Source organism: Brevundimonas sp. UBA7664, assembly GCF_002483305.1.
GTDB lineage: Bacteria > Pseudomonadota > Alphaproteobacteria > Caulobacterales > Caulobacteraceae > Brevundimonas.
On sequence record NZ_DLHQ01000014.1, the window covers coordinates 9,084 to 62,768 of the forward strand.

Annotated in this window: 57 protein-coding genes, 1 tRNA gene, 1 other RNA gene and 2 riboswitches; of the genes, 22 read left to right on the forward strand and 37 right to left on the reverse strand. The window is 69.0% G+C overall.

Features of this window, described 5'->3' with window-relative positions:
* Nucleotides 1-32: 32 nt before the first annotated feature.
* From B2742_RS02210 to B2742_RS02230, 5 genes are all read right to left on the reverse strand, one after another.
* Nucleotides 33-1,496, reverse strand: coding sequence for a UDP-N-acetylmuramoyl-L-alanyl-D-glutamate--2,6-diaminopimelate ligase (locus B2742_RS02210; protein ID WP_292062430.1), 1,464 nt, complete (start codon nucleotides 1,494-1,496; stop codon nucleotides 33-35).
* The gene (locus tag B2742_RS02215) at nucleotides 1,493-3,136 is read right to left on the reverse strand and encodes a peptidoglycan D,D-transpeptidase FtsI family protein (RefSeq protein WP_292062581.1); all 1,644 of its coding nucleotides are present in this window, start codon (nucleotides 3,134-3,136) and stop codon (nucleotides 1,493-1,495) included. Before B2742_RS02215 ends, B2742_RS02210 begins: the two co-directional genes overlap by 4 nt.
* Before the next feature lie 89 nt (nucleotides 3,137-3,225).
* Nucleotides 3,226-3,645 (reverse strand): cell division protein FtsL, encoded by a 420-nt coding sequence (gene ftsL / locus B2742_RS02220; protein WP_292062432.1) that lies wholly within the window; start codon nucleotides 3,643-3,645, stop codon nucleotides 3,226-3,228.
* On the reverse strand, nucleotides 3,642-4,595 hold the full coding sequence (rsmH, locus tag B2742_RS02225; RefSeq protein ID WP_292062434.1) for a 16S rRNA (cytosine(1402)-N(4))-methyltransferase RsmH: 954 nt from the start codon (nucleotides 4,593-4,595) through the stop codon (nucleotides 3,642-3,644). The genes ftsL and rsmH overlap by 4 nt, the downstream gene beginning before the upstream one ends.
* Nucleotides 4,592-5,026, reverse strand: a complete 435-nt coding sequence (locus tag B2742_RS02230) for a division/cell wall cluster transcriptional repressor MraZ (RefSeq protein ID WP_292062436.1) — start codon at nucleotides 5,024-5,026, stop codon at nucleotides 4,592-4,594. The genes rsmH and B2742_RS02230 overlap by 4 nt, the downstream gene beginning before the upstream one ends.
* A 696-nt stretch (nucleotides 5,027-5,722) precedes the next feature.
* On the opposite strand from B2742_RS02230, the gene B2742_RS02235 reads away from it, so the two are divergent.
* Entirely contained in the window at nucleotides 5,723-5,896 is a 174-nt protein-coding gene (locus B2742_RS02235) for a hypothetical protein (RefSeq protein ID WP_292062438.1), read from the forward strand.
* Nucleotides 5,897-6,004: 108 nt separating this feature from the next.
* Here the strand turns inward: B2742_RS02235 and rnpB are convergent.
* From rnpB to sppA, 5 genes are all read right to left on the reverse strand, one after another.
* Nucleotides 6,005-6,379: RNase P RNA component class A (rnpB, locus tag B2742_RS02240), an RNA gene on the reverse strand.
* A gap of 52 nt (nucleotides 6,380-6,431) precedes the next feature.
* Nucleotides 6,432-6,812: an endonuclease domain-containing protein gene (locus B2742_RS02245; protein ID WP_292062440.1), complete on the reverse strand. Its 381-nt coding sequence runs from the start codon at nucleotides 6,810-6,812 to the stop codon at nucleotides 6,432-6,434.
* A gap of 131 nt (nucleotides 6,813-6,943) precedes the next feature.
* Nucleotides 6,944-7,645: a peptidoglycan recognition protein family protein gene (locus B2742_RS02250; RefSeq protein WP_414633035.1), complete on the reverse strand. Its 702-nt coding sequence runs from the start codon at nucleotides 7,643-7,645 to the stop codon at nucleotides 6,944-6,946.
* Between the two features lie 63 nt (nucleotides 7,646-7,708).
* Complete coding sequence (locus B2742_RS02255; protein ID WP_292062445.1) at nucleotides 7,709-8,026, reverse strand: hypothetical protein; 318 nt, start codon at nucleotides 8,024-8,026, stop codon at nucleotides 7,709-7,711.
* 115 nt (nucleotides 8,027-8,141) lie between these two features.
* Nucleotides 8,142-9,923: a signal peptide peptidase SppA gene (gene sppA / locus B2742_RS02260; protein ID WP_292062447.1), complete on the reverse strand. Its 1,782-nt coding sequence runs from the start codon at nucleotides 9,921-9,923 to the stop codon at nucleotides 8,142-8,144.
* 223 nt (nucleotides 9,924-10,146) lie between these two features.
* Here sppA and panD point away from each other — a divergent pair, with 223 nt between their 5' ends.
* The 3 genes from panD (at nucleotide 10,147) to B2742_RS02275 (ending at nucleotide 11,637) form a co-directional block, all read left to right on the forward strand.
* Nucleotides 10,147-10,503 carry an aspartate 1-decarboxylase gene (panD, locus tag B2742_RS02265; protein WP_292062449.1) on the forward strand — a complete coding sequence of 119 codons (357 nt, stop codon included), beginning with the start codon at nucleotides 10,147-10,149 and terminating at the stop codon, nucleotides 10,501-10,503.
* A gap of 49 nt (nucleotides 10,504-10,552) precedes the next feature.
* The gene (locus B2742_RS02270) at nucleotides 10,553-11,293 is read left to right on the forward strand and encodes an SIMPL domain-containing protein (protein WP_292062451.1); all 741 of its coding nucleotides are present in this window, start codon (nucleotides 10,553-10,555) and stop codon (nucleotides 11,291-11,293) included.
* 65 nt (nucleotides 11,294-11,358) lie between these two features.
* Nucleotides 11,359-11,637, forward strand: a complete 279-nt coding sequence (locus tag B2742_RS02275) for a hypothetical protein (RefSeq protein WP_292062453.1) — start codon at nucleotides 11,359-11,361, stop codon at nucleotides 11,635-11,637.
* Nucleotides 11,638-11,779: 142 nt separating this feature from the next.
* On the opposite strand, the gene B2742_RS02280 is transcribed toward B2742_RS02275, so the two are convergent.
* Nucleotides 11,780-12,574 (reverse strand): SIMPL domain-containing protein, encoded by a 795-nt coding sequence (locus B2742_RS02280; RefSeq protein WP_292062456.1) that lies wholly within the window; start codon nucleotides 12,572-12,574, stop codon nucleotides 11,780-11,782.
* A gap of 209 nt (nucleotides 12,575-12,783) precedes the next feature.
* Here B2742_RS02280 and B2742_RS02285 point away from each other — a divergent pair.
* Nucleotides 12,784-12,856 (forward strand) — tRNA-Ile (locus B2742_RS02285).
* Here the strand turns inward: B2742_RS02285 and B2742_RS02290 are convergent.
* Nucleotides 12,854-14,341, reverse strand: a complete 1,488-nt coding sequence (locus B2742_RS02290) for a hypothetical protein (protein ID WP_292062459.1) — start codon at nucleotides 14,339-14,341, stop codon at nucleotides 12,854-12,856. The genes B2742_RS02285 and B2742_RS02290 overlap by 3 nt on opposite strands.
* Nucleotides 14,342-14,353: 12 nt before the next feature.
* Nucleotides 14,354-15,832 (reverse strand): tetratricopeptide repeat protein, encoded by a 1,479-nt coding sequence (locus B2742_RS02295; protein ID WP_292062462.1) that lies wholly within the window; start codon nucleotides 15,830-15,832, stop codon nucleotides 14,354-14,356.
* Between the two features lie 266 nt (nucleotides 15,833-16,098).
* Between B2742_RS02295 and B2742_RS02300 the strand changes: the two genes are divergently transcribed.
* The 4 genes from B2742_RS02300 to B2742_RS02315 all read left to right on the forward strand — a co-directional run bounded on the left by B2742_RS02300 (nucleotide 16,099) and on the right by B2742_RS02315 (nucleotide 19,436).
* On the forward strand, nucleotides 16,099-16,590 hold the full coding sequence (locus tag B2742_RS02300; protein ID WP_292062464.1) for a GAF domain-containing protein: 492 nt from the start codon (nucleotides 16,099-16,101) through the stop codon (nucleotides 16,588-16,590).
* 96 nt (nucleotides 16,591-16,686) lie between these two features.
* Entirely contained in the window at nucleotides 16,687-17,364 is a 678-nt protein-coding gene (locus B2742_RS02305) for an SDR family NAD(P)-dependent oxidoreductase (RefSeq protein WP_292062467.1), read from the forward strand.
* On the forward strand, nucleotides 17,364-18,221 hold the full coding sequence (locus B2742_RS02310) for an HpcH/HpaI aldolase/citrate lyase family protein (protein ID WP_292062470.1): 858 nt from the start codon (nucleotides 17,364-17,366) through the stop codon (nucleotides 18,219-18,221). The genes B2742_RS02305 and B2742_RS02310 overlap by 1 nt, the downstream gene beginning before the upstream one ends.
* A gap of 90 nt (nucleotides 18,222-18,311) precedes the next feature.
* A complete protein-coding gene (locus B2742_RS02315; protein WP_292062472.1) occupies nucleotides 18,312-19,436 on the forward strand; it encodes a beta-ketoacyl-ACP synthase III in 1,125 nt (374 codons plus the stop codon).
* On the opposite strand, the gene B2742_RS02320 is transcribed toward B2742_RS02315, so the two are convergent.
* The 9 genes from B2742_RS02320 to petA all read right to left on the reverse strand — a co-directional run bounded on the left by B2742_RS02320 (nucleotide 19,417) and on the right by petA (nucleotide 28,834).
* Entirely contained in the window at nucleotides 19,417-21,066 is a 1,650-nt protein-coding gene (locus B2742_RS02320) for an SDR family oxidoreductase (protein ID WP_292062474.1), read from the reverse strand. The genes B2742_RS02315 and B2742_RS02320 overlap by 20 nt on opposite strands.
* The gene (locus B2742_RS02325) at nucleotides 21,063-21,491 is read right to left on the reverse strand and encodes a thiol-disulfide oxidoreductase DCC family protein (RefSeq protein WP_292062476.1); all 429 of its coding nucleotides are present in this window, start codon (nucleotides 21,489-21,491) and stop codon (nucleotides 21,063-21,065) included. Before B2742_RS02325 ends, B2742_RS02320 begins: the two co-directional genes overlap by 4 nt.
* Nucleotides 21,492-21,568: 77 nt before the next feature.
* Nucleotides 21,569-21,958, reverse strand: a complete 390-nt coding sequence (locus B2742_RS02330; protein WP_292062479.1) for a RidA family protein — start codon at nucleotides 21,956-21,958, stop codon at nucleotides 21,569-21,571.
* Nucleotides 21,955-23,574: a M28 family peptidase gene (locus tag B2742_RS02335; RefSeq protein WP_292062481.1), complete on the reverse strand. Its 1,620-nt coding sequence runs from the start codon at nucleotides 23,572-23,574 to the stop codon at nucleotides 21,955-21,957. The genes B2742_RS02330 and B2742_RS02335 overlap by 4 nt, the downstream gene beginning before the upstream one ends.
* Before the next feature lie 84 nt (nucleotides 23,575-23,658).
* Nucleotides 23,659-25,326 (reverse strand): M28 family metallopeptidase, encoded by a 1,668-nt coding sequence (locus B2742_RS02340; RefSeq protein WP_292062488.1) that lies wholly within the window; start codon nucleotides 25,324-25,326, stop codon nucleotides 23,659-23,661.
* A 76-nt stretch (nucleotides 25,327-25,402) separates the two neighbouring features.
* Complete coding sequence (locus B2742_RS02345) at nucleotides 25,403-25,978, reverse strand: DUF1579 domain-containing protein (RefSeq protein ID WP_292062489.1); 576 nt, start codon at nucleotides 25,976-25,978, stop codon at nucleotides 25,403-25,405.
* 122 nt (nucleotides 25,979-26,100) lie between these two features.
* A complete protein-coding gene (locus B2742_RS02350; RefSeq protein WP_414633034.1) occupies nucleotides 26,101-26,973 on the reverse strand; it encodes a cytochrome c1 in 873 nt (290 codons plus the stop codon).
* Nucleotides 26,974-26,981: 8 nt separating this feature from the next.
* Nucleotides 26,982-28,283, reverse strand: coding sequence for a cytochrome b (locus tag B2742_RS02355; protein ID WP_292062491.1), 1,302 nt, complete (start codon nucleotides 28,281-28,283; stop codon nucleotides 26,982-26,984).
* Between the two features lie 11 nt (nucleotides 28,284-28,294).
* On the reverse strand, nucleotides 28,295-28,834 hold the full coding sequence (gene petA / locus B2742_RS02360; RefSeq protein ID WP_292062494.1) for a ubiquinol-cytochrome c reductase iron-sulfur subunit: 540 nt from the start codon (nucleotides 28,832-28,834) through the stop codon (nucleotides 28,295-28,297).
* A gap of 196 nt (nucleotides 28,835-29,030) precedes the next feature.
* On the opposite strand from petA, the gene B2742_RS02365 reads away from it, so the two are divergent.
* The gene (locus B2742_RS02365) at nucleotides 29,031-29,468 is read left to right on the forward strand and encodes a tRNA (cytidine(34)-2'-O)-methyltransferase (protein WP_292062496.1); all 438 of its coding nucleotides are present in this window, start codon (nucleotides 29,031-29,033) and stop codon (nucleotides 29,466-29,468) included.
* A 182-nt stretch (nucleotides 29,469-29,650) separates the two neighbouring features.
* On the opposite strand, the gene B2742_RS02370 is transcribed toward B2742_RS02365, so the two are convergent.
* Entirely contained in the window at nucleotides 29,651-30,916 is a 1,266-nt protein-coding gene (locus B2742_RS02370) for a dipeptidase (protein WP_292062499.1), read from the reverse strand.
* Between the two features lie 151 nt (nucleotides 30,917-31,067).
* Between B2742_RS02370 and hemF the strand changes: the two genes are divergently transcribed.
* On the forward strand, nucleotides 31,068-31,946 hold the full coding sequence (gene hemF / locus B2742_RS02375) for an oxygen-dependent coproporphyrinogen oxidase (protein ID WP_292062502.1): 879 nt from the start codon (nucleotides 31,068-31,070) through the stop codon (nucleotides 31,944-31,946).
* Here the strand turns inward: hemF and B2742_RS02380 are convergent.
* Together B2742_RS02380 and B2742_RS02385 are read right to left on the reverse strand one after the other, a co-directional pair.
* Entirely contained in the window at nucleotides 31,943-32,275 is a 333-nt protein-coding gene (locus B2742_RS02380) for a hypothetical protein (RefSeq protein WP_292062504.1), read from the reverse strand. The genes hemF and B2742_RS02380 overlap by 4 nt on opposite strands.
* 27 nt (nucleotides 32,276-32,302) lie before the next feature.
* The gene (locus B2742_RS02385; protein WP_292062506.1) at nucleotides 32,303-32,992 is read right to left on the reverse strand and encodes a glutamine amidotransferase-related protein; all 690 of its coding nucleotides are present in this window, start codon (nucleotides 32,990-32,992) and stop codon (nucleotides 32,303-32,305) included.
* A gap of 73 nt (nucleotides 32,993-33,065) precedes the next feature.
* On the opposite strand from B2742_RS02385, the gene B2742_RS02390 reads away from it, so the two are divergent.
* Entirely contained in the window at nucleotides 33,066-33,374 is a 309-nt protein-coding gene (locus B2742_RS02390) for an antibiotic biosynthesis monooxygenase family protein (protein WP_292062511.1), read from the forward strand.
* Between the two features lie 4 nt (nucleotides 33,375-33,378).
* On the opposite strand, the gene rlmJ is transcribed toward B2742_RS02390, so the two are convergent.
* Nucleotides 33,379-34,200: a 23S rRNA (adenine(2030)-N(6))-methyltransferase RlmJ gene (gene rlmJ, locus B2742_RS02395; protein ID WP_292062513.1), complete on the reverse strand. Its 822-nt coding sequence runs from the start codon at nucleotides 34,198-34,200 to the stop codon at nucleotides 33,379-33,381.
* A 124-nt stretch (nucleotides 34,201-34,324) separates the two neighbouring features.
* Here rlmJ and B2742_RS02400 point away from each other — a divergent pair, with 124 nt between their 5' ends.
* A complete protein-coding gene (locus B2742_RS02400) occupies nucleotides 34,325-35,344 on the forward strand; it encodes a DNA topoisomerase IB (protein ID WP_292062515.1) in 1,020 nt (339 codons plus the stop codon).
* Nucleotides 35,345-35,462: 118 nt separating this feature from the next.
* Nucleotides 35,463-35,849: a hypothetical protein gene (locus B2742_RS02405; protein ID WP_292062518.1), complete on the forward strand. Its 387-nt coding sequence runs from the start codon at nucleotides 35,463-35,465 to the stop codon at nucleotides 35,847-35,849.
* A 4-nt stretch (nucleotides 35,850-35,853) separates the two neighbouring features.
* Here B2742_RS02405 and B2742_RS02410 read toward each other — a convergent pair whose 3' ends face one another.
* The 5 genes from B2742_RS02410 to ispH form a co-directional block, all read right to left on the reverse strand.
* Complete coding sequence (locus B2742_RS02410; RefSeq protein ID WP_292062522.1) at nucleotides 35,854-36,306, reverse strand: opioid growth factor receptor-related protein; 453 nt, start codon at nucleotides 36,304-36,306, stop codon at nucleotides 35,854-35,856.
* An 11-nt stretch (nucleotides 36,307-36,317) separates the two neighbouring features.
* Nucleotides 36,318-37,358, reverse strand: coding sequence for an L-threonine 3-dehydrogenase (gene tdh / locus B2742_RS02415; RefSeq protein ID WP_349681110.1), 1,041 nt, complete (start codon nucleotides 37,356-37,358; stop codon nucleotides 36,318-36,320).
* 11 nt (nucleotides 37,359-37,369) lie between these two features.
* Nucleotides 37,370-38,560: a glycine C-acetyltransferase gene (locus tag B2742_RS02420; protein WP_292062530.1), complete on the reverse strand. Its 1,191-nt coding sequence runs from the start codon at nucleotides 38,558-38,560 to the stop codon at nucleotides 37,370-37,372.
* Between the two features lie 46 nt (nucleotides 38,561-38,606).
* The gene (locus B2742_RS02425; protein WP_292062533.1) at nucleotides 38,607-39,530 is read right to left on the reverse strand and encodes a DUF4232 domain-containing protein; all 924 of its coding nucleotides are present in this window, start codon (nucleotides 39,528-39,530) and stop codon (nucleotides 38,607-38,609) included.
* Between the two features lie 72 nt (nucleotides 39,531-39,602).
* Nucleotides 39,603-40,574, reverse strand: a complete 972-nt coding sequence (ispH, locus tag B2742_RS02430; RefSeq protein WP_292062536.1) for a 4-hydroxy-3-methylbut-2-enyl diphosphate reductase — start codon at nucleotides 40,572-40,574, stop codon at nucleotides 39,603-39,605.
* A gap of 158 nt (nucleotides 40,575-40,732) precedes the next feature.
* Between ispH and B2742_RS02435 the strand changes: the two genes are divergently transcribed.
* The 7 genes from B2742_RS02435 (at nucleotide 40,733) to gcvPB (ending at nucleotide 48,981) form a co-directional block, all read left to right on the forward strand.
* Nucleotides 40,733-41,413, forward strand: coding sequence for a Tat pathway signal sequence domain protein (locus B2742_RS02435; RefSeq protein WP_292062539.1), 681 nt, complete (start codon nucleotides 40,733-40,735; stop codon nucleotides 41,411-41,413).
* Entirely contained in the window at nucleotides 41,413-43,215 is a 1,803-nt protein-coding gene (gene argS, locus B2742_RS02440; RefSeq protein ID WP_292062540.1) for an arginine--tRNA ligase, read from the forward strand. Before B2742_RS02435 ends, argS begins: the two co-directional genes overlap by 1 nt.
* Nucleotides 43,216-43,247: 32 nt before the next feature.
* Nucleotides 43,248-44,261 carry an adenosine deaminase gene (locus B2742_RS02445; protein WP_292062543.1) on the forward strand — a complete coding sequence of 338 codons (1,014 nt, stop codon included), beginning with the start codon at nucleotides 43,248-43,250 and terminating at the stop codon, nucleotides 44,259-44,261.
* A 29-nt stretch (nucleotides 44,262-44,290) separates the two neighbouring features.
* A riboswitch (glycine riboswitch) is annotated at nucleotides 44,291-44,388 on the forward strand.
* A gap of 4 nt (nucleotides 44,389-44,392) precedes the next feature.
* A riboswitch (glycine riboswitch) is annotated at nucleotides 44,393-44,479 on the forward strand.
* 54 nt (nucleotides 44,480-44,533) lie between these two features.
* Nucleotides 44,534-45,649 (forward strand): glycine cleavage system aminomethyltransferase GcvT, encoded by a 1,116-nt coding sequence (gene gcvT, locus B2742_RS02450; RefSeq protein WP_292062546.1) that lies wholly within the window; start codon nucleotides 44,534-44,536, stop codon nucleotides 45,647-45,649.
* 11 nt (nucleotides 45,650-45,660) lie between these two features.
* Entirely contained in the window at nucleotides 45,661-46,023 is a 363-nt protein-coding gene (gene gcvH, locus B2742_RS02455; RefSeq protein WP_292062548.1) for a glycine cleavage system protein GcvH, read from the forward strand.
* A 30-nt stretch (nucleotides 46,024-46,053) separates the two neighbouring features.
* The gene (gene gcvPA / locus B2742_RS02460; RefSeq protein WP_292062551.1) at nucleotides 46,054-47,397 is read left to right on the forward strand and encodes an aminomethyl-transferring glycine dehydrogenase subunit GcvPA; all 1,344 of its coding nucleotides are present in this window, start codon (nucleotides 46,054-46,056) and stop codon (nucleotides 47,395-47,397) included.
* A 12-nt stretch (nucleotides 47,398-47,409) separates the two neighbouring features.
* Nucleotides 47,410-48,981 (forward strand): aminomethyl-transferring glycine dehydrogenase subunit GcvPB, encoded by a 1,572-nt coding sequence (gene gcvPB, locus B2742_RS02465; protein ID WP_292062555.1) that lies wholly within the window; start codon nucleotides 47,410-47,412, stop codon nucleotides 48,979-48,981.
* Between the two features lie 8 nt (nucleotides 48,982-48,989).
* Here gcvPB and B2742_RS02470 read toward each other — a convergent pair whose 3' ends face one another.
* Nucleotides 48,990-49,691 carry an FkbM family methyltransferase gene (locus B2742_RS02470; protein ID WP_292062557.1) on the reverse strand — a complete coding sequence of 234 codons (702 nt, stop codon included), beginning with the start codon at nucleotides 49,689-49,691 and terminating at the stop codon, nucleotides 48,990-48,992.
* 159 nt (nucleotides 49,692-49,850) lie between these two features.
* Here B2742_RS02470 and B2742_RS02475 point away from each other — a divergent pair, with 159 nt between their 5' ends.
* Nucleotides 49,851-50,333, forward strand: coding sequence for a DUF6789 family protein (locus tag B2742_RS02475; protein WP_349681111.1), 483 nt, complete (start codon nucleotides 49,851-49,853; stop codon nucleotides 50,331-50,333).
* Between the two features lie 54 nt (nucleotides 50,334-50,387).
* On the opposite strand, the gene B2742_RS02480 is transcribed toward B2742_RS02475, so the two are convergent.
* The 5 genes from B2742_RS02480 to B2742_RS02500 form a co-directional block, all read right to left on the reverse strand.
* Entirely contained in the window at nucleotides 50,388-50,900 is a 513-nt protein-coding gene (locus tag B2742_RS02480) for a F0F1 ATP synthase subunit B (RefSeq protein ID WP_292062563.1), read from the reverse strand.
* The gene (locus tag B2742_RS02485) at nucleotides 50,900-51,487 is read right to left on the reverse strand and encodes a hypothetical protein (protein ID WP_292062564.1); all 588 of its coding nucleotides are present in this window, start codon (nucleotides 51,485-51,487) and stop codon (nucleotides 50,900-50,902) included. The genes B2742_RS02480 and B2742_RS02485 overlap by 1 nt, the downstream gene beginning before the upstream one ends.
* 94 nt (nucleotides 51,488-51,581) lie before the next feature.
* Entirely contained in the window at nucleotides 51,582-51,848 is a 267-nt protein-coding gene (locus tag B2742_RS02490) for a F0F1 ATP synthase subunit C (RefSeq protein WP_055829911.1), read from the reverse strand.
* Between the two features lie 48 nt (nucleotides 51,849-51,896).
* Nucleotides 51,897-52,688: a F0F1 ATP synthase subunit A gene (locus B2742_RS02495; RefSeq protein WP_292062578.1), complete on the reverse strand. Its 792-nt coding sequence runs from the start codon at nucleotides 52,686-52,688 to the stop codon at nucleotides 51,897-51,899.
* A gap of 7 nt (nucleotides 52,689-52,695) precedes the next feature.
* Nucleotides 52,696-53,058 (reverse strand): AtpZ/AtpI family protein, encoded by a 363-nt coding sequence (locus B2742_RS02500; protein WP_292062580.1) that lies wholly within the window; start codon nucleotides 53,056-53,058, stop codon nucleotides 52,696-52,698.
* Nucleotides 53,059-53,685 lie beyond the last annotated feature (627 nt).

Genomic DNA, 53,685 nt, shown 5'->3' on the forward strand with positions numbered 1-53,685 from the left:
TTCCCCCGCAAGGGGGGAAGGAAAGCGGGGGCTTATCCATGCTGCGTCTCAAGTCTCAAGGCTTCAGCGGCTTCGGTGGCGTCGTCGAACGGGTGGGTGACGCCGCCGACGATCTGACCCTGCTCATGCCCTTTTCCGGCGATGATCACCACATCTCCGTCGCCCATCATGTCGATGGCCTCGCGGATGGCGGCGCGGCGGTCGCCGATCTCGCGGGCGGCGGGACAGGCGGCGCGCACGGCCGTGCGGATGGCGGCGGGGTCCTCGGAGCGGGGATTGTCGTCGGTGACGATGGCGACATCGGCCAGCCGCCCGGCGATCTCGCCCATCAGGGGACGCTTGCCCTTGTCGCGGTCGCCGCCGGCCCCGAACACCACGATCAGCCGGCCCGTCGCATGCGGCCGCAGCGCCTTCAGCACCGTCTCCAGCCCGTCGGGCGTATGGGCGTAGTCGACATAGACCTCGCCGCGGCCGCTTCCGGGGATGCGTTGCAGCCGACCCTGCGCGCCGGTGATCTTCTCCAGCCCGGCCAGCACCCGCTCGGGCGTCTCGCCGGCGGCGATGCACAGGCCGGCGGCGACCAGGGCGTTCGAGGCCTGGAAGGCGCCGGCCAGCGGCAGCAGCACCTCATGCAGGGTCCCGCGCACATCGATGGTCAGCCGCTGCCCCTCGGGCGTGGCCTGGCGGGCGATCAGCGACAGGTCCCTCCCCCGCTCGCCGACGCACATGATCCCCAGCCCCGACATGATCGAGGCGGCGGCGAAGTGGGAATAGGCTTCGCTGTCCGCGTTCAGCACGGCGGTGCGACCGCGCGGAAGCAGGGTCTCGAACAGCCGCAGCTTGGCGTCGCGATAGGCGGCCATGTCGCCGTGATAGTCGAGGTGGTCCTGGCTCAGATTGGTGAAGGCGGCGGCCTGAAGCGTCACCCCGTCCAGCCGGCGCTGGTCGATGCCGTGCGACGAGGCCTCGAGCGCCAGATGGGTGACGCCGCTGCCGGCCAGGTCGGCCAGCATCCGCGCCGCGTCGGCGGCGTCCGGGCTGGTCAGGCCGGGCCCCGTCAACTCCCGGTTAACGTTACCGTTTTGCGCCAAAACCCCGAGGGTGCCCATGCTCGCGGCATGCAGGCCCAGGGCGGCCCAGATCTGGCGGCAGAAGGCGGCCACCGAGGTCTTTCCGTTGGTCCCCGTCACCGCGACGCAGGTCGCGGGCTGGGATCCATAGAAGCTGCGGGCGGCGATGGCGTAGGCCCGGCGCACATCGCCCGAGGTGACCAGCACCGGGGCCATGGCCGCGTCGGTGTCGGACGGCGCCAGCACGGCGGCGGCCCCCTGCGACAGGGCCTGCGGAATGAAGGCCCGGCCGTCGGCGGCGCTGCCCGGCAGGGCCACGAACAGCGACCCCGGCGCGACCTTGCGGCTGTCCGCCGTGACCCCGGTGATCATCGGATCGGCCGCCACATCGCGGCGCAGCAGTTCGGAGAGGCGGATCGCGCTCATCGCCCGTCCCCTTCCAGGTCCTCGAAGGCGGGGATGCGGTCGCCGATGGCGGTGCGATACGGGTCGGCGCGGCGCTCCACGCCGAGGAAGGGGGCGATGCGGTCGGCGATCCGGCCCACCGCCGGGGCGGCGACGAAGCCGCCGGTGCGCGGATAGGTCTGGGGCTCGTCGATCAGCACCAGGATCTGGTAGCGCCGCGCATTGACCGGGCCGTCGGCGGGGAAGACAGCGGCGAAGGTGCCGACCGCGTGGGCCGTGCTGTAACGACCGTTGACCGACTTGTTGGCCGAGCCGGTCTTGCCGCCGACGCGCAGGCCCGGCGCCTCGGCCCGACCGCCCGAGCCGCGCACGACGTTGCGGCGCATCAGGTCCAGCATGGTCAGCGAGGTCTCGGGCGAGATGATCTGGCGACCCCGGACATCGGGCCGACCGCCCTTGCGCAGCGTCAGAGGAATATAGCGCCCGCCATTGGTCAGCGCCCCCATGGCCGCCGCCATCTGCATCGGGGTGATGGAGATGCCGTAGCCGAAGGACAGCGAAGCCAAGGTCGAATCCGACCAGTCGCGCGGCGTGATCGGCGCTTCCGACGGGATCTCGAACGGGGCCCGCGACATCAGGCCGAACCGGTCGAAATAGTCGCGCATCACCCGCGGCCCCATCTGGGTCGACAGCAGGGAGGTGCCGATGTTGGACGAGTGCAGATACACCTCCTCCAGCGTCATCACCTTGTTCTGGGCGTGGAAATCGGTGATCCGCCGGCTGCCGATCTGCAGCGCCTCGGAGGCGTCCAGCAGGGTGTTCATGTCGGCCCGGCCGGTATCGATCGCGGCGGCGACGGTGAAGGTCTTGAACACCGACCCCATCTCGTAGGTTGCGGCGGTGGCGAGGTTGCGCGAGTTGGAGGCCGGCCAGCTGGCCATGCCCAGAACCTCGCCGGTCTGCACATCGGTGATGACCCCGACCGCGCCCTTGGCCTGGGTCGCCTCGGCGGCCGCGGCCAGTTCATTCTCCAGAACGCCCTGGACGCGCAGGTCGATCGAGATCTGGAAGCTCTCGCCCCGCGCGCCGGCGGCGCGGATCTCGTCGTTGAAGGCGCGTTCGGCGGCGGACAGGCCCACCCCGCCGGTGTCGACGCTGCCGACCACATGGCGCGCCGACTGGCCCAGCGGATGGACCCGCACGTCCTCGGGCTCGAAGCTGATGCCGCCGAGCGCCAGATTGTGCACCGCCACCTTCTCGGACGGGGTCAGGCGGTTGACGACCAGCAGGCGGCGGTCGCCGTACAGGGCCGCGTTGAGCCGGGTCTTCGACACGCGCGGCAGGGCGCGCCGGATCTGGGCCGCCGCCGCCCGCCGGTCCCAGACCTGGGCGGGGTCGATATAGAGGCCGTAGTGGACGATGTTGGTCGCCAGCAGGGCGCCGTTGCGGTCGACCATGTCGGCCCGGACCACGGCATTGGGATAGGTCGGGCCGCCCCCGCCGCTGCCCGCCGTCAGCAGGGCCGCATGCACCGCGCCGAGCGTCAGACAGACGAACGCCGCCGAAAAAACCGACAGGATGACGAAGATGCGGACCCGGGTGTCTTCCTCGGGCCGGGCGTCGGCATGGGCCCGGCCGAAGGCGTGCTCGACCCACCACATGGCCTCGGACAGCCAGCGCCACGACGGCGTGAACCGGCGCACGCCCCACGACGGGACATGCCGCGGCCCGAGGTGCGGATCATGCACGCTCATTGCACGACCTCCGCGACAGGATCGGCGGCGGGGGCGACGTCAGTGGCGGGCGGCGTCGGCGCGACGATGACCGGACGCGGCTCGGGGATCGGGGCCAGGTTCGGCAGATTCTCGGCGGTCGCCTGCCGGTGCACATCGACCGGACCCAGGCCCGCGTCGCGCGACAGGGCCTCGAGCCGGTTGGGCTGTTCCAGCCGCGCGACCTCGGCGCGCAGCAGACGCACCCGCTGGCCGTTGTCGCTGATCTGCCGCTCGAGGTCCGAGATGCGGGCGCTCTCGCGCGCCGCGGCGGCCTTGGCCACATAGACCGAGAAGACCATGGCCGCGACCAGCAGCACGCCGATGATCTCGACCCAGCGCACGCCGCGGATCTTCCAGGCATAAAGCCGGTTCAGGGTGGCGACGGCCGAGCTCATGCGGCGATCCTCCCCCAGGCCGGAGCGTCGGTGCGGACGGCGGCGCGCAGCTTGGCCGACCGGGCGCGGGGATTGTCGGCGCGCTCGGCGTCGCCGGCCTCGCGCGCGCCCTTGAACGACAGGGTGAAGCTGGGCTTGCGGGTCTCGATCGCGACCGGGGCGTGCCGCGAGCCGCCGGGGGCGTTGCCGGTGCGCTCGGTCAGGAAGGCCTTGACGATCCGGTCCTCCAGCGAATGGAAGGTCACCACCGCCAACCGACCGCCGGGCGACAGGGCGGCCTCGGCGGCCTCCAGCCCGGCGCGCAGTTCGCCCAACTCGTCGTTCACGGCGATGCGCAGGGCCTGGAACACGCGCGTGGCCGGGTGAATTGGCGCGCCGCGCCGGCCGCCCAGCGCCTTTTCGACCACCGCAGCCAGATCCAGCGTGCGCTCGAACGGCTGCTCGACGCGGCGGCGCAGGATGGCGGTGGCGACGCGGCCCGACTGACGCTCGTCGCCGTACAGTTTGAAGATGTGGGCCATCGGCCCGTGATCCCAGCCGTTGACGATGTCGGCGGCAGTCTCCCCCTCGTCGGACATGCGCATGTCCAGCGGCCCGTCGCGCATGAAGGAAAAGCCGCGCTCGGCCTGGTCCAGCTGCATCGACGAGACGCCGATGTCGAACACCACCCCGTCCAGCCGCGCCTCGCCGCTGTCGGCGAAGGCCTCGGCCAGAGCCGAGAAGGGCGTCCGCACCAGCCGGAATTTGCCGGGATAGTCATTGGCCACGGCGTCGGCGTGCGGCTGAACCGTCGGATCGCGGTCCAGCGCGATCACGGTCGCCCCGGTCGCCAGAATGGCGCGGGTATAGCCGCCGGCGCCGAAGGTCGCGTCGATGATCACGTCGCCGGCCTGCGGGGCCAGGGCCTCGATCACTTCGGCCAGCAGGACGGGGGCGTGGGGCGACGTCATACGGCCTCCCCGTTCATGACCTGCCGGGCCAGGGCGCGGCGGGCGTTCTTGCGGGCGTTCCAGCGGGCGCGGTCCCAGATCTGGAAGCGCGGCCCCAGGCCGACGATGACCACGTCCTCGCCCAGTCCGGCGTCCTGGCACAGACTCTCGGGGAGGGTGATGCGGCCGCCGCCGTCGTACGCCAGCGGGCGCTGGCCGGCGTAGAAGGTCTCTTCCAGGGCGGTCCGCTTGTCGCTGCCGAACGGCAGGGCCTCGATCCGGGCGACATATTCGGCCATCAGCCGGTCGCCGCCGGCCTCCAGGCAATCATCGGCGAGGGCGAAAAAGCAGAAGACGCCGTGCTCGGCGCCATTGTCGGCGGTGCGGAACTCCTGCGGGATCAGCAGGCGTCGCTTCCCGTCCAACTGTTTCTCGTAGGTCGAGAGAAACACGCCCTGCCCCAAACTCGGATCCTTGGATCCGCCCCTCTGATCCCCGTGAACACCCACGCGGCGCAAACCAACCCCGCGCCAAGCGTCTGGGATAGCATGGGATGAACTGGGTCTCAATGGGATTAGTTGACGCCGGTTAACCTCGAATGTGGCCGAAACGTCTGTATCGACGTGAACATACACAGAACATCGACAGTATAAACAGGCTGTGGACCAATCCTGCGCCGCATTGCGGGCCAAAGGGTTAACGGTGCGCGCGAGGAATCGGGGGGGCCTGAACGGCGCCTCTTCGGCCGCCTCACGCCAGGGAATTGCGCGCCTAGACCTTGAAGGTCGCCATCACGACGGCGTGGCGATCGGCCATGTTCGCCAAGGCTTCCCAACTGGCGGCGTCGGCGTGGTGATGGGCCTTTACGACGGCGTCCGTCTCGAGATCAGCCCTCGCTGTAGCAGCGACCGATCTCGATCTGTATTCCTGCGCATTCATCATGGTGTTGATGGCTGTACACAAATATTGCTCACTCTATCGTACATAACTGCGGCTACGCTTGATTTATATGACTTTCGCAACAACCACAAAACTGACCTCGTCCCGCGCCCGATTGGCTTTCGACAGTTATTTCCGCTGATGTTTACTTAGGGCCGGCCTCAGCCGTTCGGGCCGGAACCGCTGCCCGGCGCGCGGGTTTTACCGCCATGCCGAACAAATCCGCCCCCGACCCGAGCAAGCCCATGTCGCCCAAGGCGGTCGACGGCGCCGTGGTGGTCAAGGATCCCCCTGAAGCCGCCATGGACCTCACGGCGGACGCGGCGGAAATCTCGGGCCTCCGCCTGATCGACGCCGCCGACAAGGCCCGCAAGCGCTACTAGCGCTCAAGCAGCGAGCGACCGCGTCGCGACCCGCCGGTCAAGTCGAAGGGTGCCGATCCGCGCTCAAGCAGCAAGCCGCCGCGCGGCGAGCGTTAGCGCCCCAAAAATTATGTCAGACGGCCTGTAAGCCGGGTTCTGTACCGCCCGAAAGCGGTGACGATCATTCCTCTGGACCACCCGTCGCCGGATGGTTCTCGCGACCTACCCGGACGCCTCGGGCGGTGAACCCTGCGGCCGAAACCGCGCGACATCCCTATTCGGTCTTGCTCCAGGCGGGGCTTGCCATGCCGTCCCTGTTGCCAGGCACGCGGTGGGCTCTTACCCCACCCTTTCACCCTTCCCTGCCCCGAAGGGCAGGCGGTTTGCTTTCTGTGGCGCTATCCCTCGGGTCGCCCCGGGCGGGAGTTACCCGCCGCCTCTTCACCGTGGAGCCCGGACTTTCCTCGACAGGGCAAGCCCCGCCGCGACCGCCCGGCCGTCTGACGGGGGGACAGATGGGCCGGATGATGGTCGGCGTCAACGTTCTCCCTCCCCTTCATGGGGAGGGACGGCGAGGCGAAGCCGAGCCCGGGTGGGGTACGCCAGTCCCAAGCTCCGTTCTGATCCGCTCCATCACCCAGTCGATGTGATCGCGCACCGCCGCGTTGGTGAACCGCAGCGTCCGATAGCCTTCCCGAAGCAGCACCGCGTCGCGCGTCCGATCATGCTCTCCGCGGTGCTCATGCATCTGCCCGTCGACCTCGATGACCAACCGGCTTCGGTGGCAGACAAAGTCGAGGAAATAGCCGCGGAAGGGGGTCTGTCGCCGAAAGTGCCGGCCTTCGACGCGCAGCCGCCGCAGGCAATTCCAGAGCCTTAGCTCGGGCGGCGTCATCGCCTTTCGCATGGCGCGCGCTTTTTCGATCGCAGGATCCATGACTGCCTCCGATTGCAAGATTTATGCAATCTTTGGCTGCATTCGTCAAGCAGCGCGGCGGCTGGAAACTTCCCCACCCGGGCTCGCCTGAAGGCTCGCCGTCCCTCCCCACTTCGGGGGAGGGAGAACCCCTAGTTCAGCACCCCGGTCACGCTCTCCGCCGTCGCCAGCTGCAGCACCCCCATCAGGGTCGCTCGCGTCTCCCCGTCGGCCACGCCGTCCACCCGCCCCGGCCGCCAGTGGCGCTGGAACGCCTCGACGGTCAGCTTCGTCGCCGCGTCATAGTCCCCGCCCGGCGTCAGCGCATACCCCAGCCGGTGCAGCCCCGCGCGCAGCACCAAGACCCCCAGCCCTTCGTCGCCGACCGCAAGGGGCACGCCCAGCGCCGCGATCCGCTCCGGCGCCGGCTCGAACCACAGGCCGTGCCCGACCGCGGCCAGCCGCTTCCACGGAAACCGCTCGCCGGGATCCTGCTTCCGGTCCGGCGCGAGGTCGGAGTGACCGATGATGCGGGCGTCGGGAATGGTCCAGCGGGTGCGGATGTCGTTGACCAGGCTGATCACCGCGTCGATCTGCGCCTCGGGAAAGTCACGATAGCCGAACTCATGGCCCGGATTGACGATCTCGATGCCGAGGGAGGCGGCGTTGCAGTCGGTCTCGCCCTGCCAGGCCCCCTTGCCGGCGTGCCAGGCCCGGCGCTCCTCGGCCACCAGCCGCAGGATCGAACCGTCCTCGTCGACGACATAGTGGGCGGAAACCTTCGCGGCCGGATCAACCAGACGCGCGACAGCCTCATCGGCGGTGCGCATGCCCGTGTAGTGCAGCACCAGCATGTCCGGCGGGCCGCGGCGGGCGTCGAAATTGGGAGAAGGAGCGTCCTTGACGACCAGCACAGCCTATCGGCCCGGCCGCTCCCAGCCGTAGGCGACCCAGGCGCCGTCGACCTTGTGGGCTTCGATCACATCATCGGCGCGGCGGGTGCGGACCACGGCCTTGCGGCGCGCGCCCAGGGCCAGGCCGGCGAAGAAGACCAGCACGGCGGCGAACAGGGCGATGACCGCCACGGCGACCGCCGTGAACACCGCCAGGACCGCACCCACTGCCATGGCCGCGACCGTCGCGATCGCGCCGCCCAGCCACATGACGGACGCCAGCAGTCCGTTCGACGGACGGCGGGCGGACGGACCAAAGATCAGGCGGTCGGACTGGGTCATCTGTTCACCTTGCGGACGCTGAAGAACAACGTCGAAACTCCAATGTCGGACCACTCGGCTGAACGGTCAATGACCGGCCCCTTCACAGGCGAGTGTTTCGGCCCGGAATCCCGCTTCAATACGGCTGGTCCGCCAGCACCGAAGCGCCCGAGGACCGGGCCCGCTCGGTCTGGATGCGACGAACCGTCGCCTCGGCCGCCGGGTCGTTCATGACGCCGCCGATTCCGACCAGCACCCGCGCCGCCTCGCCCGAGACGCCGAAGGCCTGCGACAGGGCCTCGAACGGCGAGCTGGCTTCCGGATAGCGTTTGAACCGCACCGACTCGTCCGCCGGGATGCTGGCCAGTTCGCGCGCCTTGGCGATGGCCTCCTCCAGCCCGCCCAGCTGGTCGACCAGGCCGATCTGGCGCGCCTGGGCGCCGGTCCAGACCCGGCCGCGGGCGAGCTCGCGCACCCGGGCGGGCGGCAGGCGACGACCCGTGGCGACGCGGGCGATGAACTCCTCATAGGTCCGGTCGATCTGGGCCGCGAAGGCGGCGCGCTGGGCGGCGGTGAAGTCCTGCGACGGCGAGAAGGCGTCGGCATAGTCGCCGCCCACCGTCAGATTGCGCATGTCGACCCCGAACCGGCCCAGGGCGTCGGCCAGCACGAATTTGCCGCCATAGACGCCGATCGAGCCGGTCAGGGTCGAGGGCTGGGCCACGATCCAGTCAGCTTCCGAACTGATCCAGTAGCCGCCCGAGGCCGCATAGTCGCCCATCGACACCACCACCGGCTTGCCCGCCGCCCTCGCCGCCCGCACCGCCGCCAGGATCTGTTCCGAGGCTTCCGGCGAACCGCCGGGCGAGGAGACGCGGAAGACGATGGCCTTGACCGCCTTGTCCTCGATGGCGTCGTAAAGGGCCTCGGCCAGATCGTCCGACATGATCGACGAGCCGCCGCCGAACGGATCGGCGCCGCCGCCGGTGCCGGTCATGATGGCGCCCTCGCCGCCGACGATGGCGATGGCGTTGCGGCCCGATCCGGCGCGCTCGCCCTTCGACGAGGCGTAGTCGGAGAACTCCACGATCTCGGCGTTGCGGCCGGCCCGGCGCTTCGCCTCGGCCTCGGCCTCCTCGACCTGGCCGATCTTGTCGATCAGCTTGCGTTGCAGGGCCTGGGCCGAGGAATACGGCCCGGCCTCGAGGGTCGCCCGCAGCGCCGCCGGCGTCACCTTCCGGTCCTGGGCCGCATTGGCGATTGCAGACGTGTAGATCGAGGTCATCCACGCCGTCATCGCCTCGCGGTGGGCCGGGGTGTAGTCGCTCTCGGTGTATTCGTTGACGGCGTTCTTGTACTCGTAACGCTGCTCGAACTCGGCGTTGACGCCGTATTTGTCGAAGGCCCGGCCGAGGAAGACGCTGTCGGCCGAGAAACCCGCCAGCTGGAAGTTCGCCGTGTTCTGCATCCACAGCTCGGAGGCCGAGGCTCCGATCATATAGCTGGAGACCGTGGCGCCGAAAGGCTGGAAGCCCTGGCTGTGGGCGATCACCACCTTGCCCGCGGCCCGGAAGCGGCGCACGGCCTGGCGGATTTCATCGGCCGCGGCGGGCGTGATCCCGCCTTCCGGCAAGCGGATCAGCAGCACCTTGACCCGGTTGTCGTCCTCGGCCTCGGCCAGGGTGTCGACGATCTGCAGCGTCGACAGGCCCGACCCGCTGAACATGGCGAACGGGTTGGTCGGCGTCTGGTCGGTCAGCCCCTCGCGCAGGTCCAGCTCCAGCACCGTATGGGCCGGCGTCGGCTCCTTCGACGAGGCCGAGCTGATGGCGATGGTGATGAAGACGAACGGCACCACCACCAGAAACAGGAACATCCCGGCGAAGACGCCCAGCACGGTCAGGAAAAACTGCTTCATGGGAAGGGGCACGGTCCGGAACGCGGGCCGGGTCATGGCCACGGCCCGACCATAGGGCGGCGAGGCGTCCCGTCAAATGAACTGCCCGCAATGCGCGAGCCGCGCCGCACCATCCGATGCTGCATTGCAATGACGACGATTGATGGCGGGATGCCGAACCCCTATATGAGCGGTCTGCGAGCGGGGGCTTATCGCCCCGCGTCACATCCGGACCGCACTCCCCATGCTGGTCACCCTGATGAAGGCCAAGCTGCACCGCGCGACGGTGACCCAGGCCGATCTCGACTATGAAGGCTCGATCGCCATCGACGCCGACCTGCTCGACGCCGCGGGCATCTTTCCGCACGAGCAGGTCGATGTGCTGAACATCACCAACGGCGCCCGCTTCACCACCTACGCCATCGAGGCGCCGCGCGGCTCGAAGGTGATCGGCGTCAACGGCGCCGCCGCCCGTCTGGTGCAGAAGAACGACAAGGTCATCGTCGTGACCTACGGCCAGCTGCCGCAGGAAGAGGCCCGTCAGTGGTCGCCGACCGTGGTGCTGCTGGACGACGGCAACGCGATCAAGAAGGCGGCTTGACGGTCGCCTACGGGCGCCTTCCCCTAGTTGCATTCTTGGGGAGATGGTCATGAAATCGCTGACTCTGGTCGCCGGTTGGGCGTGTCTGCTGTTCGCGCCTGCGGTGTCCGCACAAGAAGTTTCGCCTGAGCGCGCGTCGATTGTCGTGACTGGAACCGGGCGGGCCGAAGCGCCTCCCGATCTGTTCACGGTGACGGCTGGCATCGAGGGGCGTGGCGTTGATCAGGTTGCCGCCTTGCAAGCGCTCGCCTCCAGACAGCGCGTCGTGATGGAGGGTTTGGGCCGACTCGAAGGCCTGACCAGCACCGAAGTCACGACGGACGGAGCCGGTATTGAAAGCATCTCCGACCCTGAGTGCGGCAACTCCGACTACAGTCCTGAAACCTGTCCGATTGTCGGATATTCGGCCTCAATGACAGTCAGACTGGTGGGGTCCCCCGTTCAACGCGCCGGCGATGCCCTGTCCTTGGCAGGGGAATTGGGCGCGCGCGACGCGAGGGTCGTGAGGATTCACCTGAGCGACAACAGCGATCTTCGGGAAGCGGCCAATCGCGCCGCCTTCGCTGACGCACGGCGGCAGGCTGATCTGTTGGCATCGGCCGCCGGGCAAAGGGTCGTTCGAACGGTCCGTATCGCTACGCCGGATGCTCGATCTATGGCCTCCAGCTCCGACGCGCTCGCCGACATCGTCGATTTCGAACCAAGGGTTCGTCCGGTGGCGCCTCTGGTCTTTGCGCCCCCGCCAACCGAGTTCGTCACGCATCTGACCGTGACCTTCGAGATCGAGTGACCGCCTCACTCACCGCTTGACGCCGCCGCCGTTCGGGAATCCCCTCCCCTGCAGGAGGACCACCGATGGCGCGTACGCTTCAGGGACTGCAGTGGCTGTTCTACGCCCTCTATGCCGTGGCGGGCGCGGTCGCCCTGCTGATCGCCACACCCGCCGGGCTGAGGCTGCTGGGCCAGCCGGACAGTCTGCTGACATTCCTGCCGGCCAAGATCCTCGGCCTGCCGTGGAGCCTGCCGATGTGGTTCATGGACGACGGCCCGATCACGGCCCTGGCCGTGCTGGGCATCTGCTACGGCATGAACCTCGGCGTCGGGATGATGCTGGCGCGAAGCCGGAACGGCTAGTGGCTAGTGGCTAGTGGCTAGTGGCTAGTGGCTAGTGTGAAGCAGTAGACGTCCCGCGCAATTGATCAGGGCTGGTGAGCACGCGCCCACCAGCCCCAATCACTGGCCACTAGTCACTAGTCACCAGCCACTCAAAACCGCATCAGCGGTTCAGATCATACACGCCGGTGATGTCGATCCGCACCGTCAGCTGACCGGCCGCGACCGGGGTCGAGCCGCCCGAGTCCATGGCCATTTCGGCGCGGGCGAACATCGGCTGCGGCTGGGGCGAATAGCCGCCGCCTTCCGACAGCGAGCGGATCCCGCCCAGCTGCACGCCCAGCGCCTGGGCGTAGAGCGAGGCCTTGGCCTGCAGGTTGCGCACGGCGATCTGGCGCGCCTGGTTCTCGGCCGAGGTCGGGTCCTTCAGGCCGAAGCTGATGCCGTCGATCTGGTTGACGCCCGCGGCGACCACCGCATCGGCGGTCGTGCCCACGGCGTTGAGATCGTGGATGATCACCGTCACCCGGTTGTTGGCCTGGTAGCCGCGCAGCCGGGGCGGTTCGTTCTGGACGTAGTCATACTGCGCCGAGAGGTTCAGGCCCGAGGTCTGGACGTCGCGCGCCTCGATCCCGGCGCGGCGCAGGGCGGCCATCACCTCGTTCATCCGCGACGCGTTCAGCCGCATCGCCTCGGCGGCCGTGGTCGCCTCGGTGACGACGCCGAAGCTGATGGTGGCCATGTCCGGCGCGGTCTTGACCTCGCCATAGGCGGACAGGTTCAGGGCCGGCTGACTGGCCATGGCGTGGACCATCATCGGCGCGCCGCCCTCGGGCTGCGACTGGGCCCGGGCGGCCGGAGCGACCAGCAGGGCGGCGGCGGCCATGGCCGCGCCGGTCATGACCAGCATGCGGTTGGACAGGGCCGGAAGGGCGGCGGCGACGGCGGGACGGTTCATGGCGGAAATTCTCCTGAAAGCGAAAGGGCCGGCCGCCCGAGAGTGGGCGGAGACCATGGCGGCACCTTGGCCGTTCCCGCCTGAATGAACGCGCGGGCGCCCCTGGCAGGTTCCATTCATCGGCGTGAAATCGGCGACAGGTCAACGGCGGCGCGATGACGCTTGGCAAGCCGCCGGGCCGCCTGCTAGGCCGGTGGCCCGTCCCGGAAGGGCGCGTAGCTCAATGGTTAGAGCCGACCGCTCATAACGGTCTGGTTGGGGGTTCGAGTCCCTCCGCGCCTACCGCCGCCAGAACCCGCCGCCGCCGCCGCCGCGGCTCCAGCGGTCCTCGCCCTGGTAGCGGTTGTCCTGGATGTATCGGCCGTCGCGGTCGTACCAGCCGCGCCCGCTCTGATAGTCGCGGTAGCCATCCAGCTGATAGCCGTCGTCCTGGTACGGCAGGCCCAGCAGGCCGTCCTCAGCCTGCCACCAGTTCTGGGGATAGGAGCCGTACATACACTCCCAGCCCTGGCCGGGGCGCCAGTAGGGCTCATAGCGGCCGGCGTAGCGGTCGCGGAACTGCGGCCGGCAGATGTACTGCGACCACACGCGGTTGCCGCTGGCCTCCACCGTGGCGCGGTTCTCGGCGTAGATCACCTCGCGCACGCCCGCGAAGACGTTGTTGACCACCACCGCATGGCCCGAGGCGGCGGCGACGCCGACGGTCGAGGCGCGGATGCGGCTGTCGGTCAGGCTCAGCTCGCCGTTATAGAGCACCACCCCCTTGTCGGAGCGGCCCACGCGGCTGTTCTTGATCTCGACCGAGGCGCCCTCGATCGCCACGCCCTCGACATAGCCGACGATGGCGGTGTTCTCGATCTCGACCCGCCCGTATTCGCGGCCCGAGCGGATCACGATGCCGATCGAGCGCGGCCCGAAGGCGTTGGGCGCGCCGGTGCCCTTCAGGGTGACGGCGTTCAGGCGCGAGGTCTGGCCCGCGCCGGGGATCAGCTCCAGCCCCGACTGGGCGCCGGTGACGACCATTTCCCAGGCCGTCAGCACCGCGCCGTCGGCGACGATGGCCGGGGCGATGGTCTCGGCCTCGATGATGACGTCGCGCATGTCCAGCAGGCCGCCGTCGGCGTAGATGACGGCCTCGTCGCCCGCGTGGCGGAAGCCGACGCGGCTCATGACGATCTCGGCGCCGTAGCCGACGATGCAGGCGGCGTCGCCGGCGCGCGGCGAGCCGAACACCATGTCGCGGATCTCGACCCGCACGCCCTGGGCCACCGTCATGCACGGCAGGCCGTCGGGCGCCATCAGGGTCGGCTCGGGATGGCTGTCCCAGCGACGGGGATCAAAGCCGCCCTCGCCGATGATGGTCAGCGGCTTGTCGATGTTGAGCCAGCCGACGCAGGCGCCGCCGCGGGCGCGAATCACCAGCGTCCCGCCCGGCCGCACACGACGCACGGCGTCCTCGACCGCCCCGGTCCCGGGATTGCCGCCGCAGTCGATCAGCACGATCTCCTCGCCGCCGGGCCGGTAGGGACCGGGCCGCCAATCGGGCCGGTGACGGCCATAGTCATAGCGCCGGTGGCTGGAGCCGCGGTTGCGATAGCTGCGCGTCGGCGGGTCCAGAAGGACGCCGAAATTCGGCCGCGTCTGGCTTTCGACCCTGGCCGCGACCTGGGCGTGGGCGGGCCCCTCGCCGAGGGCGAAGACGGTGACGGCCGCGGCGAGGGCGGCGACGCCGCCGATGACGCTGAGAGCGGTGCGGTGGGTGATCATGCTTCCGCCCTCCTAGCGGCGCTGCTGCGAACGGGAGACCTGGGCCAGCACCGCCTGCAGGCGGCCGGCCGAGGGGCCGAAGCCGGACAGGGCCGAGTCGATGCGGAAGGCCACGGCCTGGGCCTTGTCCTGGTCGGCCACCCCCGCGACGCCGAGCGCGAAATAGCTCGACATGGCGAATTTGGCCTCGGGGCTGCCCTGGCGCGCCGCCTCCTCGAACCATTTGAAGGCGCGGGCGTAGTCGGCCGGCAGGCCGACGCCCTCGGCGTACATCACCGCCAGCACCAGCTGGGCTTCCGACGAGCCGTTGATGGCGGCCATCTGGATGGCGCGAACGCGCTCCAGATAGGACAGCCGGCCCTCCATCGGATGGCCCAGCATGGCCTCCAGCGTCTCGACCTGGCGTTTGGACAGGTCCTCGGGCCGCTGGGCGACGGTGTCGCTCACTCCGAGGTAACGCAGCGCCCGGCCGACATGCAGGAACGGCAGTTCGGTCCCCATCCGGCCCAGCGCATATTCATAGGCGTCCCCGCGCGGACGGCTTTCGTCCGAGAAGGGCACGCCCGACTGCGGCGCGGTGTTGGGATAGAATTCGAACGGCGGCGTCCATTGCCGCGCCTTGGTCTCGACGAACCGCTGATAGGTGTCGCGGCTCGGCGCCGAGCGCTCGAAATCCTTCAGCAGCACATAGGCGCCGACGTCGCCGGTCTGCACCGCGAGGTAGTTGTACAGATAGGCGTCGACGTCGTTGCGCTGGAACAGGTTGGTGGCGGCGTAATAGCCGCGGCGATTGCGATCGCGGCTGTTGCCGCCGGCGTTGCGGCCCCAGGCCTCGCGGGCCTCGCGGTTGTCCTCGGGCTCGCCGAACGGGCCGTACAGGCCGTCATGCAGCCGCGCCAGGGTGCGGTAGCCATAGGCGTCCTGGGTCGACAGCACATAGATGACGCGGTCGCGCACCGCCTCCTGCTCTTCCCGGGTCATCTGGCCCAGCTGGCGATCCAGCCGCTGATAGGCCGTGTGCCGCTCCCAGGCGCGGCAGTCGTCGTATTTCGACAGCGGCCGCCAGCCGCCGAACCCGCCGCGGTCGACGCGGTTGATCGGGGCGTAGCCCTCGTCATTGGCCAGCGCCATGGCGTACCAGGTGGCGCTTTCGATCGGGTCCTCGATGTTCTTGTCGGTGGCCCGGATCGCCGCATAGCGGCCGCCCAGCTCCAGCTGGGCGAAGAAGTCGCCGCGGAAGGCCGCGCGGCGCAGCGCCCGCAGGCCGGTTTCCTGGGCGTTAAACTCGGACCCCGTCAGGGACGCGGGACGCGGGCACGCGTTGGATGTCGCGGCATCGCGTTGCCAGAACTGCACGCCCCCCCGATCGCCGCACGACACCATGCCGAGAGCGGCGAGCGCCAGCACGCCGGCGACCGCCGCAATGGCCACGGGTCCGCGGCCGCGACCGAAACGGGAGCCGTCTTCCTGGTTGGATCGACCCTCGCTCATACTCCCCCTCGCACGTCAACGCGGGCGACTGAGCCCCTTTCGCACAAGCTTTGCGCGACGGAGACAGTCCGGTCCAGTTAACCATCTGTCAAGGTAAACGCTGGTTTCCGACAAAGCGTTGCCGGACCGCGGCCTTTTTATGACGGGGGATTAGTTGTCCACGGGAATCAGAGGCTTGCCTACTCGCCTGTGAGGCGAAATCGCCCCCTCGCCAGCCGACCAAAGGCCTCCTATATGCGTCCGGCCGACCCTTCCGGAGCCCCCGCATGTCCTACGTCGCCCGCGACGACCGCCCCGCCGACAAGGCTGCCCGCTATGCCGAGGTCGAGGCCGAAATCCTGGCCGTGCTGGAGGGCGAGCCCAATCGCACGGCCCGCATGGCCACCGTCGCCTCCATGCTGGCCGACGCCTTTCCGGTCTTCTTCTGGACCGGCTTCTACGTCGTCGACCCGGACAAGGCCGACGAACTGGTGGTCGGCCCCTATCAGGGCACCCTTGGCTGTCTGAGAATCGCCTTCGGCCGCGGCGTCTGCGGCGCGGCGGCGCGGGATCGGGCGACGCAGATCGTCGACGACGTCCACGCCTTCCCCGGCCACATCGCCTGCGACAGCCGTTCGGCCAGCGAGATCGTCGTGCCGGTGTTGGACGCCTCGGGCGCCCTGATCGCCGTCTTCGACGTCGACGCGACCGAGACGTCCGCTTTTGACGCAGTGGACGCCCATGCTCTCGAAGGGCTGATGGCCAGGGTCTTCGGCTGAGCGGAGCGGACGGAGTGGACGCTTCGGACGGTGTTTTTCCTTCGGCGCGGTCCGTGGCATTGGACGCTTCGGACTGTGATTTCTTGGAGCTGCGAAATGTCTGATCGGGTGATCGCCGTCACCGGGGGCCACGGCGCCCTCGGCCGCGCCGTGGTCGAGGCGGCCCTCGCCGACGGGCTCCGGGTCGCGGTGATCGACCACGCCGCCGGCCAGTCCGTCCCCGACGGCGTACTGGAGCTCGGCGGCGTCGACCTGACCGACCCCGCCTCGGCGGCCAGGGCCATCGACGCCGTCGCCGCGCATTTCGGCCGCCTCGACGCCCTGCTCAACATCGCCGGCGGCTTCGTCTGGCAGACCGTCGACGACGCCGAACCCGCCTGGGCGAAGATGTTCGCCCTCAATGTCACCACCGCCCTCAACGCCAGCCGCGCCGCCCTGCCCCATCTGAAGCGCTCCGACGAGGGCCGGATCGTCAATGTCGGGGCCAATGGCGCGCTCAAGGCCGCCGCCGGCATGGGCGCCTACGCCGCCTCCAAGGCCGGGGTCCACCGCCTCACCGAAAGCCTGGCCGAAGAGCTCAAGGACACGTCGGTGACCGTCAACGCCGTCCTGCCCTCGATCCTCGACACCGCCCAGAACCGCAAGGACATGCCCGACGCCGACCCAGCCAAATGGGTCGCCCCCGCCGATCTCGCCCGCGTCATGCTGTTCCTCGCCTCGCCGGACAGCCGGGCCGTCACCGGCGCCCTGATCCCGGTCACCGGCCGCGTCTGATGCAGCTCACCCGCTCGGTCCTCTATCTGCCCGCCAGCAATCCGCGCGCGATCGAGAAGGCGCGCGGCCTGAGCGCCGACGCCGTGATCCTCGACCTCGAGGACGCCGTCGCCCCGGACGCCAAGGCCGGGGCGCGACGGGCCGCTGTCGACGCCCTTTCGGCGGGCGGATTCGGCGGCCGGGTCGGGGTCCGGATCAACGGCCTCGACACGCCGTGGGGCGCGGATGACCTGACCGCCCTCTGCGTCCACAAACCCGACTTCGTGGTCGCCCCCAAGATCGAAAGCCCCGAGGCCGTGCGCGCGGTCGCCGCCCGTCTCCCGGCCGGCGCGGATCTCTGGATCATGATCGAGACCCCGCTGTCGGTGCTGCGGCTGGACGCCATCGCCGGGGCCGGCGCCCCGCTCGCCGCCCTGATGCTGGGGATCAACGACTTCGGCGAGCGGATGAACCTCGTCCTCGGCCCCGACCGCGACCCGCTGAAGCCCTGGCTGGCCGCCGTCGTCGCGGCCGCCCGCGGCCACGGCCTGCTGGCCATCGACGGCGTGGTCAATGCGGTCGACGACGCCGACCGGCTCCAGGCCGAATGCCGGCAGGGCCGCGCCTTCGGCTTCGACGGCAAGAGCCTGATCCACCCGGCCCAGATCGACGCCGCCAACGCCGCCTTCAGCCCCTCGCCCGAAGAGGTGGCGAAAGCCCGCGAAGTCGTCGCCGCCTTCGCCTCCGCCGACGCCGAGGGCAAGGGCGCGATCCGCGTCGGCTACCGCATGGTCGAACGCCTCCACCTCGACGCCGCCCACCGCCTGCTGGCACGGCATGAGGCGGCCTCGACGCGGCCCCCGGTCCCGCCTATCTAGTCCGTCCAGAAACACAACCCGGCCCTCAAGCAGCGAGGCGCCGGCCGTCATCCCGGCGAAGGCCGGGAGCCGAGCGTTAGGGCCTCCCTTATGACCAATGCCGTTATCGCCGCCACCGGCCTGTTCACCCCCGAACAGTCGATCTCCAACGCCGAGCTGGTCGCCGCCTACAATGCCTATGCCGAGCAGTTCAACGCCGACCACGCCGCGGAAATCCTCGAGGGCGACGTCGCCGAACTGACCCCCTCCTCGGTCGAGTTCATCGAGAAGGCCTCGGGCATCAAGAGCCGCTTCGTGCTCGACAAGGCCGGGGTTCTCGACCCCGCCCGCATGGCGCCGAACATCCCCGAGCGCGCCGACGACGAGCTGTCGATCATGGCCGAGATGGCCGTCGCCGCCGCGCGCGAGGCCATCGCCGCCTGGGGCAAGCCGGTCAGCGAGATCGGCGCCGTCCTGTGCGCCGCGTCCAACATGCCCCGCCCCTATCCGGCCCTGTCGATCGAGGTGCAGCAGGCCCTGGGCATCGACGGCTTCGCCTTCGACATGAATGTGGCCTGCAGCTCCGCCACCTTCGGCATCAAGACCGCCGCCGACTTCATCGCCTCGGGTTCGGTCAAGGCTGTGCTGATGGTCAATCCCGAGGTCTGCTCGGCCCATCTGAACTTCAAGGACCGCGACAGCCATTTCATCTTCGGCGACGTCGCCACCGCCGTCATCGTCGAGGCCTCGGACCAGGCCGGACCCGGCGGCTGGGACATCCTCGGCACGCGGCTGAAGACGGTCTTCTCCAACAACATCCGCAACAATTTCGGCTTCCTCAACAACGCCGCGCCGGAAGGCATCGGCGCGGCCGACAAGCTGTTCGTCCAGCAGGGTCGCAAGGTGTTCAAGGACGTGGTGCCGATGGTCTCCGAGATGATCGTCGCCCACGCCGCCGACCTCGGCGTCGATCCCACGACCCTGAAGCGGATGTGGCTGCACCAGGCCAACATCAACATGAACCAGTTCATCGGCCGCAAGGTGCTGGGCCGTGAGCCGACGCCCGAGGAGAACGTCATCATCCTCGACGAATACGCCAACACCTCCTCGGCCGGGTCGATCATCGCCTTCCACCTGCGCCAGCAGGACATGGCGGCGGGTGATGTCGGCCTGATCTGCAGCTTCGGCGCCGGCTATTCGGCCGGGACGGTCTTCGTCAGGAAGCGGGCCGGCTGACCCGCGCCAGCCAGCCGCGATAGCGCACCAGCCGCCCGATCAGCGGCAGGGAAATCTCGACGTCGAAGACGAACCGGCCTTCGGCGTCGACCTCTTCATGCGCCCGCGTCGACGGCCCGAGCGCGCGCGGCAGGGGGACCGGCCCCAGCCGCCAGCCCTCGACGCGATAGACCAGCCGCCCGCCCTCCGGGGTCAGCGACAGGTCCATGCTGACCGGCCCGAACCGCTCCCGCACCCGCCCGCCGCCCGGGTGGGACAGGACGCTGGCGAAGCGATGGCCGCCGATCCGCCGCCGCCACACCGACCGCTCGCCGTCGGCCTCGATCGCCACCTCGGCCGCGCAGGCCGCCTGCGCCTTGGGAAAGCCCACGATCCCGGCGACCAGCGCCGCCAGCGGCCCTGACGCGCCCTCGGTCATCGCCTCGCCCCGCCACAGCGACCGGCCCGGCGTCTCATGCAGTTCGCGGATCGCCGCCGGCAGGGCGTCGAACGCCGGTCCGATGGCCCGCGCATGGATCGCGCCGCGCTCCACCGCCGTCTCCGTGGCCAGCCCGTGCGGCGCCATCTCGGCGACGATGTCCTCCAGCGTCAGCACCCCGACACACGGCCCCGCCCCCGGCGCGACCCGCCCCGCCGCGATCACCCGGATCGCCGACAGCGCCGGCAGGCTCGGCGTCACCGGCCCCTCGCCCGGCTCGGCGACCAGCCGCCAGACCGCCCGCGTCGCCCGGCCCTCGCCGTCCACGCCCCAGGCCTCGACCCGCATCGCGCCCCGGTCCGAGCCGACCACCGACGCCCAGCCGGACACCCGGATCAGCCATCCCGCCAGAGGCACCGGATCGAACCGGAACCGCCGCACCGCCAGCCCCAGACCCCAGGCCCCGACATGCGCCGGCCACGGCTCCAGCCCGGCCAGGAACAGGGCCCGCCCGCGCGGCGCGAAGCGGGCCGGAAACAGGTCGAGGTCCGGCGTCTCGCACAGCGACACCCGGCGTCGCCCCGCCGCCCCGAAGTCGCGGCGATACAGCCCGCTCCAGCCCGGCCGCACGGTCCACGCCTCGCCCTCGAACACCCGCACCGGCCGCCCCAGCCACGACAGGATGGCCCGCATCACCGACAGCCCGCGCGGCGCCCGCGCCCCCGGCGAGATCGCCGCCTCGACCGAAACCACCTCGCGCCACCCCTCCGTCAGCCGGTCCAGCACGGCGTTCGACAGGGCCGGCGTCGAGCTGCACCCGGTGAGCGCCACGACGCCCGCCGCCCGCGCCGCCGCGTCCAGCGCCGGAAAGGCCGCCACGAAATCGCGCCCGTCGGCCAGGTCGACATAGGACAGTCCCGCCGCGATCGCCGCCCGCGCCGTCGTCGGCTCGGCCCCCTGGAACGGCCCGGCGGCGTCGGCCACGATCGTCGCGCCCGTCGCCTTCAGATCGCCGGGCGTCAGGGTCGCGGTGTCCAGCGTGGCGATCTCAATCCGGCGGTCAGGAAACGCCGCCCGCAGCCGTGCGGCCACGCGCTCCGCCCGCGCCCGGTCCCGCCCCGCCACGACCACCTCGAAACCGTGGCGCAACAGGCCCTCGCACAGCCGCGACCCGAACACCCCGCCCGCGCCGATGACCAGCACCCGCCTCATGGGATGAAGCGCGCCCGGTCTTCCGCCGAGGGGACCATGCAGGCCTCCGTCCGCCCGAAGATGGCGTACCGGTTCCGGGCGATCAGGTCATAGACCGGGTCCCGCAAGACGCGCGGCACAGCCTTCAGCCACCCCAGCGGCCGCGTCGCCGCCAACTGGCCCAGCACGGTCAACGCCGCGTCCGACTTGAAGAAGATGCGTCCGCCCCTCACCACCGCATTGGTCTGCGGCGCCTCGGGATCGATGCCGTACCGCGCCGCCAACGTCCGGCCCGTGTCCGACTGGATGGCCACGAAGCGGAACCGCCGCGCCGGATCGCGGTCGATCACGAACCGCACCCAGCGCGAGCAGAACACGCACACCCCGTCGAACAGGATCAGACCGTCGGGCTCATCAGGGGCGGGCTGTGGCGACCAGCGGCTCATGGCCGGACAGTGGGATGGTTGGCGCGCAGGAGCAACGCGGCAATCCGACATTCCTCCCCTTCAGGGGAGGACTGGGCCTACCCCGCCGCCACCGCCTCGATCTCGACCAGCCAGGCCTCGTCGAAAATCCCCGTCACGATCACCGTCAGCGCCGGCTGCCGCCCCGCCAGCCGGCGCAGCCGCACCGCGCGGTTCTCCAGCGCATACGACCGGTCCGACAGGAAGGTCGTGACCTTGACGAGGTTGTCGAGCGTCATCCCGGCGGCGGCCAGCTGGGTCTCGATATTCGACCACACCTGTTCGCACTGACCGGTGAAATCGGCCGCCAGCGAGCCGTCCGGCGCCACCGGGATCTGGCCCGACAGATAGAGCCAGCGGGTCGGCGAGACGACCTCGACGGCCTGCGGATACGACCCCTCGACCGGCGGCGAGCCGTCGCCGGTCAGGGGCCGTATCGTCGCGGTCAATGGCGGGCGGCGTCCGAGCGGGCGCGGACCACGGCGAACTCCGAGCTCGGCTTCCACGTCGGCCACTCCTCGCCATTGGCCAGCTGGCTGCCCAGCTGGACCAGCAGGTTCAGGTTCTCGACCGCCGAGCGGAAGTCCAGTTCAGGCGACCATTCGTCCGACGCCTTGTGATAGTCGGCGGTGAATTTGGCCGTGTACTCCGGCTGGCCGACGGCGACCCCGCCCTCGACCAGATCGACGCCGTGCCACGGCATCAGGGCCGGCACGCCGGCACGGGCGAAGGGAAAGTGGTCCGAGCGGTAGTAATAGCCCTGCTCCGGCTCACGATCGTCGGTGACATAGCGCCCTTCGGCCTGGGCCAGGACCTCGAGCCGGTCCTCGAGGTCGTTCTGGCCCTTGCCGAAGATGGCCAGGTCCCGGGTCGGGGCCGACAGCGGCAGCATGTCGATGTTGATATCCGCGACCGTGGTCTCCAGCGGATAGACCGGGTCGGCGGCGTAGGCATAGGAGCCGAGCAGGCCCATTTCCTCGGCCGCCATGTGGGCGAAGACCACCGTGCGCTCGGGCCGCGGCGCGGCGGCGAACTGGCGGGCCACCTCGACGACGCCAACCGTGCCCGAGGCGTTGTCCCAGGCGCCGTTCCAGATCTTGTCGTCGCCGGGGGCGGTCGGATGCTGGGCCTCGCCGCCGACGTGATCCCAGTGGGCCGAATAGATGATCGTCTCGTTGGGCCGTTCCGTGCCGGTGATCTTGGCCAGGAGATTGTGGGTGGTGAAGGAGTCGATCGTCTCCTCGGCGGCGACCGACATCGTCACCCCGGTCAGCTCGCGGGCCTTGAACTGGCCCGAGGCGATGTCGCCGAACGACTCCATGCCCAGGCCGGCCGCGGCCGCCATCGCCATGGCGGCCTCGTGGTTCATTACGGCGCCGAATTCCAGGTCCGCGGCGCCCGGCGTCAGGGTGCGCTGGCGGTTTCCGCCCGCGGCGGCCCGCTGCCAGGTGTTGGCGTCGGCCCACAGGGTGATCACCCCCGCGGCCCCGCGGCGGAAGGCCTCGTCCGCCTTGTAGGCGCTTGATTGGTAGGTGGTGGCGTATTCGCCGTTGAACAGGTCGCCGTCGGGCTCGCCCGGCACGACGACCACGACCTTGCCGCGCACGTCGAGGTCGCCGTAGTCGTCCCAGTTCCGCTCGGGGGCGTAGATGCCGTGGCCGGCGAAGACGACCGGGGCGCCGGCGATGGAGGCCCGGCCGTCATTGGCGACGGCGCGGATGACGATGTCGGTCCCGGCGACCAGCGGATGCTCAACGCCGTCGGGGCCGGTCCAGCTGGCGCTGGCGGCGCCGGCGACCGGCGTATAGCGCTTCAGCTCGACGGCCTGGGTCCACTGGCCGTTCGGGCCGCCCGGCTCGATGCCCATTTCCTCGTACTGGGCCTGCAGCCAGGCCAGGGTCATGCGCTCGCCCTCGGTGCCGGGATAGCGACCCTGGTAGGCGTCGGCGCTGATTTCGCGGATGCCGTCGCTGAGGCGCTGGCCCGACACGTCCTGGGCCGAAGCCATGCCGGCGGCCAGCAGCACGGCGGCGACGGCGACGCCGCCCATCATTTTGCGAAACATAGGTGAGGCTCCATCCCCGGATTGATGGCGCGCACTGTAGGGCGGTCCCGCCGGACCGCGTGTTAAGTTTTGGTCATGTGGAGACTAGCGGCGCTGGCTCGCACTGCTCGCCCGCGCCGGACCGAACTCCGAGCCCGGCATCCATTCCGGCCAGTCGCGGCTGTTCGCCAGATCACGGCCGATCGCATAGATCATCTCCAGATCCTCGACCTGACCGCGCAGGTCCCAGTCGGGCGACCATTCGTCATCGGCCTGGTGATAGCGACGCGCGCCGTATTCGGAACGGGCCGCGTTCCGCTCGGCGACCGGTTCGTCGCGGAAGGCCCCGCCGCCGTCGGCATAGGCCATCGGCACGCCGCGCTTGGCGAGCGGGAAATGGTCCGAGCGGAAATAGCTGCCCGAGGCGGGATTGGCGTCGGGCCTGGCCATCCGGCCCTGACGGGCGGCCTCCGCCGTGATCCGCGCGTCGAGGTTCGACTGTCCCGAGCCGATGATGTCGACGTCGGTCACGCGGCCGTAGACGTTCATGGCGTCGATGTTGAAACCGGCGACGGTGGTGGCCAGCGGATAGATCGGGTTGGCGGCGTAGAATTCCGACCCCAGCAGGCCGCTCTCCTCCGCCGTGAAGCTGATCATCACCACCGACCGCCCGGGCCGCGGTCCCGCGCCCCAGACGCGGGCCATCTCCAGCAGGCCGGCGGTGCCGGTGGCGTTGTCGACGGCGCCGTTGAAGATGGTGTCGCCGTTGGCGTCAGGCTCGCCGACCCCGATGTGATCCCAGTGGCCGGTATAGAGGATGGTTTCGTCCGGGTGGGTCGCGCCCGGCAGACGGGCGATGACATTGTGCGTGGTGACCCGGCTCGTCGAGACGTCGAAGGCGCCGCTGAAGCTGGCGCCGGGCAGCGGCACGGGCCGGAAGTCGCGGCTCCGCGCGCTGACCTTCAGCGCCTCGAAGTCGAGACCGGCGCGGCGGAACAGGTCCACCGCCACGTCGCGCTGCATCCACGCCTCAACCGGAATACGTTCGGCCGCGGCGTTCTCGCGGACGATGTCGAACTGCGGCGTCGACCAGCTGTTCTGCACCGTCGCCCAGCCATAGGAGGCCGGTGCGGTCTCGTGCACGACGATGACCCCGGCGGCGCCCTGTCGGGCCGCCTCCTCATACTTGTAGGTCCAGCGCCCGTAATAGGTCATCGCCCGGCCGTTGAAGGTGTCCAGCGACGGATCCTCGAAGTCGGCGTCATTGACCAGCACGACCAGGATCTTGCCGCGCATGTCGACGCCCTTGAAGTCGTCCCAGTTCCGTTCGGGCGCCGTGATACCGTAGCCGACGAAGACCAGCGGCGCGTTGGTCAGGTCGACGCGCGTCCCGGGCAGGCGGGTCGAGATGACCACCTCCTGGCCCTGGGTCAGGGGGATGGTCTCGCCGCCGACCTTGAAGCTCGCGCGGATGTTCGAGGCCGTGAACCGGCTCAGCTCGACCGCCTGGGTCCAGCCGCCGTTCGTCCCGCCGGGCTCGAAGCCCGCCGCGGCGTACTGCTCGCTCAGATAGCGGATGGTCATCTCCTCGGCCGGCGTGGCGATGCCGCGGCCCTGGAAACTGTCGTCGGACAGGATGCGGGCGTGTTCCGACAGGCGCGCGGCGTCGAACGCGGCGGCGGCCGGCGGCGCGACGGCGCCGCCTTCCATGGTGGCGCAGGCGGAGATCAGGGCGCCGGCGGCGAGCACGGCGGCGGTCGAAAACAGACGCATGGACGGAAACACCCTCAGCCGGAAACAGGGCCCGGACGTTAGGGCGCCGCCTTGCGCCTGTCGATGCGACCCCGGGTCAGGGCAGGACGGGATCGGCCGCCAGCCAGTCGCTGTCGCCGCGACGGCGCAGGCGCAGTTCGATCACCCTCATCGGGTCCCGGCCCGGCATGACGAAGTCGCCGGTCTCGACCCATTCGCCGTCCCTGAAGGTGGTGACATAGCGCACCTCGCCGCCCCGGGCGGGCGTCGACCAGCGAAAGCCGTCGTCCGTGGCCTCCAGCGGAAAATCCCCTGCCTGACCGTTGGCGTAGGACCGCATCATGTAACGGTCGGTCTCTTCGTCCCACGAGACCACGGCGAAGGCGTTGAATCCCGCCGAGCCGTCCGCATTGGCGCTACGTCCCTCGATCACCTTGATCGAGCCGCCCAGCATCGGGCCGATGCGTTCGGTGTGGGGATGGGTCATCCCCTGACCCGGGCCCATCGACACGGTGGCCTCGCCGACCCACTCGCCGTCCATCCATGACAGACGCTCCATGGCGGCCCGCTGCTCGGCGGTGCCGACCGGATACACGGCCTGGGACGACGCCGTCGTCGCGACGACGAAACTGGCGGCGAGCGCCATCAGGGAAACGCGAAAACCGGACTGCATGACCATCCTCCACCTCTTCACTTTGTTTCATAAAGCACTTTTTGCATGGCGGCAAGCGGGCATGAAAAACCCGCCGGCGCTGCGGCGCCGGCGGGTCTGACTTTCGGGTATTGCCGGCAGGCCTAGTGGGCCACGCCGTTCCAGATCCGGCGGTAGCTGACATAGGTCACCCCCGCGAAGATGAAGAGGAAGATCAGCACGCCCAGACCGGTCTGTTTGCGCTGGATCTGCTTCGGATCCGAGGCCCAGGCGATATAGGCGGCCACGTCCTTGGCCATCTGGTCGACCGAGGCGACGGTGTCGTCGTCATAGGTCACCTGACCGTCGGCCAGCGGGTTCGGCATGGCGATGAAGCCGCCCGGCGGCACATGGGCGCCCTCGGGCATGAAGGGCGTCAGGTCACCCGCCATATATTCGTTGTAGTACTGGCCGGGACGGATCTGCAGGCCCTGCGGCACAGCCGCATAGCCGGTGAGCAGCGAATAGATGTAGTTGGCGCCGTCGTGGCGCGCCTTGGCCATGACCGACAGGTCGGGCGGGGCCGCCCCGCCGTTGGCAGCGGCCGCGGCCGTGGCGTTCGGATAGGGACTGGGGAAGCGGTCGGCGGCAGTGCCGTCGCGCATCACCGGCTCGCCGGTCTCGGTGTCGATGTCCGCGATCTGCGTTTCCTTGGCCAGGGCCTTGACGAAGCGGTTCTCGGCCGGATTGGCCTGGTGCGGGTCATAGAAGGGCCCGCCCGGCTCGGCCAGGGTGCGGAAATGCATCAGCTCCATGCCGTGGCACGAGGCGCAGACCTCGCGGTACACCTTGTAGCCGCGCTGCAGCTGGGCCTGGTCGAAGCTGCCGAACGGCCCCTCGAAGCTGAAGCCGCCGCTGCGCAGCGCATGCGCCCCGCCCTCGGCCAGCGCCGGCTGGGCCGCGAAGGTCAGGCCGGCGGCGGCGGCGATCAGGACCAGGGTCTTCTTCATGGCGCGGATATTCATCTGGAGGGTCATGGTCGCGCTCAGCCCTTCATCTCGGCGTCGCCACCGGACAGGACCGGCTCGGAGATCGTCGCCGGGATCGGCAGCGGCGTCTCGCGCAGGCCCACCAGGGGCATGATGATGAGGAAGAAGGCGAAATAGTAGGCCGTGGCGAACCGGGTCAGCCAGAGATAGCTGTTCAGATCCCCGTCGATCAGGATGAAGGTCTTGAAGTCCCCGATCACCGGCGCGTCCGGCAGCTGCGCCCCGCACCAGCCCAGGATCAGGCCGACGAGCACGAAGATGATGAAGAAGGCGCGCATGGTCGGCCGGTAGCGCATCGAGCGCACCTTGGACGTATCCAGCCACGGCAGGACGAACAGCACGCCGATGGCGCCGAACATCGCCACCACGCCGCCGAACTTGTCCGGGATGGCGCGCAGGATGGCGTAGAACGGCAGCATGTACCACTCGGGCACGATGTGCGCCGGCGTCACCAGCGGATTGGCCGGAATGTAGTTGTCGGCGTGGCCCAGGGCGTTCGGCATGAAGAAGACGAACAGGGCGAACAGCATCAGGAACAGGATGATGGCGAAGCCGTCCTTGACCGTGAAATACGGGTGGAACGGCAGGGTGTCCTTCTTCTCCCGGTCCTTCGGGATCAGGATGCCGACCGGATTGTTCTGACCGGCGGCGTGCAGCGCCCAGAGGTGCAGCACCACGCAGCCGGCGATGACGAACGGCAGCAGATAGTGCAGCGAGAAGAAGCGGTTCAGCGTGGCGTTGTCGATCGCCGGGCCGCCGCGCAGCCAGATCAGGACCGGCTCGCCGATGACCGGGATGGCCCCGATCAGATTGGTGATCACCTCGGCGCCCCAGTAGGACATCTGGCCCCACGGCAGGACGTAGCCCAGGAAGGCGGTGGCGATCATCAGGAAGAAGATCAGGCAGCCGATGATCCAGATCATCTCGCGCGGCGCCTTGTACGAGCCGTAGTACAGCCCGCGCAGCATGTGCAGATAGACCGCGATGAAGAACATCGAGGCCCCGTTGGCGTGGGTGTAGCGGATGATGTCGCCGCCGTTGACGTCGCGCATGATCCGCTCGACCGAGGCGAAGGCCATCTCGGTGTTGGGCACATAGTGCATGGCCAGGATCACGCCGGTGGCGATCTGGATGACCAGGCAGAGAGCCAGGATGCCGCCGAAGGTCCACCAGTAGTTGAGGTTCCTGGGGGTCGGCAGGGCCATATAGTCAGCGCCGAAGCGGACGATCGGCAGACGGGTGTCGAGCCATTTCTCGATGCCGGTCTTGGGGACGTAGGTGGATTCGTGATCGCTCATCGGTCTCGCCCTCAGCCGATCTTGATGCGGGTGTCGGAGAGGAACTCATACTCCGGCACGACGAGGTTCAGGGGCGCGGGGCCCTTACGGATGCGGCCCGAGGCGTCGTAGTGCGACCCGTGGCAGGGGCAGAACCAGCCGCCGAAATCGCCCGTGCCGAAGGTCGGGATACAGCCCAGGTGGGTGCAGTTGCCCAGCACGACCAGATACGGCTCGTGACCGGCCTTGGTCCGCTCGGCGTCCGTCTGCGGCTCCTTCAGGTCGCGCGCATTGTTGTCGGCGATGACCCGCTGCAGCTCGGCCGGGGTGCGATAGCGCACGAACACCGGCTTGCCCTGCCATTTGATCACGACCTGCTGGCCCTCCTGGACCTTGGTCATGTCGAATTCGATCGACGCCAGCGCCAGTGTGTCGGCGGCCGGGTTCATCGAATTGATCAACGGCCAGGCCATCATGGCTCCGGCCCCCACAGCGGCCGCGCCGGCCGCGATATGGATAAAATCTCTGCGGTTGGGATCCGGGTTGTGCGGATCGCCCTGGTCTTCAGCCACCGATTCGTTCTCCTGAGACGCTGACGACACGGCCCTTGGCCCCGCCGCTGCAACGCTGCCGTTCTTTAGCGGCTTCCCGCGAAACTCGCCCGGCCCGGCTTTGCGGCCCATCGCCGCAAGTCGCGCTGTCCACTTGAGAAACAGTCGCAATTCGAACCGCGACAAGCCTCCGGGCCGCGCGTATGAGGGCCTTAGAATGCGTCTCGCCCTTTTTCAACCGGCCATTCCCCAGAACGTCGGCGCCTGCATCAGATTGAGCGCCTGTTTCGGGGTGGAATTGCACATTATCGAGCCCGCCGGCTTCCGTTTCGACGACCGGGCGATGAAGCGCGCCGCACTGGATTACGGCCCGCTGGGCCATATGACGCGGCACGCCGACTGGTCCGCCTTCCAGCGCGATCGCGGCCCCGGCCGGCTGATCCTGTTCACGACGAAGGGCGCGACGCCTTTGAACGAATTCGTCTTCGCGCCGGATGATGTCCTGCTGTTCGGCAGCGAACCGTCGGGCGCGCCGGACTTCGTGCACGACGCCGCCGACGCCCGCGTGGTGATTCCCATCCAGCCCGGAGCGCGTTCGCTGAACCTGTCGGTCAGCGCCGGGATCGCCTTGTGGGAGGGGTTGCGGCAATCCTGATCCTTCTCCCGTTGGGAGAAGGTGGCCCGCAGGGCCGGATGAGGGTCGGCGGGTTCAGTCGGCGTAAGCCGCCGCTCCGGTCGTGTCACGGCTTCGCCGACGGCCGCTGATCGACCCTCACCCTTTCGCCTTGCCGATCGCTACGCTCCCGGAGGCTCAAGCCCTCTCCCAAGGGGAGAGGGTTACTCCGGCGCCCCCGCCGCCGGCAGTTGCGCCAGGCCCGGCCGCGCCCCGCGCTTGCTCGCCGCCACCGCCTCCACCGCGCGCATCACCCGCAGCGCATTCTCGCCCGCCAGCTTGCGGATATCCGCCTCGCTCCAGCCGTTCGCCATCAGGGCCGCCAGCAGCCGGGGATAGGCGTCCACCCCTTCCAGCCCGACCGGCAGGGCGTCGACCCCGTCGAAATCGCCGCCGAGGCCGACGTGATCGATCCCCGCCACGTCGCGCACATGCTGGATGTGGGCGACCACATCGGCGATCGTCGCCGTCGGGATCGGGTGCGCCGCCATCCACGCCGTCATGCCGGCCGTCACCGCGCCCGGATCGCCGGGGTTCAGCGACGCCAGTCGCGCGGCCTCGGCCGATCGGTCGGCGCTCCACGCCCGCACCGTCTCGGAGACAAAGCCTGGCACGAAGGTGACCATCACCACCCCGCCGTCCTCGGCCATCAGCCGCAGCACGCTGTCGGGCACATTACGCGGATGGTCGGTCACGCCCCGGGCCGAGGAATGGGAGAAGATCACCGGCGCGTCCGACACCCGCATGGCGTCCAGCATGGTCTCTTCCGAGACATGGCTCAGGTCGACCATCATCCCCAGCCGGTTCATCTCGCGCACCACATCCTCGCCGAACGGCGACAGTCCGCCCCATTTCGGCGCGTCGGTGGCGCTGTCGGCCCAGGTGGTGGTGCGGGAGTGGGTCAGGGTGATGTAGCGGGCCCCGGAGTCGTAGAACTCGCGCAGCAGGCCCAGCGAATCATCGATCGAATAGCCGCCCTCCATCCCGATCAGGCTGGCGATCTTTCCCCGCCGGTGGATGCGCTCGATGTCGGCGGCGGTGGTCGCGATCTCGAAGACCCCGGGATGGGCGGCGACGATCCGCTTGACCGTGTCGATCTGCTCGAAGGTCGCCACCGCCGCATCGGGCGGGCTCATCGAGGCGGGCACATAGACCGACCAGAACTGCGCGCCCACGCCGCCAGCGCGCAGCCGCGGGATGTCGGTGTGCAACCGGGTCGAGTCGTCCAGATTGGCCGTCAGGTCGACGGCATGGGGATCGTTGCCGTGGTTCTGGCGCAGAGCCCAGGGCAGGTCGTTGTGACCGTCGATCAGCGGCGTCCGCTCCAGGATCCGCCGCGCCCGCGCCTCGCCGGGATCCGCCGCCTGCGCCAGCACGGGCCCCGCCATCAATACGGCGGCGACGGAGGACAGAAGGACGGTGCGGATCATGGCGGGCTCCCGGATGGCGATGGCGGACAGTGCCAGAGGAGGCGGCGAAGGCAAGCGGCGGCTGACGACCAAGCCTTCTCCCTCCCCTGCCCCTGGGGAGGGAGACCGCGCCACTCTTCTCCCGTCCGGCCAGACCACTTACAGGAGGCCCATGATCACCGCCAACGACCTGTCCCTCGATCAACAGAAGACCGAAGCTCGCGCCTGGTTCGAGACCCTGCGCGACCGCATCCATGCCGCCTTCGAGGCCCTCGAGGACGAAGCCGCCGCCGACCTCTTCCCCGGCGAACCGGGCCGCTTCGTGCGGACGCCCTGGGAGCGGCCGGAGGGCGGCGGCGGCGTCATGGGCATGATGCATGGCCGGCTGTTCGAAAAGGTCGGGGTCCACGTCTCGACCGTGCACGGGACCTTCCCGGCCGACTATGCCAAGGGCGTCCCCGGCGCCGCCGACGATCCCCGCTTCTTCGCCACCGGCATCAGCCTGATCGCCCATCCGGTCAGCCCGCGCGTCCCGGCCGTGCATATGAACACCCGCTTCATCGCCACCACGAAAAGCTGGTTCGGCGGCGGCGGCGACCTGACGCCCGTGCTCGACGTCGACCGCCGCCCGGACGCCCCCGACACCCTCGCCTTCCACGCCGCCATGAAGGCCGCCTGCGACGCCCACGACCCCGCCTGGCATGCGAAGTTCAAGGCCTGGTGTGACGAGTATTTCTGGCTGCCCCACCGCAACGAGCCGCGCGGCACCGGCGGCATCTTCTACGACCACCACGACAGCGGCGACCGGGCCCGCGACTTCGCCTTCACCCGCGACGTCGGCGTGAATTTCCTCGACGTCTATACGCGGATCGTGCGCGGTCGCATGGGCGAACCATGGACCGCCGAAGAGCGCGAGGAACAGCTGATCCGCCGCGGCCGCTATGTCGAGTTCAACCTGCTCTACGACCGCGGCACCATGTTCGGCCTCAAGACCGGTGGCAATGTCGAGTCGATCCTCAGCTCGATGCCGCCCGTGGTGAAGTGGCCCTAGGGCTGGTCGGTGCTCTGGGGCCTGTCCTCCGACCGGGATCGATGCGCGAAATCCGCAGTGGCCCACATGATCACGCAGGCAATCACAACAGCCGGCAGGAACAGCAACATCGCCCCGAGCGGGAGCAACGGCCCGGGCCCCGCCGTGGCGACTGCACCGACCATGTAGATCGTCGTGACGACAGCCGCCACGCTGACGCCTGCAAAGCCGCCGGGCAGTCGTGTTCGATACGGCGACACCGCGAGGGAAACCGCCACTACGACCGCAGCGAAGAGCAGCGCCGCATCACCGTAGTCCCAAGGATTGAAGAGCCAGGTCACGAACGTCACATCGGTCCTTCCCGTCTCCAAATTGCGCTAGCGCCGCAGAAAGTTGCAAATCCACCCGCCCACTATCGCCCGATCATCCGGCGCCTTCAGACTGTCGACCGCCCGCGCGACCAGCGCCGGATCGATCCGGTCATGCCGCCCCGCCGTCAGCTCGGTCGTGAAGGCCGGCGTGAACTCCGGATGGGGCTGGAAGCTGATCGCGTCCTCGCCCCAGGCCAGACCCGCGAACGGCGTGAAATCGCTGCGCAACAGCACACGCGCGTCGTCCGGCTTCTCGACCACCTGATCCTGATGCGAGGCCGGAATGGCGACCGCCGACGCCGCCGGCGTCATCCACGGTTCGGGCGACGCGACCTGATAGCGGTGCAGGCCCACGCCCCAGCCCCGGTCCGACTTCTCGACCCGTCCACCCAGCGCCTGGGCCATCGCCTGATGACCGAAACAGACCCCGACCAGCCGCGTCCGGCCCTTCGCCGCGCGGATCCAGTCCAGCAGGTCGCCGATCCATGCCTCCGTCTCATACACCCCCGCCGCCGAGCCGGTGATGATCGCCGCGTCGAAGGCCATCGGGTCCGGCCACTGTCCGGCCTGGACATCGAACGTCTCGAAAGCGAACCCCTCGCCCAACAGGTCGCGGAACATGGCCGGATAGTCGCCGTGTTGGGCGGCCAGCGCCGGCGGCGGCGCGCCGGTCTCCAGGATGGCGATTCGGGTCATTCGGGGCTCCTCGTCCGGTGGATATGGGTGATCGCGCAAGACGGCGGAAGGGCGATCCGCTATGGGGCGCGCCATGACCGAAGCAGCCGCCGATCCCGTCGTCCTGATCAACGTCTATCGCTGCCAGCCCGAGCGGCAGGACGCGCTCATGGATCTGCTGGCCGTCATGGTCCGGACCCAGCGCGAGGCCGATGGCTTCATCTCGGCGACCCTGCACCGGGGCCTCAACGGCAAGGTGGCGGCGGTCCACGCCGTCTGGCGGTCCCGCGAGGACTGGAAGGCCATGGCCCGCAGCGCCGCCACCAACGCCGCCATGGAGCCGATCATGGCCATCGCCACCTTCGAACCGCACCTCTACGAGGCCGGCGAGGTCATCGAGTAACGGCTCAGCCCGTAAACCAGACCTCGGAACGCGCGCCCTCGCCGCCCAAGGTCGCCGCCACCCAGCCACAGACCTCGTTCGCCGCCGCCTCGGCCCCCGGCGGCGGGTTCAGCACCACCACCGCGCAACCGTTCATCTTCATCGGGTCGCTCAACGTCCGCAGCCGCGCCTCGGCGACCAGCGCCCGCTTGATCCCGGCCTTGTCGAGCCGGCGCAGGAAGCCGTCGAAGGTCTCCATGTCCTTCAGGGGCGTCCAGATCGCCACCATCGCCCGCGGATCGGCCCGGGCGATGGCGGCGGCCGTATCGGCGGCGCGATGGTAGTCGTCCGGCTGTTCAAACGGCGGATCGATCAGGACGAAGGCGCCCGTCGCCTCCGCCGCCCAGGTCAGCGCCTGGTCATAGCCGTCCCCGCCCTGGGCCATGGCCTGCGGAAACGCCTCCAGCGCCTCGGTCAGCAGATCGAGCACCGGCGGATGCAGTTCGAACCCGACATAGCGGTCGTCTTCGCCGAGCCGCCCGGCGATCAGCAGCGGCGACCCCGGATAGAGGCGCGCCCCGCCCTCCGGATTGAGCCGCCCCACCTCGGCCGCCAGCGCCTCGATCAGCGGCGGCCGGTCTCCGGCCGCCATCAACCGCGCGATCCCCGCCTCCGCCTCCTTCGACCGCGCGGCGTCTCCCGTCAGGTCGTAGAGCCCGGCCCCGGCGTGGGTGTCGATGACACTGACCGGCCCCTGCGCCCGCCGCCGCTCCAGCAGCCAGAGCAGCAGCGCATGTTTGACGATGTCGGCGAAGTTTCCGGCGTGAAAGCTGTGGCGATAGTTCATCGCCCTGCCCTCCCGCGACCCGGCTCTCCGGTCAAGGGGAACCGGCGGTCCCCGGTCAACGTTGGCGCTCCGCAAATCCGCAAGAGGCTGACATGGCGTCGAATTCATCCCGGGGACGACGCTGATGTCCCACGACGCCCTCGAGGTCGCGAGCCGGGCCGAAGTCCCCCATGGCCTGACATATTGCAGCGACGCACATCCGGGCCTGACGCGCACGCCGTCCGGCAAGGGCTTCGCCTACCACGACGCCCAGGGCCGGCTCATCCGCGACCGCAAGGTGCTGGATCGCATACGGGCGCTGGCCATACCGCCCGCCTGGACCGACGTCTGGATCTGCCCCCGCGCCACCGGCCATATCCAGGCCACCGGCCGGGATATGAAGGGCCGCAAACAGTATCGCTATCACGACGGCTGGAGCCGTCACGCTTCGCAGAGCAAGTTCGAACGCCTGCCGGAGTTCGCCCGGGCCTTGCCGAAGCTGCGCAAACGGGTCGAGGCCGATCTGAACCGGCGCGGCGTCTCGCGCGACAAGGTCATCGCCACCGCCGTCCGGCTGCTCGAGATCACCCTGATCCGCGTCGGCAACGCCCAGTATGCGAAGCAGAACCGGTCCTACGGCCTGACCACCCTGAACAAGCGTCACCTCGACCTGACCGGAACCGCCCTGACCTTCGCCTTCAAGGGCAAGAGCGGGATCGAGCACGAGGTCCGGGTGCGCGACCGGCGGCTGGCCACGGTGGTCCGCTCCCTGCGCGACCTGCCGGGCCAGCAGCTGTTCAAATACCGGGACGCCGGCGGCGCCCTCTGCCCCATCACCTCGGACGATGTGAACGCCTATATCCGCGAGGCCATGGGCGAGGGCTTCTCGGCCAAGGATTTTCGCACCTGGGCCGGGACCGTCTCGGCCGCGCGAGCCCTGCGCGAGGCGGAGCCGCCGGCCTCCCCGACCGAGGCGAAGCGGCGGATCACCGTCTGCGTGAAGGCGGTGGCCGGCTTGCTGGGCAATACGCCGACGGTGTGCCGATCGTCCTATGTACATCCGGCGGTGTTCGATCTGTACGAGAGCGGGCGCTTGGCCGAGCGCCTCCCGGGCCCGGCGGCCGCAAGCTTCGAACGCGCCCTGGGCAAGGCCTTGTCGGCCTGACTCCGGCGCCGGACCGGCCGCCTTGCGCGCCCGGTTTGCGCCCCGGAACTGAATCGGATGTAACTTGATCCTTGGGGAGAACGGCGGTTTACGACCGCCCTTCGTTGGAGGGACCAGAATGTTCGTATCGAATAATTTCCTACGCCTGGGCGCACTGTCCGCCCTTGTCGGCATGGCGCTGGGCGTCTGGATGGGCGCCAATCAGGACTTCGTGCTGAGGCCGGTTCACGCCCACATCAATCTGCTCGGCTTCGCCTCGATGATGCTGTTCGGCCTGTTCTACCGCGCCTTCCCCGCCGTCGCCCGGGGCTGGCTGCCGATGACCCATTTCGTCCTGTCGGTCCTCGGCTTCCTGATCCTCATGCCCTCCCTGACCCTGATGCTGTTGCAGCGGCCCCTGTTCCTGCCGGGGATGATCGCCTCGGAGATCATGCTGGTGGCGTCGATGGCGGTGTTCGTGATCATCGTCTTCAAGGCGACGATGGCGAAGGACGCGGCCGCCTGATTCGTCAGGCCGTCGCCCAGTAGCCGCGACTGCGGGCGCTGACCGGCGCCTGCGTCGCCTCGACCCGGGCGAGGATGAAGGCATGGAAGGCGTCCGCCTCGGCGTCGCCGACCAGCAGCCGCAGCGAGCGGATGATCCGGGTGATGCGCCGATGGTTATGGTCGTTGGGCATCAGCCATTCGTGGGTCGCCTGGTAGAAGGCGGCCATGCGATCGGTGCCGGCGGCCAGGGCGATCGGCGCCAGTTCCGAGACACGAATGGCCTGGATGTCCTGCGGCGTCAGCACCGGCGAATCCGGTATGGCCGCCGAAGGCTCCGGCAGGGGAAACAGCCACTGGATGAAATCGTGGGTCCGCTCGATCGCCACGTCGTTCATCGAAATGATGTCGAACACGGAGCGGCCGCGCGCGTCCGTGCCCTCGCCCTCCAGAAACATCACGATGGGACGGGCGACCATGGCGGTCGCCCTCAGGCCGCCTTGTCCCAGTTGAGCACGACCTTGCCCGACTGGCCGGAGCGCATGGCCTCGAAGCCTTCCTCGAACCGTTCATAGCCCATCTGGTGGGTGATCAGCGGCTGCAGGTCGAGCCCGGCCTTGAGCAGGCCCAGCATCTTGCGCCAGGTCGTGAACATCTCGCGCCCGTAGACGCCCTTGATGGTCAGGGCCTTCAGGATGATGGCGCCCCAGTCCGTCTCCATCGGCTTCGACGGAATGCCCAACATGGCCATGCCGCCGCCCATGATCAGGGTGTCGACGCACTGTTTGAAGGCGATCGGCGAGCCCGACATCTCCAGCGCCACGTCAAAGCCGACCTTGAGGCCGAGCTCGTGCATGACGTCATGCAGATCTTCACGGGTGGTGTTCACGGTGCGGACGCCCGGCGCGACCTTCTGGGCCAGCTCGAGGCGGAAGTCATTGATGTCGGTCAGGACCACGGTGCGGGCGCCGGCGTGGCGGGCGACGGCGGCGGCCATCATGCCGATCGGCCCGGCGCCGGTGACCAGCACATCCTCGCCCAGCAGGTCGAACTGCTGGGCCGTGTGCACGGCGTTGCCGAACGGGTCGAGGATCGAGCCGATCTCATAGGGCACGTCGTCGGGCAGCTCGATGACGTTGAAGGCCGGGGCCACGACGAACTCGGCGAAGGCGCCCTGACGGTTGACGCCGATGCCGCGGGTGTCGGGATCGAGGTGGAAATGGCCCGCCCGGGCCGCTTCGGAGTTCAGGTCGATGACGTGCCCTTCGGCGGAGACGCGCTGGCCGACCTTCAGGCGGCGGTCGACGTCCTTGCCGATGGCGACGATCTCGCCCGAGAACTCATGGCCGGTGATCATCGGCACCGGGACATTCTTCTGGGACCATTCATCCCAGTTCCAGATGTGGATGTCGGTGCCACAGACGGCGGTGCGCTTGACGCGGATCAGCACGTCCTCGTCGCCGGCGACCGGAATGGGAGCGTCGATCAGCTCGAGGCCGACGCCCGGCCGGGTCTTGGCCAGGGCCTTCATGGTGTCCGCCATCAGATAACTCCCAATTCCTTGCCGGCCGTCGTGAACGCCGCGACCGTCTGATCAATCTGTTCGAAGGTATGCGCCGCCGACATCTGGGTGCGGATGCGGGCCTGGCCGCGCGGCACCACCGGGAAGCTGAAGCCGATGACATAGACGCCGAGCTCAAGGGCCCTGGCAGCGAAATCCTGGGCCAGTTTCGCATCACCGAGCATCACCGGAATGATCGGGTGCTCGCCGGGCAACAGGGTGAAGCCCGCCTCGCTCATGGCGGCCCGATAGCGGACCGCGTTTGCGAACAGCTGTTGGCGCAGGGCGTCGCCCTCGTCGCCGCCGGCGATGCGGATCGCCTCGAGGCTGGAGCCGCACACGGCCGGAGCCAGGGCGTTGGAAAACAGATACGGCCGCGCCCGCTGTTTCAGCAGGGCCACGACCTCCGACGTCGCGCAGATGAAGCCGCCCATGGCCCCGCCCAGCGCCTTGCCGAAGGTGCCGGTCAGGAAGTCGATCTCGACCCCGTGGTGGGCATAGGAGCCACGGCCCTGCGGGCCGAGGAAGCCCGTGGCGTGGCAATCGTCGACCATGATCAGGGCGCTGTATTTGTCGGCCAGCGCCCGGATGTCCTTCAGCTTCGCGATATAGCCGTCCATCGAGAAGGCGCCGTCGGTGGCGATGACGATCTCGCGCGCGCCGTCGGCCCGGGCCTGTTTCAGCTGGGTCTCGAGGTCGTCCATGTCCGAGTTGGCGAAGCGATAGCGCTTGGCCTTGCACAGCCGGACGCCGTCGATGATCGAGGCGTGGTTCAGGCTGTCGGAAACGATCGCGTCCTCGGCCCCGAACAGGGGCTCGAAGATGCCGCCGTTGGCGTCGAAGGCGGCCGCGAACAGGATCGTGTCCTCGAAACCGAGATAGTCGGCGACGGCGCGCTCCAGCTCCTTGTGGATCTCCAGCGTGCCGCAGATGAAGCGGACCGAGGCCGTGCCGGCCCCCCATGTTCGCTGCGCTTCGATCCCCGCCTGCGTCACCCGCTCGTCGCCGGCGAGGCCGAGATAATTGTTGGCGCAGAAGTTAAGGACGTCGCGCCCGCCGACCTTGATCACCGGCCCTTGGCGGGAGGCGATGATGCGTTCGGGCTTGGTCAGGCCCTGGGCGTCGATGTCGGCGAGTTCCGCGCGGACGCGGTCATGGAAACTGGCTGTCATGGGCGCTCCGCTACGCCGTTTCCGGCCGCGTTTGAACCCCCCGGATCTAAGTCGTCGCGGCGGGGGCGGTAACCGGCGCCGGCTCCGCCACCGGACGGAACGGGCTCACGCGGATGCGGCCGCCACAGGGGGTGAAGGTCTGGGCCAGCGAGACCGGCGAGGTGTCGCCCGGCGCCGTCATGCGAACACGCGTCGCCGCGGGACAGACCGTCTCGCCGTTCCCCTCGTTCGGGACCACATTCCAGGCGATGTCGAAGAAGGCCTTGGCCTGCGGCGCCAGTTCGACCGGCGCGGGGGCCTGCCCTTGGCGGAAATAGCTGCCCAGGGTCTGTTCGGACCGAATGGCGGTCAGATTTCGACCCTGGCGGTCCTGAAGGACCACAGTCGGATAGCCGGTGAGGCTGCAGGCCTGGGCGCCGACGTTCTGGACACCGAGGACCGACACCCGGTTGCCGGCGCCGGCGTCGCCGCCGTCCGCGGACAGTTTCAGCTGCGGACCGCGGCAAGGCGCGGAGGCGGGCAGCACCCCGCCCGGCGCGGGCTGCTGTCCCGGAACCGGTCCCGGCGCGACCGGACCGGAGGACGGCCGGCTGCACCGTTCCAGCACCGCCACGCCGACATCCTCATTGGGGCCGAGACGGCTGAGGGTGGCGCTCTCCGAGCCGTCACGCGTGGCGCTCCACCATTCAAGACCCGAGCCGGCGTAGCGGGCGCCCGAGGCGGATTGAACGGTGCGCAGGGTGTAGCTCTGGCCCCGGTAGCTCAGCTGCGCCGTGGCCGTGTCGGGATAGGCGACGGTGACCGACTGGCCGCTCTCGCAGGCATAGCTGACCGGCGGCGCGGTCGTTCCGGCGGGCGCCGGCGATGGCGTCACCGGCGCGGGCGGGTTCTCCGTCTCAGGCGAGCAGGCGGCCGCGGCGAACAGGGCGAGGACCGACACGGCGGTGCAGGCGGAGCGAGTGCGGCGCATGGTGGCTTCCCGTAATGAGCAGGTTCAACGCCAGCGAACGGCAAAGGCTCCGCTTGCGCAACCCCGCCCGGATCAGGCCGTCAGCGCCCGGGGCAGTTTGAAGGTCACGGTTTCCCGCTCGCCCGCATCCTCGATCACTTCGGTGTCGAAGCGGGCCCGCACCGCCGCGACCAACTCCTCGATCAGCCGTTCGGGCGCGGAGGCCCCCGCGGTGATCCCCAGGGTGGAGACGCCCTCCAGCCAGGACCAGTCGACCTGGGACGCATCGTCCACCAGCCGGGCTTCGGCCGCGCCGGCGCGCAAGGCCACCTCCACGAGACGCACCGAGTTCGAGGAATTCTTCGACCCGACCACAAGCACCAGCTGACAGCCTTGGCCCAGTCGCTTGACCGCCTCCTGACGATTGGTGGTGGCGTAGCAGATGTCTTCCTTGTGCGGGTCGGGCAGTTCGGGGAAGCGCCGCTTCAGCGTGGCCAGGATTTCCGCGGTATCGTCGACCGACAACGTGGTCTGGGTGGCGTAGGCCAGAGGCGCGTCGCCGGGCCGCTGAAAGGCCTCCGCGTCGGCGACTGTCTCGATCAGGCTGATGGCGTCGGGCGGGAGCTGACCCATGGTGCCGACGACCTCGGGGTGGCCCGCGTGGCCGATCAGGATGATATGGCGGCCGGCGGCGTGGTGCCGTTCCGCCTCAACGTGGACCTTGGACACCAACGGGCAGGTGGCGTCGAGATAGAGCATCTCCCGCGCCTGAGCGGTGGCCGGTACGGACTTGGGCACGCCATGGGCGGAGAACACCACCGGCCGGTCGTCGGGGCAATCGTCCAGTTCCTTGACGAAGATCGCGCCCATCGCCTTGAGCCGTTCGACGACGTGGCGGTTGTGAACGATCTCGTGGCGCACATAGACGGGGGCGCCGTATTTCTCGATGGCCCGCTCGACGATCTGGATCGCACGGTCGACGCCGGCGCAAAAGCCACGGGACGAGGCCAGACGGACGGTCAGCGGGCGCTTTTGGGTCGGGGGCGCAGGGGCGTCGGGGATCATGGCCTGAACCTAGGCGCTCGGGAGCCGCACCGCCACCGCGCCTGACAGCGCACATGACGTCGGTGACGTTTGCCGCGCCTCCGTTTAGCCGCTATCACGCGGGAAGCGTTGCGCGTACGGCGCGCCGCGCCCCTTCCCCGTATCCGGATCTTGTCGAAATGCGTTTCGCCGCCCTCGCCTCCGCCGCCGCCGTGGCCCTGATGTTCTCGGCCACCTGCGCCGCCGCCCAGTCGCCCCAAAGCGACCCCCGCGGCCAGCGCGGCCGCAGCCCGCAGGAGCAGCAGGAAGAGAACGGCGGCCGCAGCAGCGCGCCCCGGCTCGCGCCCCTGGGCCGCAGCGCCGCGGCAGGCCCCTGCCCGTTTGTGAAGGTGCTGTACGACGCCGCCCGTTATGTCGAACTGACCGACGTCTCCGGCCCGATCACGATCGCGAACGTCGGCTTCACCGGCGAGATCGAGGGTCTCGTTTCGGATTGCGCCTATCAGTCGGATGACCCGATCACCGTGCAGGCCCGGGTGCAGTTCAACCTGGGCCGCGGTCCCCGGGCGCAAGGCGACGGCCTGACCTATCGCTACTGGATCGCTGTGACCGAACGGAACCGCGCGGTTCTGGACAAGCAGTATTTCGACCTGCCGGTCAGTTTCGATGGCGGGGACAGTACGACGGTGACCCAGGATCAGACGATCATCATCCCGCGCGCCGAGGCCACGACCAGCGGCGATAATTTCGAAATCCTGGTCGGCTTCGATGTCACCCCGGCGATGGCCGAGTTCAACCGGTCCGGCAGCCGATTCCGCGTCAACGCCGGAACCGGCGCCGCCCAGCCGCCGGCGCAGTAATGACCGACCTCAGGACTGTTCTGGGCGAAGCGGTCGGAGCCGCCTTCGCCGCCGAAGGCGTGGACGCCGCCCTGGCGAAAGTCACCTCCTCCGATCGACCCGATCTGGCGGACTTCCAGTCCAACGGCGCGCTCGCCGCCGCCAAGGCGCTGAAGGCCAATCCGCGCGAGCTGGCGGCCCGTGTCGCTGACCGGCTGAAGAGCGATCCGCGCCTGTCGTCCGTCGAGGTCGCCGGACCAGGCTTCATCAACCTGAAACTGGCCGATGGGGCGCTTTCGGCGCGCGCCGCCGAGGTGGCCGGCGACGGCGAACACGCCGGAGCCTCGCTGGTGGCTTCACCCCGCAAGGTGATCATCGACTTCGCCGGGCCCAACGTGGCCAAGCCGATGCACGTCGGCCATCTGCGCTCGTCCATCATCGGCGAGAGCCTGAAACGCATCTTCCGCTTTCGCGGCGACACGGTCTGGGGCGACGCCCATTTCGGCGACTGGGGCTTCCAGATGGGGCTGCTGATCGTCGCCGTCGGCGACGAGGGCAAGGCCGACGGCTTCCTTGCCGAGGGCGACGGTCCCTTCCCGGCCGAAAGCCCCGTCACGCTCGAGGACCTGGAACGGCTCTACCCCGCCGCCGCGGCCAGGGCCAAGGAGGACGCCGCCTTCCGCGACCGCGCCCGCAAGGCGACAGCGGAGCTGCAGGGCGGACGGCCCGGCTATCGCGCACTGTGGGCCCATTTCGTCGCCGTCAGCCGGACGGCGCTGGAACGCGAGTTCGGCGCCCTCGGCGTCACCTTCGACCTGTGGAACGGCGAGAGCGACGCGGATCCGGTCATGGCGGAAATGATCGCCCACCTTGAGGCCACGGGCCTGCTGGTCGAGGACGACGGCGCCCGCGTGATTCACGTCGCCCGGCCCGGCGAGACGCGCAAGCGCAAGCTGGCGGACGGATCGGTGATCGAGGCCCCGAGCCCGCCGCCATTGCTGGTCATCTCGTCCGAAGGCTCGGCCATGTACGGTACGACCGACCTGGCCACCATCCTCGACCGTCGCAAGGCGATCGACCCCGACCTGATCCTGTACGTCGTCGACGAACGGCAGGCCGAGCATTTCGAACAGGTGTTCCGCGCCGCTTATCTGGCCGGCTACGCCGCAGAGGGCTCGCTGGACCACCTCGGCTTCGGCACCATGAACGGCCCTGACGGCAAGCCCTTCAAGACCCGCGCCGGCGGGGTGCTGAAGCTGCACGACCTGATCACCATGGCCACGGACAAGGCCCGTGAGCGGTTGCAGGAGGCGAAGCTGGGCGCCGATCTGCCCGATGCCGAGTTCGAAGACATCGCCCGCAAGGTGGCGGTCGCCGCGCTGAAATTCGCCGACCTCTCGAACAGCCGGACCACCAGCTACATCTTCGACCTCGACCGCTTCATGAGCTTCGAGGGCAAGACCGGGCCGTACCTCCTCTACCAGGCGGTCCGTATCAAATCCCTGCTGCGCAAGGGCGCGGACCAGGGCGCGGCGCCCGGTCCGATCGTGATCGCCGAGCCGGCCGAACGCGATCTGGCCCTGACGCTGGACGCCTTCTCCCAGGCCGTGACCGACGCCTATGACAAACGGATGCCGCACGTCATCGCCGAGCACGCCTACCGTCTGGCGCAGTCGTTCTCGAAATTCTACGCCGCCTGCCCTGTGCTGGTCGCGCCGGATGAGGCGACGAAGGGCTCGCGCCTGACCCTGTCGAAGGCGGCGCTGGACCAGCTGGAGACGGCGCTGGACCTGCTGGGCATCGACACGCCGGAGCGGATGTAGGTTAGACTGGCGCCTCAGCAGGGAGACCGCCCATGTCGCTCGACACCTATATCGCCGGCCTGCCCAAGGCGGAGCTGCATCTGCATATCGAGGGCAGTCTCGAGCCCGAGCTGATGTTCGAACTGGCGCAGCGCAACGGCGTGGCCATCCCGTTCGACAGCGTCGAGGCGGTACGCGCCGCCTATGATTTCTCGAACCTGCAGGACTTCCTCGACATCTATTATGCCGGGGCGAATGTGCTGCTGACCCGCCGGGACTTCGAGGACCTGGCCTTCGCCTATTTCCAGCGCGCCGCGGCCGACAATGTGCGTCACGCCGAGATCTTCTTCGACCCGCAGACGCACACCGACCGGGGCGTGCCCTTCGGCGTGGTGGTCGAGGGGCTGATCGCCGGCATGGACCGGGCGAAGGCCGAACTGGGCGTGACGTCAGGCCTGATCCTCAGCTTCCTGCGCCACCTGACCGAAGATGAGGCCTTCGCGACCCTCGAGTCGGCGAAGCCGTATCTGCATCATTTCGTCGGCGTCGGCCTGGACTCGTCGGAGGTCGGCCACCCGCCGTCCAAGTTCGAGCGCGTCTTCGCCGCCGCGCGGGACCTCGGCTTGAAGCTCTGCGCCCACGCCGGCGAGGAGGGCCCGCCGGCCTATGTCCGCGAGGCGCTGGACCTGCTGCACATCGACCGCATGGACCATGGCAACCGGTCGATGGAGGACGAGGCCCTGATCCAGCGGCTGGCGGCGTCGCGGATGACGCTGACGGTGTGCCCGCTGTCGAACCTGAAGCTCTGCGTCGTGAAGGACCTGAAGGATCATCCCGTGCCGGAGATGCTCCGCCGCGGTCTGCACGTGACCCTGAACTCGGACGATCCGGCCTATTTCGGCGGCTATGTGAACGAGAACTACCGCCAGCTGGCGACGGCCGTCGGCCTGACGCGCGAACAGGTCACCCTGCTGGCGCGCAACAGTTTCGAGGGGTCGTTCCTGGACGAGGCGGACAAGGCCGCGCGGATCGCCGAAGTCGAGGCTTGGGCCGCCCGTTCCGCTTGACTTCGCCCCGGAGTCGGGGCCTAGGTCGCGACGCTCTCGCGGGAGAGATCGGAGCCCTTTCGAGGGGTCCGGAGCCGAAGGCGCAACCGCCCCGGAAACGCTCAGGCAAACGGACCGCGAAGGCATACGGACGCTGGAAAGTCGCTCCTTGCGGGCGCGCCGACGGAGCAAGACGCCTTCACTTGAGGCGCCGGAATCTCTCAGGCTTCAGGACAGCGGGGGCGCGAGGACGGCGGAGCTTTCCGCCCCGGTACGCGACTCTGAAGGCCGACATGACCGACGACACCTTGAAGACGACGCCCCTCAACGCCGCGCACCGCGCGCTCGGCGCCCGTATGGTGGGCTTTGGCGGCTATGATATGCCGGTCCAGTACGAGGGCGTGCTGGCCGAGCACCGCTGGACCCGCGAACACGCCGGCCTGTTCGACGTCTCACACATGGGCCAGTGCAAGATCACCGGCGAGGACGCCGTCGCCCAGTTCGAGCGCTTCGTGCCCGGCGACTATGCGATCCTCAAGGCGGGGCGGCAGAAATACAGCCTGCTGCTGAACGCCGAAGGCGGGATCATGGACGACCTGATGGCGGGCCGGCCCGACCATGACGGCCTCTATGTGGTGGTCAACGCCGGCAACAAGGACGCCGATTTCGCTTTCCTCGAGGCCAACCTGTCCGGCGACGCCAAGCTGACGGTCCTGTCCGACCGGGCGCTGATCGCCATTCAGGGCCCGGAAGCGGCCGAGGTCATGGCGGCGCACGAGCCGGTCCTGGCCGAGTTCGGCTTCATGGACTGCGCCCGGCTGGTGCTGTTCGGGGTCGACTGCTTCGTGTCGCGCTCGGGCTACACCGGCGAGGACGGCTATGAGATTTCGGTGCCGAACGCGGACGCCGAGCGCATCTGGACTGCCATCCTGAAGGACGCCCGCGTCAAGCCGATCGGCCTGGGCGCCCGCGACAGCCTGCGACTGGAAGCCGGCCTGCCGCTGCACGGCCACGACATCGACCCGACGACCAGCCCGGTCGAGGGCGCCCTGACCTTCGCCCTGTCGAAGTCGCGCAAGGAGCGCGCCGATTTCAACGGCGCCGACCGCATTCTCAAGGAACTGGCCGACGGCCCGTCGCGGGTCCGCGTCGGTCTGAGCGTCAAGGAAGGCGCCCCGGCCCGTGAAGGGGCCGAGATCGCCGACATGGACGGAAACGTGATCGGCAACGTCACATCGGGCGGCCCCTCGCCGACGTTGGGCCGCAACATCGCCATGGGCTATGTCCCGCCGAAATTCGCCGATCTGGGCACGGAACTGAAGGTCATCGTGCGCGGCAAGCCCGCCGCCGCCGAGGTCGTCGCCATGCCTTTCGTCGCCCAACGCTACTATCGCAAACCGAAAGCCTGAGGATCGGACCGATGCATTTTTCCAAGGATCACGAGTGGGTTCGCTTCGACGGCGACATCGCCACCGTCGGAATTTCCAAGCACGCCGCTGACGCCCTGGGCGACGTGGTGTTCGTCGAGACGCCGGAAGCCGGCAAGACCGTCTCGAAGGGCGACAGTTTCGCCGTCGTCGAGAGCGTCAAGGCGGCTTCGGACGTCTACGCCCCGGTCTCGGGCGAAGTCATCGAGGGCAACGCCGCCCTCGCCACCGCCCCCGAAACCGTCAACGCCGATCCCGAAGGCGAGGGCTGGTTCGCGAAGATCCGGGTCTCCGACGCCTCGACCGGCGGCCTGATGGACCGCGCCGCCTACGACGCCTTCCTCACCTCTCTCTAAGCCCTTCCCTCCCGCACGGATCTCCCCGCCATGCGCTACCTGCCGCTGACGCCCGACGACCGCTCCGCCATGCTGGCGGCGATCGGGGCCAAATCCATCGATGACCTGTTCGTGGACGTGCCCGAAGCGGCGCGCCGCGACGGCTTCGTCGACCTGCCGCGCGTGGCGGGCGAACTGGAAGTCGAGCGGGCGCTGGGGGCCATGGCGGCGAAGAACGCCTCGGCGGGCTCCGTGCCCTTCTTCTGCGGCGCCGGCGCCTACAAGCACCATGTGCCGGCGACGGTGGACCACGTGATCCAGCGCTCGGAGTTCCTGACCAGCTACACGCCGTACCAGCCGGAAATCGCCCAGGGCACGCTGCAGTATCTGTACGAATTCCAGACCCAGGTCGCGAACCTGACCGGCATGCCGGTGGCCAACGCCAGCCTGTATGACGGTTCGACCGCCATGGCCGAGGGCGTGCTGATGGCGACCCGCGTGACCCGCCGCAACAAGGCGGTAATCTCGGGCGGGGTGCATCCCCACTATGTCCGGGCGACCGAGACCGTGGTCCACGCGGTCGGCGTCGAGACCCAGGTCCTGACCGCCGCCGTCGACGCCGAGGCGGACGTCATCGCGCAGATCGGACCGGACACCGCCTGCGTCGTCGTCCAGACCCCGAACGTCTTCGGCACGGCCACCGATGTGACGAAGATCGCCGAAGCGGCCCACGCCGCCGGCGCCCTGCTGATCGTCGTGGTCACGGAGGCCGTGTCGATGGGCCTGCTGAAATCGCCGGGCGAAATGGGGGCCGACATCGTCGCCGCCGAAGGCCAGTCGATCGGCAATGCGCTGAATTTCGGCGGCCCGTACGTCGGCCTGTTCGCCTGCCGCGAAAAACTGGTCCGCCAGATGCCGGGTCGCCTGACCGGCGAGACGGTGGATGCCGATGGCAAGCGTGGCTTCGTCCTGACCCTGTCGACCCGCGAGCAGCACATCCGCCGCGACAAGGCGACGTCGAACATCTGCACCAACTCGGGCCTCTGCACCCTGGCCTTCACCATCCACATGAGCCTGTTGGGCGAGACCGGGCTGCGCAAGATGGCCCTGCTAAATCACGAGAAGGCGCTGGCGACCCGCGACGCGCTGGCGGCGATCCCGGGCGTCGAGGTCCTGACCCCGCGCTTCTTCAACGAGTTCGCGGTGAAGCTGCCGAAGCCGGCCGCCGAGGTGGTCGAGCAACTGGCCCAGCACCGCATTCTGGCCGGCGTGCCCTACAGCCGCCTCGCCCCCGACGCCGGCATGGACGATGTCCTGCTGGTCGCGGCGACCGAGATGACCATGGACGGCGACATCAAAATCCTGGCGAGCGCGCTCGCCAAGGTCTGCGCGTAAGGAGCCGGGACCATGAGCACGATGAACACCGTCGGCCGCCCGACCAGCCCGAACCGCGTCGAGAGCAAGCCCGCCACCCTGACCGGCGCCCGGGGCCTGCTGCAGGACGAGCATCTGATCTTCGAGAGCGACGGCTGGGGCAAGACCGGCGTCGACCTGCCCGAGCCGAAAGCGGACGGTTCTGATCTGGGTGATCTGGTCCGCAAGGATCCGATCGGCCTGCCGGGTCTCTCCGAGCCCGAGACGATGCGCCACTATGTGCGCCTGTCGCAGAAGAACCACGCCATCGACCTGGCCATCTATCCGCTGGGCTCGTGCACGATGAAGCACAACCCGCGCCTCAACGAGAAGATGGCCCGCCTGCCCGGCTTCTCCGACATCCACCCGCTGCAGCCGACGTCCACCGTGCAGGGCGCGCTGGAGCTGATGGATACGCTGGCGCACTGGCTCAAGACCCTGACCGGCATGCCCGCCGTGGCCCTGTCGCCCAAGGCCGGCGCCCATGGCGAGCTGTGCGGCCTGATGGCCATCCGCGCCGCCCACGAGGCCTCGGGCCAGCATGAGCAGCGCCGCAAGGTGCTGGTGCCGACCTCGGCCCACGGGACCAATCCGGCCACCGCCGCCTTCGTCGGCTATACGGTGGTGGAAGTGGCCCAGACCGACGACGGCCGCGTCGATGTGGCCGATCTGGCCTCCAAGCTGGGCGACGACGTCGCCGCCATCATGGTGACCAATCCGAACACCTGCGGCCTGTTCGAGCGCGATATCCTCGAGATCAGCCGCCTGACCCATGAGGCCGGCGCCTATTTCTACTGCGACGGGGCCAACTTCAACGCCATCGTCGGCCGGGTCCGTCCGGGCGATCTGGGCGTCGATGCGATGCACATCAACCTGCACAAGACCTTCTCGACGCCGCACGGCGGCGGCGGGCCGGGCGCGGGTCCGGTGGTGCTGTCGGAGGCGCTGGCGCCGTTCGCGCCGGCCCCGTGGGTCGTGCATGACGCCGACGGCTATCGCCTGATCGAGCGCGAGGAAGACGAGGCGGCCCAGGCCTTCGGCCGGCTGTGCGCCTTCCAGGGCCAGATGGGCATGTACACCCGCGCGCTCAGCTACATGATGAGCCACGGCTCCGACGGCCTGCGCCAGGTCGCCGAGGATGCGGTGCTGAACGCGAACTATATCAAGGCCCGACTTTCGGACCTGATGAGCGCCGCCTTCCCGGACGGGCCGTGCATGCACGAGGCCCTGTTCGACGATGAATGGCTGAAGGGCACGGAGGTGACCACGCTCGACTTCGCCAAGGCGATGATCGACGAGGGCTTCCACCCGATGACCATGTATTTCCCCCTGGTCGTCCACGGCGCCATGCTGATCGAGCCGACCGAGACGGAGTCCAAGCAGGAGCTGGATCGCTTCATCCACGCCATGCGGGCGCTGGCGGAAGCGGCCAAGGCCGGCGACGTCGACCGGTTCAAGGGCGCCCCCTTCCATGCACCGATGAAGCGTCTGGACGAGACCCGCGCCGCCCGCTCGCCGGTGCTGCGCTGGACGGCGCCGGAAGGGTCGAATATCGCCGCCGAATAGGCGTCGGGTCAGACGGGTTCGAACAGGAAGTTGTTGCTGTAGTCCGGGGCGCGCCAGAAGCGCTCGCCGGTCTGGTTCTGGTGGATCGCCAGGTCGAACTCGGACACCGGCCTGAGCGTCTTTGCCTGGATGAACCGGCCCGTGTAGCCGCGCGCCTCAAGGTGGCGGAAGCAGTCGAACACCGAGCCGGTCCGCAGGTGCCGTTGCTCGCATTCGAACAGCAGGACCGGCCGGTCCTGGCGGAGGATGCGGTCGGCGCCGCGGAAGACGTCCAGTTCCGCGCCCTCGACATCGACCTTCAGTACGCCCAGCCGGTCTGACGGAGCGAAATAGTCGTCGAGGGCCACGACGGGCACCTGCACCGTTTGCGCGCCGGCGATCGGGACCAGACTGGCCTCGGGCGAATTGACCGAGGGCATGTACAGTTCGAGCACGCCGGAATGGTCCGACACGCCCTTCTGTTCGATCGTGACATTGCGCAGCGGCAGGGTCGCGGCGAGGGTCTCAAGGTAGGCGGCCAGTCCCGGCTGCGGCTCGAAGGCGACGACGCGCTCCGCCCAGCGGGCCATCCAGTAGAGGTAGCTGCCCTTGTTGGCGCCAACGTCGCAGGCCAGGTCGCCCGGCTTGGTGTGTCGACGGATCAGGGCCAGTTCGGCCGCCTGGTCGAGCAGGCGGGCCCGGTGGGCCCGCCAGAGGAAACGCGCTTTCATCGGCGGACTATACAGCCCCGGTTGTTCCCCGCCATCCGCGTCGTCGGTCGGTGGACGGCGGCCGCGCACGGCAATGTGATCGCCGGCCGCTTCAGCAGGCGTATGCTCACATTTGCGTAGTCTGAGCCACAACAAGCGTTGGGAGGCGCTGCGGTCATGATGTCACGCGTACAAAAAGGCATGATCGCCGGTCTGGCCGCAACGGTCGCGGTGTCGGTGCTCGAAGCCGCCAACCTTTATTTCGGGCCATGGACGGCCAGTTTTCCGCGATTGCTGTCCGTCATGCTGCAGACACCCGATCTGATGGTCGTCGGGTGGATCGCCCACTTCGTCGTCGGCACCCTGATACTGGGTCCGCTCTTCGGCGTGCTCTGCCCGCGACTGCCGACCGACACGCCCGAATCGAAGGGGATTCTCTTCGCGGTCGGAGCGTTCGTCGTGATGGGCCTCACCGTGGCGCCGCTGGTCGGCGTCCTGGGCGGTCGGCCGGTGGGCATCTTCTTCATGCAGGCGGGTTTCGGTACCCTGGCCTGGATGATCGCCACCCACGCCGTCTATGGCGTCGTGCTGGGCAGCGTCTACGGGCGGCTGGTGGAGCGAGGCAAACGGGCGCATGCGCCCGCCGGAGCCACGGCCCACTGACTTTGTTGGGCCGCGGTCACAGGGCTCCGCCCTGTCGACCCGACGCGGCCTGACCTAGTTCAGCCGCGCGCCGATCTGGGCGATGGCGGCGTCGAGCAGCGGGTCGGACTTCTGGCCGGCCAGACGGGCGGCGAGGATCTGCTCCGCGGCGCGGGCGGCGAGGTCGGCGGCGGCGGTCTTGACCTCGGCCACGGCCTGAACCTCGGCCTGGGCGATGCGACGCTCGGCCAGGGCCTGACGGCGGGCGAGGGTCTCTTCCAGCTTGGCCTTGGCCTCGACTTCCATCAGGCGGGCGTCGGCTTCGGCGGCGGCAAGCATTTCGGCGGCCTGGGCCTCGGCCTCGGCCTTTTCGGTGCGGATCTGGGCCAGCAGGGCCTCGGCCTCGGCGCGCAGACGGGCGGCCTCGTCGAGCTCGGACTGGATCTTGGCGGCCTTGGCGTCGAGCGCCCCGCCGACCAGCTTCGGCACGCCCACGGCGACGCAGACGCCGAAGAACAGCAGCAGGCCGACGGCGACCCAGAGCTCCGGGTTCGACAGGCTGTAAAGATGCGGGTTGAAGAATTCCATCAGGCGGCGCCCTTCACGGCGGCAGAAGCTTCAGCGGCGGTCGGCGCCTTGCCGGTCAGGCGTTCGACGATGGCGGCGGCCGTATCGGAGGCGATGGCGCCGACATTGGTCATGGCGGCGTCGCGGGTCTTGCCGATGGCGGTCTCGGCCTCGGCGATGCGGGCGTTGACGACGGCTTCTTCCTCGGCGGCGCGGGCGTTGGCGGTCTCGGTGACGCGAGCCTTGGCGGCGGCGGCCATCGAGCGGGACGAGGCGCGGGCGGCCTCGACCTCGGCCTTGGCGGCCTCAGCCTGGCCGGCGGCCTCGGCCTGGACCTGACGGGCGGCCGAGACGGCGTCGGCGATGGTGGCGGCGCGCTGGTCGATGACGCCGCGCAGACGCGGCACGAAGACCTTGGCCATCAGCCAGTAGAGCAGGGCGAACAGGACGATCAGATAAACGATCTGACCGAACCAGTGCTGGAACTCGAACTGCGGCAGGCCGCCCCCGCCTTCGCCATGCGTGGCTTCGGTCGAGGCGTGCGTGTCCGCGACGGCGACCGAATGGGGCGCGTCGTGAGTCACTGCGGGTTGAGCGGAATCGGTCATCTGTCGCCTGGGTTTGGAGCGGTCGATACGTCAGTCAGAAGCGAGGCGGCGACCCGGCCGGAACCGGGCCGCCCCCTCGATCAGAAGGACGAAATCAGCTCGCCGACGTCCAGAGCAGGATGCCGATGACGAACGACAGGATGCCCAGGGCTTCGGCCAGGGCCGCGCCGACGAACAGGTTGCCGATTTGCGAGCCGGCGGCCGACGGGTTGCGCAGGGCGCCCGACAGGAAGTTGCCGAAGATGTTGCCGACGCCGATGCCGGCGCCGATCATGCCGGTCATGGCCAGGCCGGCGCCGATGGCGTTGCCGGCCGAGACGATGGCGGCGGCGTTGGCGGCGGCGATTTGCGGATCAACCATGGTGTTCAGTCCTGTGAGAGTTGGTTGGTTGGAGAAAAAGCGGGTGGGTTAGTGATGGTCGCTGAGGTTGACCACGTCGTTCAGGTAGACGCAGGTCAGCACGGCGAAGACGAAGGCCTGGAGGAAGGCCACGAGGAACTCCAGCGCGGTCAGGGCGGTGACCAGGCTGAGCGAAAGCGCGGCGCCCGGCAGGCCGAGGTAGCCCCAGCCGCCCGCGGCGGCCATGGCCCCCAGCGACACGACGAAGCCGGCGAAGACCTTCAGGGCGACGTGGCCGCCCATCATGTTGCCGAACAGACGAAGGGTGAGCGTCAGGGGGCGCAGCAGGAAGGAGAAGAATTCGATCAGGCCGACGATCGGGCGCATCACCAGCGGCGCGCCGGTGGGCCAGAACAGGCCGAGGAATTTCAGGCCGTTCTTTTTGATGCCGATGATCACCACCAGCAGGAAGGTGATGACGCCGAAGGTGGCGGTCACGGCCAGCTGCGACGTGGCGGTGAAGCTGAGGAACATGCCCAGCATGTTCATCGCCAGGATGAAGGTGAAGACGGTGAAGACGAACGGGAAATATTTCCGGCCGTCATGGCCGATGATCGATTCGGAGATGCCGTCGATCATGCCGAACAGGGTCTCGCCCACGGCCTGGCCGCGGCCCGGAACGACCTTGGCGCCCGAGGTGACCAGCTGGAAGAAGCCGACCACCAGCAGGAAGGCGAGGGTCATCGCCAGGTGCGAATTGGTGAAGGCCAGATGGACCGTGCCGACGAGCGGCAGAGTCACTTCGCCGAAGTCGAGACCCGGCAGGGGGGTAACCTGGAACTGGTGTAGCGGATCGGCCATCGGGCGATCAGACTCCCTGGTCTTCGTCGTCGTCGAAGGGAACCGACTGAGGCTCCCCATGCTGTTTCGCTTCGGCCATCAGGCGTTGCGCCGTGCGCCACGCCATCCACACCGAGACGGCGAAGCCCAGAAGGACGCCGCCGATTATTCCCCAGGGCGTCGTCCCGGCGAACCGGTCGATCCCGAAGCCGATCGCCAGACCGACGAAGACGCCGCCGAACAGATCGGCGAGAATCTTCCAAGCCTGTCCCGCCGCCGCCTGACCAGCGGCCTCGTGAGAGATCTGGCGGGCGGTGCGCGCCTCCAGATCGGATGCGCTTTCGTTGAGACGAGCGATCGCCTCTTCGCGCGATTCCGGTGGCAGGGACATAGGGGCCTCAGCGCCTCTCCGCTGACGTCGAAAGACGGGCGTCGAGGAGGGTCTGAATTCGGCGCGGAACCTATAGGGGCGACCCGGTTTGGTCAAGGCGATCGCCCGACTCATTAGTCTTTTGATATCTCAAGGGATTATTGCGTCCGTGCCGGGGTGTGACGTTGTGTTCGTTCGTCCACACGAGCGGCAGGTTGATCGAGGGCAGGCCGCGGGCGCGCCGGTACTGTCGCGCGTGCCACTTCTTTTGATGAAAACCCGGCGGAGCTGGCGGAGCCGGCTCATCAACTCGGCGATCATGGCGGCGCGCTGCGCGGGCGGCAGGTCCGGGCCGCGGTCGGGTCGGGGTTGGCGAGCCTTGGGCATGGGGTCTCCGTGTGGGATCGAGGAAGGGCGCAGGCGTCGGCGCCGCGCTGTTTCCAGGGCGGTTATGGGAGGCATGGCGGAGCGCCCGGACCTTCGCCCGGATGAGTAGATAGGAATACCGTTTCGGCGAAAGACAGACGCTCCGCGCGGCGGGTTTTCGACGCGCCGGGGCCGTCGCCTGTTGTTGGCAGGTGACCCGGTCCGCGCGCCGCGGGCAGGGACGGCGACGACCGTCTCCTGGACCGGACGGGGGTTGTTCCC

Excerpts from the sequence above, each read along its gene's own strand:
- B2742_RS02320 (WP_292062474.1), bottom strand. The coding sequence starts at position 21,066 with ATGAGGCGGGTGCTGGTCATCGGCGCGGGCGGGGTGTTCGGGTCGCGG.
- B2742_RS02335 (WP_292062481.1), bottom strand. The coding sequence starts at position 23,574 with ATGTTTCGCAAAATGATGGGCGGCGTCGCCGTCGCCGCCGTGCTGCTG.
- B2742_RS02370 (WP_292062499.1), bottom strand. The coding sequence starts at position 30,916 with ATGATCCGCACCGTCCTTCTGTCCTCCGTCGCCGCCGTATTGATGGCG.
- panD (WP_292062449.1), top strand. The coding sequence starts at position 10,147 with ATGCTGGTCACCCTGATGAAGGCCAAGCTGCACCGCGCGACGGTGACC.
- B2742_RS02445 (WP_292062543.1), top strand. The coding sequence starts at position 43,248 with ATGTCGCTCGACACCTATATCGCCGGCCTGCCCAAGGCGGAGCTGCAT.
- B2742_RS02305 (WP_292062467.1), top strand. The coding sequence starts at position 16,687 with ATGTCTGATCGGGTGATCGCCGTCACCGGGGGCCACGGCGCCCTCGGC.
- B2742_RS02435 (WP_292062539.1), top strand. The coding sequence starts at position 40,733 with ATGCGTTTCGCCGCCCTCGCCTCCGCCGCCGCCGTGGCCCTGATGTTC.
- argS (WP_292062540.1), top strand. The coding sequence starts at position 41,413 with ATGACCGACCTCAGGACTGTTCTGGGCGAAGCGGTCGGAGCCGCCTTC.
- B2742_RS02385 (WP_292062506.1), bottom strand. The coding sequence starts at position 32,992 with ATGACCCGAATCGCCATCCTGGAGACCGGCGCGCCGCCGCCGGCGCTG.
- B2742_RS02410 (WP_292062522.1), bottom strand. The coding sequence starts at position 36,306 with ATGGTCGCCCGTCCCATCGTGATGTTTCTGGAGGGCGAGGGCACGGAC.
- gcvPA (WP_292062551.1), top strand. The coding sequence starts at position 46,054 with ATGCGCTACCTGCCGCTGACGCCCGACGACCGCTCCGCCATGCTGGCG.
- B2742_RS02355 (WP_292062491.1), bottom strand. The coding sequence starts at position 28,283 with ATGAGCGATCACGAATCCACCTACGTCCCCAAGACCGGCATCGAGAAA.
- B2742_RS02495 (WP_292062578.1), bottom strand. The coding sequence starts at position 52,688 with ATGGCCGATCCGCTACACCAGTTCCAGGTTACCCCCCTGCCGGGTCTC.
- gcvT (WP_292062546.1), top strand. The coding sequence starts at position 44,534 with ATGACCGACGACACCTTGAAGACGACGCCCCTCAACGCCGCGCACCGC.
- B2742_RS02235 (WP_292062438.1), top strand. The coding sequence starts at position 5,723 with ATGCCGAACAAATCCGCCCCCGACCCGAGCAAGCCCATGTCGCCCAAG.
- B2742_RS02270 (WP_292062451.1), top strand. The coding sequence starts at position 10,553 with ATGAAATCGCTGACTCTGGTCGCCGGTTGGGCGTGTCTGCTGTTCGCG.
- B2742_RS02480 (WP_292062563.1), bottom strand. The coding sequence starts at position 50,900 with ATGGAATTCTTCAACCCGCATCTTTACAGCCTGTCGAACCCGGAGCTC.
- B2742_RS02470 (WP_292062557.1), bottom strand. The coding sequence starts at position 49,691 with ATGAAAGCGCGTTTCCTCTGGCGGGCCCACCGGGCCCGCCTGCTCGAC.
- B2742_RS02345 (WP_292062489.1), bottom strand. The coding sequence starts at position 25,978 with ATGCAGTCCGGTTTTCGCGTTTCCCTGATGGCGCTCGCCGCCAGTTTC.
- B2742_RS02315 (WP_292062472.1), top strand. The coding sequence starts at position 18,312 with ATGACCAATGCCGTTATCGCCGCCACCGGCCTGTTCACCCCCGAACAG.
- B2742_RS02400 (WP_292062515.1), top strand. The coding sequence starts at position 34,325 with ATGTCCCACGACGCCCTCGAGGTCGCGAGCCGGGCCGAAGTCCCCCAT.
- B2742_RS02420 (WP_292062530.1), bottom strand. The coding sequence starts at position 38,560 with ATGACAGCCAGTTTCCATGACCGCGTCCGCGCGGAACTCGCCGACATC.
- gcvH (WP_292062548.1), top strand. The coding sequence starts at position 45,661 with ATGCATTTTTCCAAGGATCACGAGTGGGTTCGCTTCGACGGCGACATC.
- B2742_RS02485 (WP_292062564.1), bottom strand. The coding sequence starts at position 51,487 with ATGACCGATTCCGCTCAACCCGCAGTGACTCACGACGCGCCCCATTCG.
- B2742_RS02295 (WP_292062462.1), bottom strand. The coding sequence starts at position 15,832 with ATGAGCGAGGGTCGATCCAACCAGGAAGACGGCTCCCGTTTCGGTCGC.
- tdh (WP_349681110.1), bottom strand. The coding sequence starts at position 37,358 with ATGAAGGCCCTGGCCAAGACCCGGCCGGGCGTCGGCCTCGAGCTGATC.
- B2742_RS02245 (WP_292062440.1), bottom strand. The coding sequence starts at position 6,812 with ATGGATCCTGCGATCGAAAAAGCGCGCGCCATGCGAAAGGCGATGACG.
- B2742_RS02365 (WP_292062496.1), top strand. The coding sequence starts at position 29,031 with ATGCGTCTCGCCCTTTTTCAACCGGCCATTCCCCAGAACGTCGGCGCC.
- B2742_RS02275 (WP_292062453.1), top strand. The coding sequence starts at position 11,359 with ATGGCGCGTACGCTTCAGGGACTGCAGTGGCTGTTCTACGCCCTCTAT.
- B2742_RS02210 (WP_292062430.1), bottom strand. The coding sequence starts at position 1,496 with ATGAGCGCGATCCGCCTCTCCGAACTGCTGCGCCGCGATGTGGCGGCC.
- B2742_RS02215 (WP_292062581.1), bottom strand. The coding sequence starts at position 3,136 with ATGTGGTGGGTCGAGCACGCCTTCGGCCGGGCCCATGCCGACGCCCGG.
- ispH (WP_292062536.1), bottom strand. The coding sequence starts at position 40,574 with ATGATCCCCGACGCCCCTGCGCCCCCGACCCAAAAGCGCCCGCTGACC.
- B2742_RS02490 (WP_055829911.1), bottom strand. The coding sequence starts at position 51,848 with ATGGTTGATCCGCAAATCGCCGCCGCCAACGCCGCCGCCATCGTCTCG.
- B2742_RS02350 (WP_414633034.1), bottom strand. The coding sequence starts at position 26,973 with ATGACCCTCCAGATGAATATCCGCGCCATGAAGAAGACCCTGGTCCTG.
- gcvPB (WP_292062555.1), top strand. The coding sequence starts at position 47,410 with ATGAGCACGATGAACACCGTCGGCCGCCCGACCAGCCCGAACCGCGTC.
- B2742_RS02500 (WP_292062580.1), bottom strand. The coding sequence starts at position 53,058 with ATGTCCCTGCCACCGGAATCGCGCGAAGAGGCGATCGCTCGTCTCAAC.
- B2742_RS02405 (WP_292062518.1), top strand. The coding sequence starts at position 35,463 with ATGTTCGTATCGAATAATTTCCTACGCCTGGGCGCACTGTCCGCCCTT.
- B2742_RS02290 (WP_292062459.1), bottom strand. The coding sequence starts at position 14,341 with ATGATCACCCACCGCACCGCTCTCAGCGTCATCGGCGGCGTCGCCGCC.
- B2742_RS02300 (WP_292062464.1), top strand. The coding sequence starts at position 16,099 with ATGTCCTACGTCGCCCGCGACGACCGCCCCGCCGACAAGGCTGCCCGC.
- B2742_RS02475 (WP_349681111.1), top strand. The coding sequence starts at position 49,851 with ATGTCACGCGTACAAAAAGGCATGATCGCCGGTCTGGCCGCAACGGTC.
- sppA (WP_292062447.1), bottom strand. The coding sequence starts at position 9,923 with ATGAAGCAGTTTTTCCTGACCGTGCTGGGCGTCTTCGCCGGGATGTTC.
- hemF (WP_292062502.1), top strand. The coding sequence starts at position 31,068 with ATGATCACCGCCAACGACCTGTCCCTCGATCAACAGAAGACCGAAGCT.
- B2742_RS02425 (WP_292062533.1), bottom strand. The coding sequence starts at position 39,530 with ATGCGCCGCACTCGCTCCGCCTGCACCGCCGTGTCGGTCCTCGCCCTG.
- B2742_RS02280 (WP_292062456.1), bottom strand. The coding sequence starts at position 12,574 with ATGAACCGTCCCGCCGTCGCCGCCGCCCTTCCGGCCCTGTCCAACCGC.
- B2742_RS02250 (WP_414633035.1), bottom strand. The coding sequence starts at position 7,645 with ATGCTGGTGCTGCACTACACGGGCATGCGCACCGCCGATGAGGCTGTC.
- rlmJ (WP_292062513.1), bottom strand. The coding sequence starts at position 34,200 with ATGAACTATCGCCACAGCTTTCACGCCGGAAACTTCGCCGACATCGTC.
- rsmH (WP_292062434.1), bottom strand. The coding sequence starts at position 4,595 with ATGACGTCGCCCCACGCCCCCGTCCTGCTGGCCGAAGTGATCGAGGCC.
- B2742_RS02325 (WP_292062476.1), bottom strand. The coding sequence starts at position 21,491 with ATGAGCCGCTGGTCGCCACAGCCCGCCCCTGATGAGCCCGACGGTCTG.
- B2742_RS02310 (WP_292062470.1), top strand. The coding sequence starts at position 17,364 with ATGCAGCTCACCCGCTCGGTCCTCTATCTGCCCGCCAGCAATCCGCGC.
- B2742_RS02390 (WP_292062511.1), top strand. The coding sequence starts at position 33,066 with ATGACCGAAGCAGCCGCCGATCCCGTCGTCCTGATCAACGTCTATCGC.
- B2742_RS02255 (WP_292062445.1), bottom strand. The coding sequence starts at position 8,026 with ATGACCCAGTCCGACCGCCTGATCTTTGGTCCGTCCGCCCGCCGTCCG.
- ftsL (WP_292062432.1), bottom strand. The coding sequence starts at position 3,645 with ATGAGCTCGGCCGTCGCCACCCTGAACCGGCTTTATGCCTGGAAGATC.
- B2742_RS02340 (WP_292062488.1), bottom strand. The coding sequence starts at position 25,326 with ATGCGTCTGTTTTCGACCGCCGCCGTGCTCGCCGCCGGCGCCCTGATC.